The 56,678-nt window shown below is 71.4% G+C and carries 50 protein-coding genes and 1 tRNA gene (2 of these 51 cut by a window edge); 27 read left to right on the forward strand and 24 right to left on the reverse strand.

All coding sequences use genetic code 11. The annotated features are described in order from the left end of the window. The 4 genes from rpsF to V8J39_RS03625 form a co-directional block, all read left to right on the forward strand. Positions 1–206, forward strand: the 3' portion of a protein-coding gene (gene rpsF, locus V8J39_RS03610) for a 30S ribosomal protein S6 (protein ID WP_336459491.1). Its footprint begins 175 nt before the window's first position; only the last 206 of its 381 coding nucleotides appear in the window; its start codon lies off the left edge, out of view; it ends in the stop codon at positions 204–206. A gap of 29 nt (positions 207–235) precedes the next feature. After that, on the forward strand, positions 236–463 hold the full coding sequence (rpsR, locus tag V8J39_RS03615; protein WP_336459492.1) for a 30S ribosomal protein S18: 228 nt from the start codon (positions 236–238) through the stop codon (positions 461–463). A 13-nt stretch (positions 464–476) separates the two neighbouring features. Further along, entirely contained in the window at positions 477–1,049 is a 573-nt protein-coding gene (rplI, locus tag V8J39_RS03620) for a 50S ribosomal protein L9 (protein WP_336459493.1), read from the forward strand. A 215-nt stretch (positions 1,050–1,264) separates the two neighbouring features. Continuing rightward, entirely contained in the window at positions 1,265–3,061 is a 1,797-nt protein-coding gene (locus V8J39_RS03625) for a YihY/virulence factor BrkB family protein (protein WP_336459494.1), read from the forward strand. 134 nt (positions 3,062–3,195) lie between these two features. On the opposite strand, the gene tig is transcribed toward V8J39_RS03625, so the two are convergent. Both tig and V8J39_RS03635 read right to left on the reverse strand, forming a co-directional pair. Continuing rightward, positions 3,196–4,530, reverse strand: a complete 1,335-nt coding sequence (gene tig, locus V8J39_RS03630; RefSeq protein WP_336459495.1) for a trigger factor — start codon at positions 4,528–4,530, stop codon at positions 3,196–3,198. 20 nt (positions 4,531–4,550) lie between these two features. Next, positions 4,551–4,635: transfer RNA gene (locus tag V8J39_RS03635), tRNA-Leu, on the reverse strand. Between the two features lie 171 nt (positions 4,636–4,806). Here V8J39_RS03635 and V8J39_RS03640 point away from each other — a divergent pair. Next, complete coding sequence (locus V8J39_RS03640) at positions 4,807–5,277, forward strand: Hint domain-containing protein (protein WP_336459496.1); 471 nt, start codon at positions 4,807–4,809, stop codon at positions 5,275–5,277. A 399-nt stretch (positions 5,278–5,676) separates the two neighbouring features. On the opposite strand, the gene V8J39_RS03645 is transcribed toward V8J39_RS03640, so the two are convergent. Continuing rightward, positions 5,677–7,230 (reverse strand): NAD(P)H-hydrate dehydratase, encoded by a 1,554-nt coding sequence (locus V8J39_RS03645; RefSeq protein WP_336459497.1) that lies wholly within the window; start codon positions 7,228–7,230, stop codon positions 5,677–5,679. Positions 7,231–7,381: 151 nt separating this feature from the next. Here V8J39_RS03645 and V8J39_RS03650 point away from each other — a divergent pair, with 151 nt between their 5' ends. From V8J39_RS03650 to V8J39_RS03660, 3 genes are all read left to right on the forward strand, one after another. Then, positions 7,382–7,720, forward strand: coding sequence for a P-II family nitrogen regulator (locus V8J39_RS03650; RefSeq protein WP_336459498.1), 339 nt, complete (start codon positions 7,382–7,384; stop codon positions 7,718–7,720). A 90-nt stretch (positions 7,721–7,810) separates the two neighbouring features. Next, positions 7,811–9,217 (forward strand): type I glutamate--ammonia ligase, encoded by a 1,407-nt coding sequence (gene glnA / locus V8J39_RS03655; protein ID WP_336459499.1) that lies wholly within the window; start codon positions 7,811–7,813, stop codon positions 9,215–9,217. A 271-nt stretch (positions 9,218–9,488) separates the two neighbouring features. Continuing rightward, on the forward strand, positions 9,489–10,331 hold the full coding sequence (locus V8J39_RS03660; protein WP_336459500.1) for a hypothetical protein: 843 nt from the start codon (positions 9,489–9,491) through the stop codon (positions 10,329–10,331). A gap of 7 nt (positions 10,332–10,338) precedes the next feature. Here the strand turns inward: V8J39_RS03660 and V8J39_RS03665 are convergent, their stop codons facing one another. Continuing rightward, positions 10,339–11,142 carry a heme-dependent oxidative N-demethylase family protein gene (locus tag V8J39_RS03665; protein WP_336459501.1) on the reverse strand — a complete coding sequence of 268 codons (804 nt, stop codon included), beginning with the start codon at positions 11,140–11,142 and terminating at the stop codon, positions 10,339–10,341. A 124-nt stretch (positions 11,143–11,266) separates the two neighbouring features. Here V8J39_RS03665 and dddP point away from each other — a divergent pair, with 124 nt between their 5' ends. From dddP to V8J39_RS03690, 5 genes are all read left to right on the forward strand, one after another. After that, on the forward strand, positions 11,267–12,595 hold the full coding sequence (gene dddP / locus V8J39_RS03670) for a dimethylsulfonioproprionate lyase DddP (RefSeq protein ID WP_336459502.1): 1,329 nt from the start codon (positions 11,267–11,269) through the stop codon (positions 12,593–12,595). Positions 12,596–12,847: 252 nt separating this feature from the next. Next, positions 12,848–13,630 carry a 5'/3'-nucleotidase SurE gene (gene surE / locus V8J39_RS03675; RefSeq protein ID WP_336459503.1) on the forward strand — a complete coding sequence of 261 codons (783 nt, stop codon included), beginning with the start codon at positions 12,848–12,850 and terminating at the stop codon, positions 13,628–13,630. A gap of 6 nt (positions 13,631–13,636) precedes the next feature. After that, the gene (locus V8J39_RS03680) at positions 13,637–14,332 is read left to right on the forward strand and encodes a protein-L-isoaspartate(D-aspartate) O-methyltransferase (protein ID WP_336459504.1); all 696 of its coding nucleotides are present in this window, start codon (positions 13,637–13,639) and stop codon (positions 14,330–14,332) included. 142 nt (positions 14,333–14,474) lie between these two features. After that, on the forward strand, positions 14,475–15,668 hold the full coding sequence (locus V8J39_RS03685; protein ID WP_336460189.1) for a M23 family metallopeptidase: 1,194 nt from the start codon (positions 14,475–14,477) through the stop codon (positions 15,666–15,668). Positions 15,669–15,744: 76 nt separating this feature from the next. Further along, positions 15,745–16,545 (forward strand): helix-turn-helix domain-containing protein, encoded by an 801-nt coding sequence (locus tag V8J39_RS03690; protein ID WP_336459505.1) that lies wholly within the window; start codon positions 15,745–15,747, stop codon positions 16,543–16,545. Positions 16,546–16,743: 198 nt separating this feature from the next. On the opposite strand, the gene V8J39_RS03695 is transcribed toward V8J39_RS03690, so the two are convergent. After that, positions 16,744–17,703 (reverse strand): DUF808 domain-containing protein, encoded by a 960-nt coding sequence (locus V8J39_RS03695; RefSeq protein ID WP_336459506.1) that lies wholly within the window; start codon positions 17,701–17,703, stop codon positions 16,744–16,746. A 335-nt stretch (positions 17,704–18,038) separates the two neighbouring features. Here V8J39_RS03695 and gap (V8J39_RS03700) point away from each other — a divergent pair, with 335 nt between their 5' ends. The 4 genes from gap (V8J39_RS03700) (at position 18,039) to V8J39_RS03715 (ending at position 23,243) form a co-directional block, all read left to right on the forward strand. Then, on the forward strand, positions 18,039–19,046 hold the full coding sequence (gene gap, locus V8J39_RS03700) for a type I glyceraldehyde-3-phosphate dehydrogenase (RefSeq protein ID WP_336459507.1): 1,008 nt from the start codon (positions 18,039–18,041) through the stop codon (positions 19,044–19,046). A gap of 25 nt (positions 19,047–19,071) precedes the next feature. Continuing rightward, positions 19,072–19,215 carry a hypothetical protein gene (locus tag V8J39_RS03705; RefSeq protein ID WP_336459508.1) on the forward strand — a complete coding sequence of 48 codons (144 nt, stop codon included), beginning with the start codon at positions 19,072–19,074 and terminating at the stop codon, positions 19,213–19,215. 109 nt (positions 19,216–19,324) lie between these two features. Continuing rightward, positions 19,325–20,326 carry a type I glyceraldehyde-3-phosphate dehydrogenase gene (gene gap, locus V8J39_RS03710; protein ID WP_336459509.1) on the forward strand — a complete coding sequence of 334 codons (1,002 nt, stop codon included), beginning with the start codon at positions 19,325–19,327 and terminating at the stop codon, positions 20,324–20,326. 124 nt (positions 20,327–20,450) lie between these two features. Continuing rightward, positions 20,451–23,243 (forward strand): cation:proton antiporter, encoded by a 2,793-nt coding sequence (locus V8J39_RS03715; protein WP_336459510.1) that lies wholly within the window; start codon positions 20,451–20,453, stop codon positions 23,241–23,243. A 55-nt stretch (positions 23,244–23,298) separates the two neighbouring features. On the opposite strand, the gene coaD is transcribed toward V8J39_RS03715, so the two are convergent. The 3 genes from coaD to V8J39_RS03730 form a co-directional block, all read right to left on the reverse strand. Continuing rightward, positions 23,299–23,793, reverse strand: coding sequence for a pantetheine-phosphate adenylyltransferase (gene coaD / locus V8J39_RS03720; RefSeq protein WP_336459511.1), 495 nt, complete (start codon positions 23,791–23,793; stop codon positions 23,299–23,301). A 252-nt stretch (positions 23,794–24,045) separates the two neighbouring features. After that, on the reverse strand, positions 24,046–24,480 hold the full coding sequence (locus V8J39_RS03725; protein ID WP_336459512.1) for a CBS domain-containing protein: 435 nt from the start codon (positions 24,478–24,480) through the stop codon (positions 24,046–24,048). Between the two features lie 112 nt (positions 24,481–24,592). Then, on the reverse strand, positions 24,593–25,492 hold the full coding sequence (locus V8J39_RS03730) for a LysR family transcriptional regulator (protein WP_336459513.1): 900 nt from the start codon (positions 25,490–25,492) through the stop codon (positions 24,593–24,595). Between the two features lie 171 nt (positions 25,493–25,663). On the opposite strand from V8J39_RS03730, the gene V8J39_RS03735 reads away from it, so the two are divergent. The 5 genes from V8J39_RS03735 (at position 25,664) to V8J39_RS03755 (ending at position 31,059) form a co-directional block, all read left to right on the forward strand. Beyond that, positions 25,664–27,163 carry a CoA-acylating methylmalonate-semialdehyde dehydrogenase gene (locus V8J39_RS03735; protein WP_336459514.1) on the forward strand — a complete coding sequence of 500 codons (1,500 nt, stop codon included), beginning with the start codon at positions 25,664–25,666 and terminating at the stop codon, positions 27,161–27,163. Between the two features lie 235 nt (positions 27,164–27,398). Then, on the forward strand, positions 27,399–28,544 hold the full coding sequence (locus tag V8J39_RS03740; protein WP_336459515.1) for an acyl-CoA dehydrogenase family protein: 1,146 nt from the start codon (positions 27,399–27,401) through the stop codon (positions 28,542–28,544). After that, complete coding sequence (locus tag V8J39_RS03745; RefSeq protein WP_336459516.1) at positions 28,541–29,632, forward strand: 3-hydroxyisobutyryl-CoA hydrolase; 1,092 nt, start codon at positions 28,541–28,543, stop codon at positions 29,630–29,632. Before V8J39_RS03740 ends, V8J39_RS03745 begins: the two co-directional genes overlap by 4 nt. A gap of 35 nt (positions 29,633–29,667) precedes the next feature. Then, a complete protein-coding gene (gene mmsB, locus V8J39_RS03750; RefSeq protein ID WP_336459517.1) occupies positions 29,668–30,540 on the forward strand; it encodes a 3-hydroxyisobutyrate dehydrogenase in 873 nt (290 codons plus the stop codon). A 159-nt stretch (positions 30,541–30,699) separates the two neighbouring features. Further along, positions 30,700–31,059, forward strand: coding sequence for a hypothetical protein (locus V8J39_RS03755; protein ID WP_336459518.1), 360 nt, complete (start codon positions 30,700–30,702; stop codon positions 31,057–31,059). Positions 31,060–31,231: 172 nt separating this feature from the next. On the opposite strand, the gene V8J39_RS03760 is transcribed toward V8J39_RS03755, so the two are convergent. The 9 genes from V8J39_RS03760 to V8J39_RS03800 form a co-directional block, all read right to left on the reverse strand. Beyond that, positions 31,232–32,527 (reverse strand): HlyC/CorC family transporter, encoded by a 1,296-nt coding sequence (locus tag V8J39_RS03760; RefSeq protein ID WP_336459519.1) that lies wholly within the window; start codon positions 32,525–32,527, stop codon positions 31,232–31,234. 203 nt (positions 32,528–32,730) lie between these two features. After that, complete coding sequence (locus V8J39_RS03765) at positions 32,731–33,912, reverse strand: vWA domain-containing protein (RefSeq protein WP_336459520.1); 1,182 nt, start codon at positions 33,910–33,912, stop codon at positions 32,731–32,733. A gap of 14 nt (positions 33,913–33,926) precedes the next feature. Then, on the reverse strand, positions 33,927–34,091 hold the full coding sequence (locus tag V8J39_RS03770) for a hypothetical protein (protein WP_336459521.1): 165 nt from the start codon (positions 34,089–34,091) through the stop codon (positions 33,927–33,929). A 27-nt stretch (positions 34,092–34,118) separates the two neighbouring features. Next, positions 34,119–35,522 (reverse strand): DUF2927 domain-containing protein, encoded by a 1,404-nt coding sequence (locus tag V8J39_RS03775; RefSeq protein WP_336459522.1) that lies wholly within the window; start codon positions 35,520–35,522, stop codon positions 34,119–34,121. 304 nt (positions 35,523–35,826) lie between these two features. Further along, on the reverse strand, positions 35,827–36,258 hold the full coding sequence (locus V8J39_RS03780; protein ID WP_336459523.1) for a DUF1236 domain-containing protein: 432 nt from the start codon (positions 36,256–36,258) through the stop codon (positions 35,827–35,829). A gap of 180 nt (positions 36,259–36,438) precedes the next feature. After that, positions 36,439–37,602, reverse strand: a complete 1,164-nt coding sequence (gene ispG, locus V8J39_RS03785; RefSeq protein ID WP_336459524.1) for a flavodoxin-dependent (E)-4-hydroxy-3-methylbut-2-enyl-diphosphate synthase — start codon at positions 37,600–37,602, stop codon at positions 36,439–36,441. 172 nt (positions 37,603–37,774) lie between these two features. Beyond that, positions 37,775–39,115 (reverse strand): helix-turn-helix domain-containing protein, encoded by a 1,341-nt coding sequence (locus tag V8J39_RS03790; protein WP_336459525.1) that lies wholly within the window; start codon positions 39,113–39,115, stop codon positions 37,775–37,777. 111 nt (positions 39,116–39,226) lie between these two features. Next, the gene (gene hemA / locus V8J39_RS03795) at positions 39,227–40,456 is read right to left on the reverse strand and encodes a 5-aminolevulinate synthase (protein WP_336459526.1); all 1,230 of its coding nucleotides are present in this window, start codon (positions 40,454–40,456) and stop codon (positions 39,227–39,229) included. A gap of 384 nt (positions 40,457–40,840) precedes the next feature. Continuing rightward, positions 40,841–42,004 (reverse strand): M20 aminoacylase family protein, encoded by a 1,164-nt coding sequence (locus V8J39_RS03800; RefSeq protein ID WP_336459527.1) that lies wholly within the window; start codon positions 42,002–42,004, stop codon positions 40,841–40,843. A 65-nt stretch (positions 42,005–42,069) separates the two neighbouring features. Between V8J39_RS03800 and mazG the strand changes: the two genes are divergently transcribed. Together mazG and V8J39_RS03810 are read left to right on the forward strand one after the other, a co-directional pair. Then, a complete protein-coding gene (mazG, locus tag V8J39_RS03805; RefSeq protein WP_336459528.1) occupies positions 42,070–42,909 on the forward strand; it encodes a nucleoside triphosphate pyrophosphohydrolase in 840 nt (279 codons plus the stop codon). A gap of 343 nt (positions 42,910–43,252) precedes the next feature. Beyond that, entirely contained in the window at positions 43,253–44,272 is a 1,020-nt protein-coding gene (locus V8J39_RS03810; RefSeq protein WP_336459529.1) for a Fe(3+) ABC transporter substrate-binding protein, read from the forward strand. Positions 44,273–44,384: 112 nt separating this feature from the next. Here the strand turns inward: V8J39_RS03810 and V8J39_RS03815 are convergent, their stop codons facing one another. The 6 genes from V8J39_RS03815 to V8J39_RS03840 form a co-directional block, all read right to left on the reverse strand. Then, positions 44,385–44,873, reverse strand: a complete 489-nt coding sequence (locus V8J39_RS03815; RefSeq protein WP_336459530.1) for a hypothetical protein — start codon at positions 44,871–44,873, stop codon at positions 44,385–44,387. A gap of 195 nt (positions 44,874–45,068) precedes the next feature. Beyond that, positions 45,069–46,370: a replication-associated recombination protein A gene (locus V8J39_RS03820; protein ID WP_336459531.1), complete on the reverse strand. Its 1,302-nt coding sequence runs from the start codon at positions 46,368–46,370 to the stop codon at positions 45,069–45,071. A gap of 389 nt (positions 46,371–46,759) precedes the next feature. Beyond that, the gene (locus tag V8J39_RS03825) at positions 46,760–48,412 is read right to left on the reverse strand and encodes a sensor histidine kinase (protein WP_336459532.1); all 1,653 of its coding nucleotides are present in this window, start codon (positions 48,410–48,412) and stop codon (positions 46,760–46,762) included. A gap of 7 nt (positions 48,413–48,419) precedes the next feature. Continuing rightward, the gene (locus V8J39_RS03830; protein WP_336459533.1) at positions 48,420–48,896 is read right to left on the reverse strand and encodes a response regulator; all 477 of its coding nucleotides are present in this window, start codon (positions 48,894–48,896) and stop codon (positions 48,420–48,422) included. Further along, positions 48,893–51,739 carry a sensor histidine kinase gene (locus V8J39_RS03835; RefSeq protein ID WP_336459534.1) on the reverse strand — a complete coding sequence of 949 codons (2,847 nt, stop codon included), beginning with the start codon at positions 51,737–51,739 and terminating at the stop codon, positions 48,893–48,895. The genes V8J39_RS03830 and V8J39_RS03835 overlap by 4 nt, the downstream gene beginning before the upstream one ends. A gap of 3 nt (positions 51,740–51,742) precedes the next feature. Next, entirely contained in the window at positions 51,743–52,444 is a 702-nt protein-coding gene (locus tag V8J39_RS03840; protein ID WP_336459535.1) for a response regulator, read from the reverse strand. Positions 52,445–52,906: 462 nt separating this feature from the next. On the opposite strand from V8J39_RS03840, the gene V8J39_RS03845 reads away from it, so the two are divergent. Beyond that, a complete protein-coding gene (locus V8J39_RS03845) occupies positions 52,907–54,361 on the forward strand; it encodes a protein adenylyltransferase SelO (RefSeq protein ID WP_336459536.1) in 1,455 nt (484 codons plus the stop codon). Positions 54,362–54,619: 258 nt separating this feature from the next. Here the strand turns inward: V8J39_RS03845 and V8J39_RS03850 are convergent, their stop codons facing one another. Then, positions 54,620–55,312 carry a hypothetical protein gene (locus tag V8J39_RS03850; RefSeq protein ID WP_336459537.1) on the reverse strand — a complete coding sequence of 231 codons (693 nt, stop codon included), beginning with the start codon at positions 55,310–55,312 and terminating at the stop codon, positions 54,620–54,622. Positions 55,313–55,457: 145 nt separating this feature from the next. Here V8J39_RS03850 and V8J39_RS03855 point away from each other — a divergent pair, with 145 nt between their 5' ends. Further along, positions 55,458–56,249 carry an endonuclease/exonuclease/phosphatase family protein gene (locus V8J39_RS03855; protein WP_336459538.1) on the forward strand — a complete coding sequence of 264 codons (792 nt, stop codon included), beginning with the start codon at positions 55,458–55,460 and terminating at the stop codon, positions 56,247–56,249. Between the two features lie 69 nt (positions 56,250–56,318). Further along, on the forward strand, positions 56,319–56,678 hold the 5' portion of the coding sequence (locus tag V8J39_RS03860; protein WP_336459539.1) for a Fur family transcriptional regulator. 69 nt of this gene lie beyond the right edge of the window; the window shows 360 of its 429 coding nt (coding positions 1–360); its start codon is at positions 56,319–56,321; its stop codon lies off the right edge, out of view.

Genomic DNA, 56,678 nt, shown 5'->3' on the forward strand with positions numbered 1-56,678 from the left:
ACTACGCCTACCTGCGTTCGGATGCGCCCTCGGCCGCCGTGCAGGAGATGGAGCGTCTGGCCCGCCTGCATGACGACGTCATGCGCGTGCTGACCGTCAAGGTCGAAGCGCACGAGGAAGGCCCCTCGGTCCAGATGCAGCGCCGCGACGAGCGTGGCGACCGCGGTGACCGTGGTGATCGCGGCGACCGCCGCGAGCGTCGTTGATCCGGCTTCTGAGAAAAGGACCATAACACATGGCCAGCAAACCGTTTTTCCGTCGTCGTAAAGTCGATCCCTTCGGCGGCGACAACGCCCCCAAGATCGACTACAAGGACGTCCGCCTGCTGCAGCGCTACATCTCCGAGCGCGGCAAGATCGTCCCCGCCCGCATCACCGCCGTCTCGGCCAAGAACCAGCGCAAGCTCGCCCAGGCGATCAAGCGCGCCCGGTTCCTGGCCCTGCTGCCCTACGCCGTGAAGTGAGGAGCGCCAGACCATGCAAGTGATCCTTCTGGAACGCGTGGCCAAGCTTGGCCAGATGGGCGAAGTCGTCAACGTCAAGGACGGCTACGCGCGCAACTTCCTGCTGCCGCAAGGCAAGGCGCTGCGCGCCTCGGAAGCCAACATCAAGTCCTTCGAGGGCCGCAAGGCCCAGCTCGAGGCCACCAACCTCGAGACCAAGAAGGACGCCGAGGCGCTGGCCGAGAAGCTCGACGGCCAGTCGTTCATCGTCATCCGCTCGGCCTCGGACGCCGGCGCGCTCTATGGCTCGGTCACCCCGCGTGACGCCGCCGAAGTCGCGACCGCCGAGGGCTTCACCGTCGACCGCAAGCAGGTCGTCCTGAACGCGCCGATCAAGTACCTGGGCCTGCACACGGTCACCGTCGTGCTGCACCCCGAGGTGTCGGCCTCGATCAGCATCAACGTCGCACGGTCGGTCGAAGAGGCCGAGCTGCAGGCGTCGGGCAAGTCGATCCAGGAACTGGCCGCGGAAGAGGAAGCCGCCGCCGAGTTCGAGATCTCGGAACTCTTCGACGAGATGGGTTCCGCGGCGAACGACGACGAGTGATCGATCCTGCCGGGGCCTTCGGTCCCCGGCACCGGACAGACGGACGGGGCCGCGCCTTTCGGGGGGCGGCCCCGTTCCGTTTCGTGCGCCTCCGATCCGCCCCGCCTTTTTGCGCCCATCCTTTTTGCCGCCGCCGGGCTTGCCCGGCCGGGTCCGAAAGTGGAACATCGGGGCGGCGCGCGGCGTTGCCTCCACAAGCCATGGGGAGACGTCGCATGACATTGACCGAGACCGAGGCCCGCCGGGGCGCGGCGATCGCCGCCGACCTCGCGGTGCTGGAACGATTGGCGGGCGAAATGAAGGATGGCAAGCACGACGCCCCCGGCAGGGGCCCGGACAGCGCCCAGGTGCCGAGCGATCCGCCCGCCACCCCGCCCGAGGTGCCGCCGCCGGGCGACCCGGTGCCGCCGCCGCCGCCGATGCCCGACCCGCCGCCGCCCTCGGCGGCCGTCTCGGCGGTCTATGCCGACGAGCTGGCCGAGATCGACCGGCTGATCCGCAGCATCGACGCCGCGCGCAGTGGCGGGGACATCCCCCCCGTCACGCCGCCCGGCACGCCCCCCGGCGACCTGCCGCCCGGCCCGCTGCCCGATCCCGCGCCCGACCCGGGGCCGCTGCCGATGCCCGATCCGGGCCCCGGCCCCGGCCCCGACCAGACGCCGGGCCCGGCGATGGCGGCGCCCGCCCCCGAAATCACCACGCTTGCGGCCGACCTGGCCGCGATCTCGGCCGAGGTGGCGGCGCTGAAGCTGCGGCTGGCCGAGATCAGCCGCCCCGCCGCCCCCGAGGGCACGATCCTCGGGCGCGACCCGATCGCCGATGTCGGCGCGATCACCGCCTGGGTCGAGACGCTGGCGCTGCACTGGCCCGCGAATGTCGAGCCGCCGAAGGCGCTGAAGACGCTGGTCTTCGGCGCGGGCCTGCTGCGCGGCATGCTGCCGCCCGCCACAGCCACCGCACCGGAAACAGCGCCCGCCACCCCGGCGGCACCCGCCGCCGACACCGCCCATCCCGCGGCCCCGGCCGCCGCCGAGGGGGTCGGGCGCGGGCCGGTTCCCCCAGTCACCCCGACGGCCGCCGCCGAGGGTCGCGCCGCCGAGACGCCGGCCGCGATCCCCGCCGCCGGCTGGCGCCGGGTCTCGGCCCGGGTCTGGGCGCAGATCTGGGAGGACCGGGTGCTGGCGGTCGCCGCCGGCGTCGCCTTCTACGCGCTGCTGTCGCTGTTCCCGGCGATCACCGCGCTGGTGTCGATCTTCGGCCTGTTCGCCGACCGCACCATCGTGCTGCAGAACCTCGCGCAGCTTGACCATCTGCTGCCGCCCGCCGCGCTGCAGCTGATCCGGCTGCAGCTTGACGCGCTGTTGTCCACCGACCCCGCGACCCTGACCTTCGCCACCGCGCTCAGCCTCGCGCTCGGGCTCTGGACCGCGAACGGCGGGATGAAGGCGATGATCGAGGCGCTGAACGTCGCCTATGGCGAGCGCGAGCGGCGCAACTTCTTCGTGCTGAACCTGTGGTCGCTGACGATGACGCTGGGGGGCATCGTGATGGTGATCTTCCTGCTGGGCCTGTCGGCGGCGCTGCCGCCGGTGCTGGAGCGGCTGCCCACGACCTTCGCCGCCGACCGGATCATGCTGGCGCTGCGCTGGCCGGCGATGCTGGCGGTGCTGGTGATGGTGCTGGCGCTGCTCTACCGGTTCGGCCCGTCGCGCGAGGGCGCGAAATGGCGCTGGATCGGCCCCGGCACGGTGGTGGCGGCGCTGCTTCTGATCGTGGCCTCGGCCGGCTTCTCGTTCTATGCCGCCAACTTCGGGTCCTACGATGCGACCTATGGCTCGCTCGGCGCGGTGGTGGTGCTGATGATCTGGGCCTGGATCTCGGCCATCGTCGTGCTGCTGGGCGCCGAGATCAATTCCGAGGCGGAACGCCAGACCGCGCGCGACACCACCACCGGGCAGCCGCGCGCAATGGGCCGGCGCGGTGCGTTCTCCGCCGACACGCTGGGCCGCTGAGGGAGCCCGGAGGCCGGGTCCGACAGGCCGCCGCGGATGACCTTAAGAGGATGCCGGACATGAAACGGGCCGCTCCTTCCGGAGCGGCCCGCCTGTCGTTCGCGCCGGACCCGGGCGACCGGGTCAGCGGCGGATCACAGCTCGTCCAGCGCCTCGATGGCCTTCTGCAGCTCGTCCTTCGAGACTTCCTTCTCGGTGACGGTCGCGCCTTCGACGATGTGGTCGACGACCTTGTCCTCGAAGATCGGCGCGCGCAGCTGCTGCTGCATCTGGGGGTTCTTCTGCACGAATTCGAAGAACGCGCGCTCCTGGCCCGGGTACTGGCGCGCCTGGTTCAGCACGGCCTGGGTCATCTCGGCGTCGGTCACCTCGATCTCGGCCTTGCGGCCCATCTCGGCCAGCAGCAGGCCCAGGCGCACGCGGCGCTCGGCCAGCTTCTTGTGCTCGTCCGACACCTCGATCGCGCCGTGGTCATGGCCGTGGTGATCGGGGTTTTCCTCGTGCCACAGCTGGTGCGCGATCTGGTTGGCTTCCGCCTCGACCAGCGCCTCGGGCAGGTCGAACGACACGAGGCCGTCCAGCTGGTCGAGCAGCGCGCGCTTCATCACCGCGCGCGAGGCGCCGGCGTATTCGGCTTCGAGACGGCCCGAGATCTGGCCCTTCAGCGCGTCGAGATCGTCGGCGCCGAACTTCTTGGCCAGCTCGTCGTCGATCTCGGCGGGCTTGGGCTGCTTGACGTCCTTGACGGTGGTCTTGAACAGCGCTTCCTTGCCGGCCAGGTGGGCGGCGCCGTATTCGGCCGGGAAGGTCACCTTGACCTCGACCTCTTCACCGGCCTTGGCGCCGGTCAGCTGCTCTTCGAAGCCCGGGATGAACGAGCCCGAGCCGAGCACGAGCGGGTAATCCTCGCCCTTGCCGCCCTCGAAGGCCTCGCCGTCGACGAAGCCCTCGAAGTCGATCACGACCTGATCGCCGTCCTTCGACTTCGTGCCCTTCTTGCGCGGCTCGAAGTTCTGCGAGGATTTCGCGAGGTTTTCCAACGCCTCGGTGACCGCGCCCTCGTCGGCCTTGACGACCAGCTTCTCGAGCGTGACGGCCGAGGTGTCGACGGTCGGGATCTCGGGCAGCGCGTCATAGGTCATGTTGACCACGACGTCGTCGCCTTCCTTCCAGGTCTCGCCGTCCTGCATCTCGACCTTCGGCTGCAGCGCCGGGCGGTCGCCGGTCTTCTCGAAGTGGTCCTTCATCGCGCCGTCGATGGCGTCCTGCATCGCCTCGCCGAGGATGCGCTGGCCGAACTGCTTCTTCAGCAGCGCCATCGGCACCTTGCCCTTGCGGAAGCCCTTCATCTCGATCTCGAGCTGGGCCTCGGCGAGTTTCTCGTTGACCTTGGCTTCGAGTTCGGCAGCCGGCACCGTGATGGTGTAACCGCGCTTGAGGCCTTCGTTCAGGGTCTCGGTGACCTGCATGCTATCGTCCTTTTGTCCTCTGGTGCGGGTGAAGGGACTCGAACCCCCAAGCCTTTCGGCGGCAGGACCTAAACCTGCTGCGTGTACCAATTCCGCCACACCCGCGCATCTCGCGGGAAACCGGCGCACCCGGCCGACCCCCGAAAATCCGCGCCGTTCTAGCAACAGTCGCAGAACGATGCGAGAGGAAAAGTTGCCCACGATTTCTCTCGCCATTTACCAATTCTTGCCACATTGTAGGGGCAAAACGAGGCAACAGATCTCGAGGGCAGACCTATGACGCAGCAGCATCGCGCCCCGGCGCAGCCTGATGCACCCGAGACCATGTCGGGTGGCATCGCCTTGGGGACCACGGTCCTCACGCTGGAAGGTGAACTTCCGGTGGAATATCTTGCACCCGGCGACCGGATCGTGACGCGCACCGGCGTGCGCGTGCTGCGCGACGTCGTCGCGCGCCGGATCGAGACCGGCCTTTACCGCATCGCGCAGGACGTGCTGGGCGCCGACCGCCCCGCGTCCGAACTGCATGTCGCCGCAGGCACGTTGCTTGCGATCCGCGACTGGCGGGCGGCGGCGCTCTACGGCGCCAAGACCGCGATCGTGCCGGTGGAACGGCTGTCCGACGGCAGCTACATCGCCCCGATCGCCGGCGCGACGACGGTGTTCACGCTGGGCTTCGACGACACCGAGGTCGTCTATGCCGAGGGAATCGAGGTCGCCTGCGCGCCGCTGCGCGTCACGGCCTGACCCCGGCGGCATCCAAGGCATCCGGATCGAGGAACGGGCCGCCGCGCGGAATGCGCGCGGCCCTTTCGCATGGCCCGATGACTGATGTCCCGGTTCCTGATGGCCCCGGAAACGATCGGAAATCTCCGCCCACACGCCCGACCCCGCGCATGCCGATGCAGGGTTTCCTCTGCGCGGGATGCCGGGGTCAGGGTGTCCGCCCGAAACTCATTGACCAGCACAGGCCCGAGAGTCCCTCTCCCAACACGGGCGAACGTGTGGGCCGTGGGCAGAATCATGCCGCAACCGCAGCATGAAAAAAAGCCCCCTTGCGCAACACATCTTTTTTCTCGGGGCGACTTCCCGCCGGTGTCGGCCGCACAACCGAGCCTTCGGGCCCAGCCTTCAGGGGTCCAGCCTTCAAGGGTCCAGCCTTCGGGGCTCCAGCGCGGCAAGGACGCCCGGCAGGCGGTCGGGCAGGTCCTCGGCGATCAGGCCGGGGCCGAAGGCGCGCGCCGCCGCGGCATGCAGAAGCGCCGCGGTCTCGGCCGCGGCGAAGGGCGCGATGCCGCGCGCGACCAGCCCGGCGATGATGCCCGCCAGCACGTCGCCGGCCCCGGCCGTCGCCAGCCACGGCACCGCGGCGTCATAGACCGCCGCCGCCACCGCAAGCCGGCCGTCGGGCGCGGCGATCACCGTGTCCGGCCCTTTCAGCAGCACCACCGCCCCAAGCCGCGCCGCCGCCTCGGCCGCCGCCGCGGCGCGCCCGATCCGGCCCTCGGACAGCGCCTGGCCGAGATCGGGGCAGAGCCGCGCGAACTCGCCCCCGTGCGGGGTCAGCACCATTCCCGGGCCAAGGCCGCGGCGCAGCCCCGCGGCGCCCTCCGCCGCGAGCGCGGTCAGCGCATCGGCATCGATGACCAGCCCGCGGCCCGAGGCGAGCGCCGGGCCCAGCAGCGCCGCCGCCCGCTCCACCCCCAGCCCCGGCCCGAGGCACAGCGCCGAGATCCGCGGATCGCCCAGCAGCGCGGCCAGCCCCGCGCCCTCGTCGGGCCCGAGCCCGCGCAGCATCACCGCGTCAAGCCGGGCCGCGTTCTCGGCCAGGGCCGGGTCGGGGCAGGCCAGCGTCACCAGGCCCGCGCCGACGCGCAGCGCCGCGCGCGCCGCCATCCGCGCGGCGCCCCCGTGCCCGGCCGGCCCCGCCAGCACCAGCGCGTGGCCATGGCTGAACTTGTGCCCGCCGCGCTTGGGCAGGTCGGGCGACAGCCGGGCGAAGCGCGGCCCGGTTCCGTCGTCGAACGGCGCAAGGCCGATGTCGGCGATGGCCAGCGCGCCGCAGGCCGCGGGGCCCGCGGCCAGCACGTGCCCGAGCTTGGCGGCATGGAAGCTGACCGTCAGATGCGCGGCAAGGCGCGGCCCCTCGGCGCGGCCGGGCACGGTGCCGGTGTCGGCCGACAGCCCGCTTGGCACGTCGACCGCGACGATCCGCGGCCCGGCCTCGGCCGCGCCCCAGTCGGCCAGCTGCGCCTGCAGCCGCGGCAGCGCCTCGAACGGCCGCGCGAGCCCGGTGCCGAACAGCGCGTCGACGACAAGGTCCGCCCCGGGCAGCGGCACGTCGTCGGCGAGCGGCGCGACCGCGCCGGTCCAGCGCGCGGCCATGGCGGCGGCATCGCCGCGCAGCCGCGCCCGCGCGCCCAGCAGCCGCAGGTCGACCTGCCAGCCGCGCGCCGCCAGCAGCCGCGCGACCACGAAGCCGTCGCCGCCGTTGTTGCCCGGCCCCGCCAGCAACAGCGCCCGCGCGCCGGGACGGTCGAGCGCGGGCCAGCGGTCCAGCACCGCCGCCACCACGCCCTGCCCCGCGCGCTCCATCAGCGCGGCGCCGGTGACCTGCCCCGAGGCCATCGCCCGCGCCTCGAGCGCCCGCATCCGGGGCCCGTCGAACAGCGGACCGGACAGATTCCGAAAAGTTTTCATGCTGCACGCTTTTTGATCAAACCGCCCCAGAATGGTCATTGGCGGCGAATTTCCGACGGCGCCATCTGGCCTTGTCACCCTAGCCAATTGTGGCACTGTGGCGAAAGTGGTCAGGGATGGCCGAAGCAAGAACGGGGGAGTCGGGGCCGAAATGAAAAAGATCGAAGCGATCATCAAGCCCTTCAAGCTCGACGAGGTGAAGGAAGCCCTGCAGGAAGCCGGGATCCAGGGCCTGTCGGTGATCGAGGTCAAGGGCTTCGGGCGCCAGAAGGGCCATACCGAGCTGTATCGCGGCGCCGAATATGTCGTTGATTTCCTGCCGAAAGTGAAAATCGAGGTGGTGCTGGCCGACGACATGGTGGAAACCGCCGTCGACGCCATCATCTCGGCCGCGCGCACCGACAAGATCGGTGACGGCAAGATCTTCATCTCGCCGGTCGAACAGGCGATCCGCATCCGCACCGGCGAGACCGGCGACGACGCGGTCTGATCCCGCGAGAGACACGAATTTCCGGGCCGGCGGCAGCGCCAGAAGGCAAAAGCCACGGTCCCCACTGCTCAACCGAAAGGGTGGAACAGCATGAGCATCCAAGACGCCATCAAGCTGATGAAGGACGAGGAGGTCGAGTATGTCGACATCCGCTTCACGGACCCGCGTGGCAAACTGCAGCACGTGACGCTGGTCGCCGACCTCGTCGACGAGGACTTCTTCGAGGAAGGCTTCATGTTCGACGGCTCGTCGATCGCCGGCTGGAAGTCTATCGACCAGTCCGACATGAAGCTGATCCCGGATGCGGCCTCGGTCTACATCGACCCGTTCTACGCCGAGAAGACCATGTGCGTGCACTGCGTCGTGGTCGAGCCGGACACCGGCGAGGCCTATGACCGCTGCCCGCGCCAGGTGGCGCTGAAGGCGGAAGCCTACCTGAAGTCCTCGGGCATCGGCGACGCCGCCTACTTCGGCCCCGAGGCCGAGTTCTTCATCTTCGACGACGTGCGCTACTCGGTCACGCCGGCGAAGGTGTCCTACCAGATCGACGCCGATGCGGCGGCCTGGAACACCGACAAGGAATACGAGATGGGCAACATGGCCCATCGCGCCGGCCACAAGGGCGGCTACTTCCCAGTGAACCCGGTCGACGAGGCCCAGGACATCCGTGGCGAGATGCTCTCGACCATGAAGCGCATGGGCATCAAGGTCGACAAGCACCACCACGAGGTCGCGACCTGCCAGCACGAGCTGGGCATGATCTTCGGCGGTCTGGTCGAGCAGGCCGACAACATCCAGAAGTACAAGTACGTCATCCACAACGTGGCCCATGCCTACGGCAAGACCGTCACGTTCATGCCGAAGCCCATGAAGGGCGACAACGGCTCGGGCATGCACGTCAACATGTCGATCTGGAAGGACGGCAAGCCGCTCTTCGCCGGTGACAAGTATGCCGACCTGTCGCAGGAAGCCCTGTACTTCATCGGTGGCATCCTCAAGCACGCCAAGGCGCTCAACGCCCTGACGAACCCCTCGACCAACTCGTACAAGCGTCTGATCCCGGGCTTCGAAGCCCCGGTTCTGCGTGCGTATTCCGCCCGCAACCGCTCGGGCTGCGTCCGTATTCCGTGGACCGAATCGCCCAAGGCCAAGCGCGTCGAAGCCCGCTTCCCCGATCCGTCGGCGAACCCCTACCTGTGCTTCGCGGCGCTGATGATGGCCGGCCTCGACGGCATCAAGAACAAGATCGACCCGGGTCCTGCCTCGGACAAGGACCTCTACGATCTGCCGCCGGAAGAACTGGCCGAAATCCCGACCGTCTGCGGCTCGCTGCGCGAAGCCCTGGAAGCTCTGGAAGCGGACATGGACTTCCTGGTCGCCGGCGACGTGTTCACCAAGGACATGCTGGAAGGCTACATCGCCCTCAAGTGGGACGAGGTCTACGCCTACGAGCACACGCCGCACCCGGTCGAGTACCAGATGTACTACTCGGTCTGATCCCCGGATCGGCAAAGCATCGGAAAGGGCGCCCCTCGCGGGCGCCCTTTCTCATTGGGCCGGCGGCTGCGGACCGCCGTTCCGGATCGCCGGCGGCCCCCCATGTGCGGCGAACATCCGCCGATGGCGGGCGCCCGTGCCGGATTCCCGTACAGATTGTGTCAGCCGAGCCCGGTTTCGCCACATTCCCGGCAAGCTGGTGCCGGATTTCGTGCCTAGACATCAACCTTAACGAGATCCCTGACGAAACCCCCAGATCCGGAGGCGCGCCATGCCCCAGGCAGCCCGCACCACCGTCGCCAGCTTCCAGTTCGCCGGCGCCCAGTACCCCGCGTTCCAGTCCCTCGCACAGAGCTTCCACACCGCGCTTGGCGATCAGGCCGAGACGGAGTTCGCGGCCGCCTGGTCGAACGACCGCTTCATCGCCTTCACCGTCGACGCGGCGCAGGTGATCCTAGCCTATCACACCCGGCCGGGGATCGAGGAGGCGGGGATGATCGCCGTCGCCGTCTCGGTGCGCGACCAGACCGTCACCTTCGGCGAGGAGGCGCTGGCCTCGGGGCCGCGGCGCGGGATCTGCGGGCTTCTGGCCGAACGCATCGCCGAGGCGCTGCCCGGCGCCGCGCTGACCACCGAGATCTGGACCGAGACCGGGCGCGTCACCCCCGGCACGATCGGGGCACTGCTTGACGGGCTGGCCGGCCCGGCGGCTGAGGACGCCGCCGAGGCCACCGGCCGGCCGCTGACCGACATCGCCCGCGCGGCCCGCGCCCGGATGGCCGCCCCGACCGGCCGCCGCCCGCGCGAGCCCGGCGCCTTCGAGGCCGCGAACGACCTGCCCGAGCTGCCCGAGGCCCGCACCGAGGTCGCCGCCCGGATCCGCGACGCGCTTTATGCCGAGATCGACCTGCCGACGCCCACCCGCGAGCGGGTCGCGCTGTACGCGATGAGCCTGACGCTGTGCACGGTCAACGCGCCGGTGGGCTTCGCGCTGCTGACCTACAACGCGCTTGGCCGCGAGAACCTGCGCGTCACCGCCCGGGTCATGAGCATCGCCGGCGGCATCATGATGATGGCCAACAGCCTGGTGATGACCGGGGCGCTGTCGCTGTAACCCGCGCTCAGGCGGCGTGGCGCAGCGGGCTGTCGTGCAGCGCCGCGACCTGCTCGGCGCTCAGCGCGCCGGGCTCGACGATGTAGGTGTGGATCGAGAACAGCACCGCCCGCGTCACCGGCAGCCGCACCAGGCACTGCCGCTCGACCCGGATGAAGGGCAGCGCCGCCTCGATGCTGCGGCCCATCGCCTCGGTCCGGGGATTGTGCAGCCGCGAATTGGTGCGATGCGCCGTGCCCCGGCACAGCGGCCGCCCCGGCTGCACCCCGTCCATCAGCCGCTGCACCCGCCGCCCGACATCCTCGTCGTATTTCTCGACCGGGCGGTGGATGCGCATCATCGGGCGGTCGAATTTCTCGGAAAGGCTCCAGCCGGCGGGGAAGCACAGCACCGCGCCGGTCAGCACGCTTTCCGCACCATCCTCGCCCGGCTGCATCAGGCACAGGTCCTCCTGCACCAGCCGCCCCAGCGTCGCGAGCGGCCGCGCCCGGTCGAGCGGCACGCTGACGCCGTCGGGCCGCGTCACCGCCCCCGCGCCGACCGCGTAGCCGCGCGCGGGCAGCAGCGCCATCACCATCTCCCACAGCTCCTCGGCCGCGGGGCGCGCGCGTTCGGCCAGCGCCAGCACCGCCTCGGGCCGCACGGCGATCAGCCGGTCGCGCAGCGCCATCTGCGCGGCGAAGGCGTCGTCGGCCTGGATCCAGTCGTCGGGCCCGACCGGGATGGTGCCGGGCAGCCGCCGGGTGCGGGGATCGACCCAGGGGGCGAAGGGCAGCGCCTGCTGCAGGATGATCGGGCAATCGAAGCTCATGGCGCCACCCTAGGCGGTGCGGCGATGCGGCGAAAGCCGGCCCGCGACGCGCGATGTCGGGAACGGGCGGGCCATGGCCGCGCCGCGCGCCGAGCGTGGGGGCATCCCACCAGGAGGCTGCGCCATGGACGACCTGCCCTACCGCGAGATCCGCAAGATCGACCCCAGCCGCGGCGACCGGCTGGGCGACGGCAGTCCCAACGACAACGACCGGGTCGAGACCGGGCCCACGCAGCTTGCCTTCGCCGAATGGGCGGCGGCGGGGCTGGCGCTGCCCGATCTTGGCGCGATGCGCGCCTTCCGCCACGCGCGGCTGGTGGCGGGGCTGGCGGCGCGCGACTGCGGGGCGCTGCTGCTGTTCGACCCGCTCAACATCCGCTACGCCACCGACGCGCCGAACATGCAGCTGTGGAACACCCACAACCCGTTCCGGGCGCTGCTGCTGTGCGCCGACGGCTACATGGCGATCTGGGACTATCGCGCGACCGGGTTCCTGACCGCGCACAACCCGCTGGTGCGCGAGGTGCGCCACGGCGCCGACTTCTTCTATTTCGACTCGGGCGACGGCGCCGCGCGCACCGCCGCGCGCTTCGCGGCCGAGCTTGACCTTGTCGTGCGCGCCCATGCCGGCGCCAACCGCCGGCTGGCGGTCGACAAGATCCTGCTGCACGGGCTGCGTGCGCTCGAGGCGCTGGGGTTCGAGATCCTCGAGGGCGAGGAGCTGACCGAGAAGGCCCGCGCGATCAAGGGCCCCGACGAGATCGCGGCGATGCGCTGCGCCCACCACGCCTGCGAGACCGCCGTGGCGGCGATGGAGGCCGCCTGCGCCCCGGGCCTGAGCGAGAGCGACGTCTGGGCGGTGCTGCATGCCGAGAACATCCGCCGCGGCGGCGAGTGGATCGAGACGCGGCTGCTGGCCTCGGGGCCGCGCACCAATCCGTGGTTCCAGGAATGCGGGCCGCGGATCCTGCAGCCCGACGAGGTCGTGGCCTTCGACACCGATCTCATCGGCAGCTACGGCATGTGCATCGACATCTCGCGCACCTGGTGGATCGGGCCGGGGCGGCCGTCGAACGCGATGGTCGCCGCCATGGCCCACGCGGTCGAGCATATCGAGACCAACACGCAACTCCTGCGCCCCGGCACCCCGTTCCGCGAGCTGACCTTCGGCGGCCACCAGCTGGCGCCCGAGTACCAGCGCCAGAAATACGGCTGCCGGATGCATGGCGTGGGCCTGTGCGACGAGTGGCCCCTGATCGTCTATCCCGACGCCTGGGAGCCGGGGCAGTTCGACTATGCGCTGGAGCCGGGGATGGTCCTGTGCGTCGAGGCGCTGGTCAGCCCCGAGGGCGGCGACTTCTCGATCAAGCTGGAAAACCAGGTGCTGGTGACCGAGACCGGGCCAGAGGTGCTGACGACCTACCCCTGGGATGCGCGGCTGCTTGGCGGCTGATCCCGCCCGCCGCCAGTCAACCGGTCTTCGCGGGGCGCCCGCGGCGTCACTGCGATGTCTCTGCGGGGCCCGTCCCGAGGGGCCGCGCCGCGGCTACCCTGGGGCGACCGGTGCCTGCTGCCTGCGCGGTCCGCGCGAAACGGCCGGCCGACGCCGCCGCTTCGGGACGGCGCGGGTTGATGCCGCGCCGCCAAGCGTCTAGGCAGGGATCGGCGGCATCCCGCCAGACGCGGAAACGGACGGCGGGGCTTCATGCGCATTCTCATCACCAATGACGACGGCATCAACGCGCCGGGCCTCGCGGTTCTGGAAACGATCGCCACCGAGCTTGCCGGACCTTCCGGCGAAGTGTGGACAGTCGCCCCCGCCTTCGAGCAGTCGGGCGTCGGCCACTGCATCAGCTACACCCACCCGACAATGATCGCCGAGATGGGCCCCCGCCGCTGGGCGGCCGAGGGCAGCCCCGCCGACTGCGTCATGGCGGGGCTGCACGACATCCTTCCCGAAAAGCCCGACCTCGTGCTGTCGGGCGTGAACCGCGGCAACAACTCGGGCGAGAACGCGGTCTATTCCGGCACGCTGGGCGGGGCGATGGAGGCGGCGCTGCAGGGCGTGCCCGCGATCGCGCTGTCGCAGTTCATGGGGCCGGGCAACACCCGGCTTGCCGATCCGTTCGAGGCTTCGGCCGCGCATGGCGCCGCCATCGTCCGGCTTCTGCTCGAGCGGGGGATCTGGGGCGGCGAGGGCTATCAGATGTTCTACAACGTCAACATCCCCGCCCTGCCCGCCGCCGAGGTCAAGGGCCACCGCGTCGGCCGCCAGGGCCTGCGCCCGGCCTTCGGCTTCACCGTCGAGGGCCAGGTCTCGCCCTCGGGGCGGCGGTTCCTGTGGGTGCGCGGCTCGGAGCAGGCGGTCGACACCGGCCCCGGCACCGACGTGACCGCGAACCTCGCGGGCTACATCTCGATCACGCCGATGCGCGCCGACCTGACCGCGCATGACGCGCTCGACGCGCTGGCCGAACGGCTCGGCTGAGGCGCCATGGCGGGGACCCCGGGGCACGAGGACGAAGACGAAGACGGCGGCGGGACCGAGGCCGAGATCGTGGCCGAGCGCAAGATGCGCTTTCTCTACGGGCTGCGCTCGCGCGGGGTGACCGATGCGCGGGTGCTGGGCGCGATGGAGAAGGTCGACCGCGGCGCCTTCGTCACCGGCCTCTTCGCCGCGCGCGCCTACGAGGACATGCCCCTGCCGATCGCCTGCGGCCAGACGATCAGCCAGCCCTCGATCGTCGGGCTGATGACGCTCGCGCTCGATGTGCGGCCGCGCCACACCGTGCTCGAGGTCGGGACCGGGTCGGGCTACCAGGCGGCGGTGCTCGCGCATCTCGCGCGCCGGGTCTACACCGTCGACCGCCACCGCCGGCTGGTGCGCGAGGCCGAGGCGCTGTTCCGGGCGATGGACCTGACCAACATCACCGCGATGACCGGCGACGGCAGCTTCGGCCTGCCCGATCAGGCCCCGTTCGACCGCATCATCGTGACCGCCGCCGCCGAGGATCCGCCGGGCCCGCTCTTGGCCCAGATGCGGCTGGGCGGTATCATGGTGCTGCCCGTGGGCCAGTCCGACACCGTGCAGAGCCTGATCAAGGTCACCCGGGACGAGGACGGCTATCACTACGAGGAACTCCGCCCGGTGCGCTTCGTGCCGCTGGTCGAGGGCCTGGGCCAGGAATGACACAAGAACGACGCGAGGGACCGACCCCGCGCGCGACGCAAACGAGGATGAGCAGATGTCCGAGATGAGCCTGTTTTCCGCCCGCCGGCCCCTCTGCGCCGCGGGGGCGCCCCGCCGCCGCGCCGGTCTCGTCGCGGTGCTGATGGGCGGCGCGGTGCTGCTGGCGGGCTGCCAGCAGGGCTTCGACTACGACCTGCGTCCGGGCTCGGGCCTCTCGACCGCCGAGGCCGCGCGCAGCGCCGTCGCCAACCGCCCGCTGCCCGACAGCCGCGGCGTGATCTCCTATCCCAACTACCAGGTCGCGGTCGCCCAGCGCGGCGACACCGTGCGCACCGTCGCCGCCCGGCTGGGGATGAGCGCCGACCAGCTGGCCCAGTACAACGCCACCAGCCCCGACCAGCCGCTCGACCTCGGGGCCGTGGTGGCGCTGCCCGCGCGCGTGTCCGCCGCCCCGATCGCGGGCGCGCAGGGCGCGGGCGCCCCGATCTCGGGCGGGACGATCGACGTGACCTCGCTGGCCTCGAACGCGATCAACCGCGCCCAGTCGACGGGCGCGGCCGCGGGCGGCATCGCCACCACCGCGATCCCGGCCCCCGTCGCCACCGCCGCCCCGGCCGCGGCCGCGGCCCCCGCCACCGCCCCGGGCGCCGCCGGCCCCGAGCCGGTGCGCCACCGCGTCGCGCGCGGCGAAAGCGCCTATACGATCGCGCGCGCCTACAACGTGCCGGTGCGCTCGCTCGCGGAGTGGAACGGGCTGTCGGGCGACATGACCGTGCGCGAGGGGCAGTACCTGCTGATCCCGGTCGCGCTGGCCACCGCGCCCTCGGGCACGACCTCGATCAACGCGCCGGGCACCGGCTCGGCGACGCCGCTGCCGCCCTCGGCCTCGGCGCCGCTGCCCGCCGACACGCCGCCCGCCGCCAGCAGCCCCAGCCGCGCCCCGGCCGCCGCGGGCATGGGCACCCAGCAGACCGCCGCCTCGTCGGGCGGGCGTTTCACCATGCCGGTGCAGGGCAGCATCATCCGCAGCTATTCCAAGGGCAAGAACGACGGCATCGACATCTCGGCCGCGGCCGGGACGGCGGTGCGCGCCGCCGATGGCGGCACCGTGGCCGCGATCACCCGCGACACCGACCAGGTGCCGATCATGGTGATCCGCCATCCCAACAACCTGCTGACCGTCTATGCCAACATCGACGGCATCACCGTCGCCAAGGGCGCCACCGTCACCAAGGGCCAGACCATCGCCAAGGTCCGCGCCGGCAGCCAGCCCTTCGTGCATTTCGAGGTCCGCGACGGCTACAACAGCGTCGACCCGATGCGCTACCTGCAGTGAGCCGCGCAACGGTTTGCTGACCTTTTCGGTGCAAGGATCGGGCATCGCCTGCCCATCCCGCACCGGAGCCTGAGCCGTGGCCCTGCCGAAGAACCGAACCGACGCGCCGCGCCGGCGCGCCGAGCTTGCCGCCTTCCTGCGCGCCAAGCGCAAGTCCCTGAGCGTCGAGGACTTCGGGCTCACCGGGGGCGAGACGCGGCTGGTGCGCGGCCTGCGGCGCGAAGAGATCGCGATGCTGTCGGGGGTGCCGCTGACCTTCTACACCTGGCTCGAACAGGGGCGGATGATCCCGTTCAACCCCGCCGCACTGCCGGGCATCGCGCGCGCGCTGTGCCTGAGCGGGCCCGAGCAGGCGCTGGTGGCCTGGCTTGCCGGCCTGCCCGACGACCCGCAGCTGAGCGGGCCGCCGCCGCTGCCGCCGGGGCTGCGCCAGGCGCTGGACGGGTTCCGCTGGCCCGCCGTCGCCGTCGATCCCGCGTTCGAGATGCTGGGCACGAACGCGGCGATGGGCCGGCTTCTGGGCGAGCGGCCGGGCGCGCGCCCGTTCCACCGCAACCTGCTGTGGCAGCTGATCGCCGGGCCGCTCCTGCCCCGCGCGTTCGAGGATCCGGCCGCGGTGATCGCGCATTGCGCGCGGCTGATGTACCGCGGCCTGCCGGCCGAGGGGCCCGACCGCTGGCTGCAGCGCCGGATCGAGACCTTCATCGAGGAAAGCCCCCCGTTCACCGATGCCTGGGGCGAGGGGCCGGCCTCCGGCCCGGCGCCGGTGTTCCAGCTGGCCCATGCCGGCGACCATGACGTCGCGGTGCGGCTGTGCGAACTGGCGCTGCCCGAGGGGGCGGGGCTGCTGCTGGTGCTGCTGCCCGCGATCGACTGACCGCGCCCGGCGCGGTCGCGCGCACCGGGAGGTTCGGGCCGGAAGAGGTCGGGCTTGGAGAGGTCGGGCCGGAAAAGGTCGGACCCGCCGATGCGCCGGGGCAGGCTTGCCGGGTCCGGCGGGGCGCGGCGGCCGCGTCCCGGGCCACACTCGCCGATGGCCGCCCCAGTGCGCCGGCCCCCCCAGTGCGCCGGCCCCTCAGTGCGCCGCCGGGACGCCGCCGCCGCGCAGCCGGGCCACGGCCTTGGCCAGCGGGATCAGCACGAAGCCCAGGATGATCCCGAGGATCCCGTCGAAGAAGGCGGTGACGGTCCAGTGCACCGCCGCCGCGAAGCCGCCCGCACCCTCGGACGCGACCTCGGCCATGTGCTCGATCCAGTGGCCCGGCGCGGTCAGCCCGAAGCTCTCCAGCCCGTGCACGATGATCGAGCCGCCGACCCAGATCATCGCCGCCGTGCCGACGACGGTCAGCACGCGCATGAAGGCGGGCATGCCGCGCACGATGCCGCGGCCGATCCCGCGCACCAGCCCCGAGCGGCCGCTGCGCGCCAGGTGCAGGCCGATGTCGTCGGCCTTCACGATCAGCGCCACGCCGCCATAGACCACCGCGGTGATGCCGATGCCGACCAGCCCCAGCACCACCGCCTCGCGCCAGACCGAATGCTCGTCGGGGATCGCCGAGAGCGCGATGGTCATGATCTCGGCCGACAGGATGAAGTCGGTCTTGATCGCGCCCGCGACCTTCGAGGCCTCGAGATGCTCGGCGCTCTGCGGCTCGGCCGTGGCCGGGCCGTGGTCGCCCGAGGGAAACAGCGCGTGGTGCACCTTCTCGGCGCCCTCGAAGCACAAGTAGGCCCCGCCCAGCATCAGCAGCGGCATGATCGCCCAGGGCGCGAACGACGACAGCAGCAGCGCGATCGGCAGCAGGATCAGGATCTTGTTGCGCAACGAGCCCAGCGCGATCTTGCCCACGATCGGCAGTTCCCGCGCCGCCGGCAGGCCGTCGACGTATTTCGGCGTCACCGCCGCATCGTCGATCACCGCCCCCGCCGCCTTCGCCCCCGACTTCATCGCCTGACCCGCGATGTCGTCGACCGAGGTCGCCGCGATCTTGGCGATTCCCGCCACGTCGTCGAGAAGTGCCAGAAGTCCGCTCATCCGTGATCCGTTCCCTTGTGTCCGCGCCGGCCACACCGGCCCGCACCCGTCCTGCCCCGACCCGGGGCCGGCGCGCCGCGCCCGCGATGCAGCCTAATTCGCAGGCGCGCGCCGGCAAGGCCAGCGCAAAGGCGTCGCAGCGCCGGCCCTGCCCCGCCGATGTTGGCGCAAACATCGCATGTTTCCGCTAACATACTGATTTTGCCTGTTTATTCCGCGACCGCGGCTAAGTATACCAAGATCGACCGTATTGCGGTCGCCGCGCGGCCCTTCTGCAAGGCTGCTCTCCCCCGGTCGATCGGGGCACGCGCGCGACCAAGCTTCAGGAGCGATCCATGACCATCACCCTCGGCATCAACGGATTTGGCCGCATCGGCCGCTGCACGCTCGCCCACATCGCCGAAGCCGCGCGCAACGACGTGCAGGTCGTCAAGATCAACGCCACCGGCCCGATCGAGACCAACGCCCACCTGCTGAAATACGACAGCGTCCACGGCCGCTTCCCGGGCCAGATCCGCGTCTCGGGCAACACGATGGACCTGGGCCAGGGCCCGATCGAGGTCATGTCGACCTACGAGCCGAAGGAGCTGGACTGGGACGGCGTCGACATCGTCCTGGAATGCACCGGCAAGTTCAACGACGGGCTGAAATCGGCCGTGCACCTTGAGCGCGGCGCCAAGCGCGTGCTGATCTCGGCCCCGGCCAAGAACGTCGACGCGACCATCGTCTACGGCGTCAACCACCGCGACCTGACGCTGGACCACAAGATCGTCTCGAACGGGTCGTGCACCACCAACTGCCTCGCGCCGCTGGCCAAGGTGCTCAACGACACCATCGGGATCGAGCGCGGGATCATGACCACGATCCACAGCTACACCGGCGACCAGCCGACGCTCGACCGTCGCCACAGCGACCTCTACCGCGCCCGCGCCGCCGCCATGGCGATGATCCCGACCTCGACCGGCGCCGCCAAGGCCATCGGCGAGGTCCTGCCCGAGCTGAAGGGCCGTCTCGACGGCTCGGCGATCCGGGTGCCGACGCCGAACGTCTCGGCCGTGGACCTGACCTTCGAGGCCAAGCGCGACGTCACCGTCGCCGACGTGAACGAGGTCATCCGCGAGGCCGTCGCCGGCCCGATGGGTCAGGTGCTGGCCTATGACCCCGAGCCCAAGGTCTCGATCGACTTCAACCACACCCCGTTCTCGTCTATCTTCGCCCCCGACCAGACCAAGGTGATCGGCGGGCGCACCGTGCGCGTGCTCGCCTGGTACGACAACGAATGGGGCTTCTCGTGCCGGATGGCCGACGTCTCGGCCGCGATGGGCCGGCTGCTGCTGAACTGACCCGCCCGACCCCGGAGACGCGGCCATGACGGACCGCGTCGCCATCTGGGTCGGCGCGATCATCGTCGCGATCTTCGTCCTGGATGCCCTCGCCTTCGGCGGGGGTCTTCCGCTTCTGCTGCTGCGATATCTCTTCAAACTCATCGACTGGCTCGAATTCTGGCGCTGACGGGGCTAGGTTGCCGTTGACCTTCCGGGCGCTTTCGCGATGTTAGCGCCAACAGCCCGAGTGGGAGCCCCCTGCGGGGGGACTCGGGCGCGAGCCAGAGGAGAGAGGCATGACGGTCAAGGTAGCGATCAACGGATTCGGGCGGATCGGGCGCAACGTGCTGCGCGCGATCGTGGAATCGGGGCGGACCGACATCGAGGTGGTGGCGATCAACGACCTCGGCCCGGTCGAGACCAACGCCCACCTGATCCGGTTCGACTCGGTCCACGGCCGCTTCCCGGGCGAGGTGACGACCGGCGACGACTGGATCGACGTCGGCCGCGGCCCGATCCGGGTCACCGCGATCCGCAACCCCGCCGAGCTGCCCTGGGGCGATGTCGACATCGCGCTGGAATGCACCGGCATCTTCACCGACAAGGACAAGGCGCAGATCCACCTGCAGAACGGCTCGAAGCGGGTGCTGGTCTCGGCCCCCTCGGGCGGCGCCGACAAGACCATCGTCTACGGGGTGAACCACGGCACGCTGACCAGGGACGACCTTGTCGTGTCGAACGCCAGCTGCACCACCAACTGCCTGTCGCCGGTCGCCAAGGTCCTGAACGACGAGATCGGGATCGTGAAGGGCTTCATGACCACGATCCACAGCTATACCGGCGACCAGCCGACGCTGGACACGATGCACAAGGATCTCTACCGCGCCCGCGCCGCGGCGATGTCGATGATCCCGACCTCGACCGGCGCCGCCAAGGCCGTGGGCCTGGTGCTGCCGGAACTGAAGGGCAAGCTCGACGGCGTGGCGATCCGGGTGCCCACCCCCAACGTCTCGGTCGTCGACCTGACCTTCGAGGCCGCGCGCCCGACCACGGTCGAAGAGATCAACGCCGCGATCGTCAAGGCCGCCGACGGCCCGCTGAAGGGGATCCTGGGCTATACCGCGCGGCCCAACGTCTCGATCGACTTCAACCACGACCCGCATTCCTCGACCTTCGCGCTGGACCAGACCAAGGTCATGGAGGGCACCTTCGTGCGCATCCTGACCTGGTATGACAACGAGTGGGGCTTCTCGAACCGGATGGGCGACACCGCCGTCGCGATGGGCAAGCTGCTGTAAGCGGCGCCACTGGCGAAACCGCGCCGGCCCGGCCCCGCCGGACCGGCGCTATGTTACCGACCGGTAACGCGAAATTACCACGCGCTTTGTTCCCTTGGCCCGCGCCCCGGTTTAGGTGTGAGCCATGGATATCGCCATCGTCGTCGCCCTCATCGCGCTGCTGTTCCTCGTCATCGGGCTGTCCGAGCCGTTGGCGGACCGTCTCGGCCTGCCCTACACCGTGATCCTCGCCACGATGGGGATCCTGATCGGCGGCGGCGCCACCTTCCTGTGGCGGACCGACATCACCGACGCGTTCAACCCGATCGCGCTGGCGATCCTGAACCTGCCGATCCGGTCGTCGATCTTCATGTACATCTTCCTGCCGATGCTGGTGTTCCAGGTGTCGCTGGGGCTGAACATCCGCCGGATGCTGGACGACTGGGTGCCGATCCTGGTGCTGGCGGTGCTGGCCGTGGTGGTGGCGATGCTGGCCATCGGCTTTGCCCTCTTCCCCTTCGCCGGCCTGCCGCTTGCCGCCTGCCTGCTGATCGGCGCGATCGTGTCGACCACCGATCCCTCGGCCGTGGTCTCGATCTTCCGCTCGACACCGGCGCCGATCCGGCTCGCCCGGATCGTCGAGGGCGAAAGCCTGCTGAACGACGCCGCCGCCATCGCGCTGTTCACGCTGCTGCTGGGCTTCGTCACCATCGGCAACAAGGACCCCGACATCGTCGCGGGCCTCGCGCGCTTTCCCTGGATCGTCGGCGCGGGCGCCGTCGTCGGCGCCCTGATCGGCCGCGCCACGGTCGAGATCGTCGCCCGGATGCCAGCCCATCCGCTGGGCCAGATCTCGATCTCGGTCGCGCTGCCCTACCTGACCTACATCGGCGCCGAGGAACTGTCGGCCTCGGGCGTGGTCGCGGTAGTGGTGGCGGGGCTGTCGCTGAACCTGCACGGGCCCGGGCGGCTCGGCCCCGAGCTGAACGGCCAGCTGCGCGAAACCTGGGACCTGCTCGCGCATTGGGCGGGGTCGCTGATCTTCGTGCTGGCCGCGCTGCTGATCCCGCGGCTTCTGGCCAACACCACCTTCTACGACCTGCTGCTGGTCATCGTCGTCGTGGTCGCGGCGATCGCGGCGCGGGCGCTGATCCTGTTCGGGGTGCTGCCGCTCCTGACCGCGCTCAAGCTCTCGCCCCGGGTCGAGACGCCCTATCGCACCGCGATCCTCTGGGGCGGCCTGCGCGGCGCGGTGACGCTGGCGCTGGCGCTGGCGGTCACGGAAAACCGCTTCGTTCCGCCCGACATCAAGCAGACCGTGGGCGTGCTCGCCACCGGCTTCACCCTTTTCACGCTGATCGTGCAGGGCGGCACGCTGCGCCGGGTGATCGGCTATCTGGGGCTCGACCGGCTCTCGCCGCTCGATGCCGCGCTCGGCAACCAGGTTCTCGCCGTCGCGCTGCAATCGGTGCGCGAGGAGGTGGCCGAGACCGCCCGCGACTTCGGCCTCGCCCGCGAGGTGGTGCGCGACGAGGCCAAGCGCTTCGGCGAGCGGCTCGACACCGCGGTGTCGAAGGCCGACGAGGCCGAGGCGATCCTCGACCGCGACCGCATCACCCTGGGGCTCGTGGCGCTCGCCGGGCGCGAGCGGGACCTGATCCTCGAGGAGTTCCGCGCCCAGGTCATCGCCCCCGACCTGGCCGAGCGGCTGCTGGCCGATGCCGACCGCATCATCGAGGCGACGCGGGCCGGCGGGCGCACCGCCTACCGGGCGGCGGCGCGGCGCAACCTCTCGGCGGGGCGGCGCTGGCGGGTGGCGAACTGGATGCACCTGTCGCTGGGCTATGACCGCCCGCTCGCCCGCATCACCGAGGAACGGTTCGAGATGCTGGTGACGATCGCGATGATCCTGCCGCAGCTGCACGGCTTCATCGACGACCGCATCCGGCGCATCCACGGCCGCCGCGTCGGCGAGCTGCTGCACGAGCTGCTCGAGCGCCGGGCCGAAGAGGTGCAGAAAGAGCTCGAGGGCCTGCGCCTGCAGTTCCCCGGCTACGCCGAGGAGATGGAGCGCCGGCTGATCCGCCGCACGACGCTGCAGCTCGAGGAACGGGAATACGACGCGCTGACCGACGACGGCCTGATCGGGCCCGAGCTGCGCAAGACCCTGGGCGAAGAGATCGCCGACCGCCGCGCCGCCAACGCGCTGCGGCCCTCGCTCGACCTCAAGCTGCGCCGGTCCGACATCGTCAAGGAATTCCCGCTTTTCACCGATCTCGACGAGGGCAAGCGCAAGATGCTGGCGCGGCGCCTGCGCACGATCTACGCCCGCCCGGGCCAGGTGGTGCTGCCGCGCGACAGCCAGCCGAAGCAGGTCTGGTTCATCGCCTCGGGCGCGGTCGAGGTGCAGACGGCGGTGCACCGCATCCGGCTTGGCCGCGGCGAGATGTTCGGCCAGCTCGCGCTGTTGGCGCGGGCGCGGCGGCGCACGCAGGTGGTGGCGATCACCCATTGCACGCTCCTCGCGCTCGACGAGCTGCGGTTCCGCAAGCTGCTGAATTCCTCGGCCCCGATCCGGCAGGCGGTGATCGACGGCGCGGCGCGGCGGGGGGTGAAGCTCGACCCCGAGCTGTTCGGCAGCGATGCCCAGGCCGCGGTCGAGGCCGCGCGCCGCGCGATGCAGTCCGAGCCGAAGGTGGCGGCCGACCTCGCCGAGCGCCTGCGCGCCGGCCAGAAGCCCGCCGCCGCGCCCCAGCCGGAGCCTGGCACCCAGCCTGACATGGTATCCGCGCCGCCGGAGCCGGTGGCCGAGGCGCCCCCGGAGACCACGGTGTCGCAGCCCGCGACCGGCGCCATGGCGGTGGATGAGGACATCCCGGCCGATGCCGGGGCGGCGCGTCCCCGCGAACCGGCCGAGGGCGCGCAGGGCCGGGGCTGACCGCCCGGCCCGCTCCCCTGCGGCGACTGGCCTGCGATCAGCGGATCGGGGCGGATCAGCCGCGCAGCCGGGCCGCCAGCGCCTCGGCCACGGCCGGCGGCACGAAGCGCGAGACATCGCCATTCAGCCGGCAGATCTCCTTGACCAGCTTCGAGGCGATCGCCTGGCGCCGGGCATCGGCCATCAGGAACACCGTCTCGATCGAGCTGTCGAGCGCGCGGTTCATGCCGACCATCTGGAATTCGTATTCGAAATCCGCCACCGCGCGCAGGCCGCGGATGATCATGCCGGCGCCGACGTCGCGGGCGCAGTCGATCAGCAGGTTCTCGAACGGATGCACGACGATCTCGGCGCCGCTCGCGGCGATGATCGGCGCGATCTCGGCCTCGATCAGCGCCACCCGCTCCTCGAGCGTGAACAGCGGCCCCTTGTCGCGGTTGATGGCGACGCCGATCACCAGCCGGTCGACCAGCCGCGCCGCGCGCTCGATGATGTCGATATGGCCGAGCGTGACCGGGTCGAAGGTGCCGGGATAAAGTCCGATGCGCATGCCGTCCTCCTCGGGGGGCCGCACCGGACCTCCCGCCCGGGTCCCCGGCCCCGGGGCTGACTGCACGCAACATTATTGCGCCGGGGAATGCAAGCCCCCGACGCCACGACACTTCCCATGGCAAGCCGCCACGACAGGTCTCGGGGCGCAGGACAGACCCTGCTTCGGCCGCCTCCTCGACTTTGCCCAAATATCCCGGGGGTGAGGACCGCAGGTCCGAGGGGGCGGCGCCCCCTCTCGCCCGCAGGCCGCTCAATTGCCCATGATCATGCCTTCCAGCGCCTCGCGCTCCATCGCCAGCTCGGCCAGGCGCGCCTTGACGACGTCGCCGATCGAGATCAGGCCGATCATCTCCTCGCCCTCCATCACCGGCATGTGGCGGAACCGCCCCTCGGTCATCCGTTCCAGCACGTCCACCGCGTCGTCCGAGCAGCCGCAGGTCACCAGCTTGCTGGTCATCACCTTCTCGACCGGGTCGTTGAGGCAGATCGCCCCGCGCCGCCCCAGCTCGCGCACGATGTCGCGCTCGGACACGATGCCCATCGGCACCCGCCCGTCGCGGCTGACGATCACCGCGCCGATCTTGCGCGCCGACAGCACCTCGGCCACCGCGTTCAGGTTCCAGCCCGGCGCCACGGTGACGACGCCATCGTCGGTCTTGCCCTTCAGAATCTGCTGCACCAGCATCGCGTCCTCCTCACGCTCTGCATTCCTCCGGGGTCGAGGGTCCGCCCGCACCCCCCGGCCTGTCAAGCGTCCTGCGACCAAAGCATGTCCCGGGCTAACAACCGCCTAACCGCTACTGCGCCGCCGCCAGCGCCTCGAGCCGCGCCACCTCGCGCCGCACCCCGCCGACCAGCGCCTCGGCAAAGCGCGTCATCCGGTCCGACCGGCGGTCGTCGGCATGGCGGATCAGCCAGAAGGCGCGCGACAGCGACACCTCGGCCGTCAGCACCCGGCGCAGGCCCGGCGCGAAGGGCATGGCGAAGTCGTGCACCACCCCCACGCCCGCCCCCGCGCGCAGCCACATCAGCTGCACCGCGACCGAGTTCGACGCCAGCGGCACCCCGCCGCCGCCGATCTCGGCCAGATAGTCCAGCTCCTTGTCGAAGATCATGTCGGGGATGTAGCCCACCACCCGGTGGCCGTTCACGTCCTCGGGCGTGCGGATCGGCGGGTGGCGCGCGAGATAGCCCTCGTCGGCCACCAGGCTCAGCCGGTAGTCGGCCAGCTTCTGCACCAGCTGCCGCCCGCCGGTCGGCTGGCTGACCGCGATCGCCATGTCCGCCTCGCGCCGCGACAGGTTGAACACCCGCGGCAGCGCCACGATCTGCACCTCGAGCCCCGGGTTCGCGTCGCAGATCGCCGCCGTCACCTGCGGCAGCAGATAGTTCGCGCAGCCGTCCGGCGCCCCCAGCCGGATCTGCCCCGTCAGCCCCGAGGCCTGCCCCGCCAGATCCTCGGCCCCCGCCGCCATCGCCCGCTCGGCCGCCTCGGCATGCGGCATCAGCCGCGCCCCCGCCTCGGTCAGCCGGTAGCCCTGCGGCGACTTCAGGAACAGCACCTGCCCGCAGCCTTCCTCCAGCCGCGCGACGCGCCGCGCCACCGTCGCCGCGTCCAGCCGCAGCCCGCGGCCCGCGCCCGACAGGCTCTCGGCCCGGCCCACCGCCAGGAACACCCGGATGTCGTCCCAGTTCATGCCACCCCCTTAGCTTTGCATTTATGCAAGATGGTTTTGGGAAGTTGACGCTGGCGCGCGCAAAAACGCAAGGCTAGGGTCCCGGCATCCCGCTGCCCCCGATGACGGCGGCAGACCGCAGGACGACCACAGCAAGACCACAGCAAGACCACAGGAAGACCGGAGGAGCCGATGCAAGAACTCACCCACTGGATCGACGGCAAGCACGTCAAGGGCACGTCGGGCCGTTTCGCCGACGTCTTCAACCCGGCGACGGGCGAAGTGCAGGCGCGCGTGCCGCTGGCCTCGGCCGCGGAACTCGCGGCGGCCGTGGCCAGCGCCGCCGCCGCGCAGCCGAAATGGGGCGCCACCAACCCGCAGCGCCGGGCCCGGGTGATGATGAAGGTCGTCGACCTGCTGAACCGCGACATGGAGAAGCTGGCCGAGGCGCTGTCGCGCGAACACGGCAAGACCATCCCCGACGCCAAGGGCGACATCCAGCGCGGGCTCGAGGTGATCGAGTTCTGCATCGGCACCCCGCACCTGCTGAAGGGCGAGTTCACCGACTCGGCCGGCCCGGGGATCGACATGTACTCGATGCGCCAGCCGGTCGGCGTGGCCGCGGGCATCACGCCCTTCAACTTCCCGGCGATGATCCCGCTGTGGAAGATGGGCCCGGCGCTGGCCTGCGGCAACGCCTTCATCCTCAAGCCGTCCGAGCGCGCGCCGAGCGTGCCGCTGATGCTGGCCGAGATCTTCAAGGAAGCGGGCCTGCCCGACGGCGTGCTGCAGGTCGTCAACGGCGACAAGGAAGCCGTGGACGCGATCCTCGACAACGAGCAGATCGGCGCCGTGGGCTTCGTCGGCTCGACCCCGATCGCAGCCTACATCTACGAACGCGGCTGCGCCAACGGCAAGCGCGTGCAGTGCTTCGGCGGCGCGAAGAACCACATGATCATCATGCCCGACGCCGACATGGACCAGGCGGCGGACGCGCTGGTCGGCGCGGGCTACGGCGCGGCGGGCGAGCGGTGCATGGCGATCTCGGTCGCGGTGCCGGTCGGTGACGCCACCGCCGACAAGCTGATCGAGAAGCTGATCCCGCGGATCGAGAAGCTGAAGGTCGGCCCCTACACCGCCGGCAACGACATCGACTACGGCCCCGTGGTCACCGGCGCGGCCAAGGCCAACATCCTCAAGCTGGTGGAATCGGGCGTCGAGCAGGGCGCGACCCTGGTCGTCGACGGCCGCGACTTCAGCCTGCAGGGCTACGAGGAGGGCTTCTTCGTCGGCCCCCACCTCTTCGACAACGTCACCCCCGACATGGACATCTACCGCAAGGAGATCTTCGGGCCGGTGCTGTCGACCGTGCGCGCCAAAAGCTACGAAGAGGCGCTGGGCCTGGCGATGGACCACGAATACGGCAACGGCACCGCGATCTTCACCCGCGACGGCGACACCGCGCGCGACTTCGCGGCGCGCGTGAACGTGGGCATGATCGGAATCAACGTGCCGATCCCGGTGCCGCTGGCCTACCACACCTTCGGCGGCTGGAAGAAGTCGGCCTTCGGCGACCTGAACCAGCACGGGCCCGACGCCTTCCGCTTCTACACCCGCACCAAGACCATCACCTCGCGCTGGCCCTCGGGCATCAAGGAAGGCGCGGCGCTGAACTTCCAGGCGATGGACTGACACGACCGGGGCGCGGCCTGGCGGGGCGACCCCCGCCGGGCCGCCCCCACCCCCCGGACGACTGCGCCCTGGATGTCTGCGGCAGACGACTGCCCCCGCGGCGCGCAGGCCGGCGCGGCCCTTCGGGACGCCACGGCACCGCGCCACGACGCCACGACGCGCGCCGCGCCCCGTTGCGCGGCGCCGCCCAGCCAATAGGCTCGCTCCATCTGGCAGCGGGAGGGAGGCCCGGCTCATGGATTTCGCACTCGGGGACGAGCAGCAGGCGATCTTCGACATGGCGCGCGGCTTCGGACAGGACCGGATCGCCCCCCATGCCCGCGCCTGGGAAGCCGCCGGAACCATCCCGCGCGAGCTGTGGCCCGATCTGGCGGAGCTTGGCCTCGGCGGGCTCTACGTCGCCGAGGAGGCCGGCGGCTCGGGCCTCGGGCGGCTGGACGGGACGCTGGTGTTCGAGGCGCTGTCGATGGCCTGCCCGGCCACCGCGGCCTTCCTGTCGATCCACAACATGTGCGCGGGCATGATCGACCGCCACGGCAGCCCGGCGCAGCGCGCCGACCTGCTGCCGCGCCTCTGCGCGATGGAGACCGTCGCCTCGTACTGCCTGACCGAACCCGGCTCGGGCTCGGACGCGGCGGCGCTGCGCACCCGGGCCGACCGCCGCGACGACGGCTATTCGCTGACCGGCACCAAGGCCTTCATCTCGGGCGGCGGCTATTCCGACCTTTACGTCGCGATGGTGCGCACCGGCGGCGCCGGCGCGGGCGGGATCTCGGCGCTGCTGGTGCCCGCGGGGGCCCCCGGCCTGTCCTTCGGCGGGCTCGAGGACAAGATGGGCTGGCGCGCCCAGCCCACCCGCTCGGTGATCTTCGACGACTGCCGCCTCGGCGCCGACGCGCTGCTGGGCGACGAGGGCCGCGGCTTCGTCTACGCGATGGAGGGGCTGGACGGCGGGCGGCTGAACATCTCGGCCTGCGCGCTCGGCGCGGCGCAGGGCGCGCTTGACGCGACGCTGCGCTACATGCGCGACCGCCAGGCCTTCGGCCGCAGCCTGACCGAATTCCAGGCCCTGCAGTTCCGCCTGGCCGAGATGGAGACCCGCCTGCAGGCCGCGCGGATCTTCCTGCGCCAGGCGGCTTGGAAGCTCGACACCCGCGCGCCCGACGCGACCAAGGCCTGCGCCATGGCCAAGCTTTTCGTCACCGACGCCGCCTTCGACATCGCCAACCAGTGCCTGCAGCTGCACGGCGGCTACGGCTATCTCGCCGATTTCGGGATCGAGAAGCTTGTCCGCGACCTTCGCGTGCACCAGATCCTCGAGGGCACGAACGAGATCATGCGGCTGATCGTCAGCCGCGAGCTTCTGAAGGAGGCGGCGTGAGCAGCGACGCGATCGAGGCCCGGGTCATCGGCCGCGCGGGCCGCATCCACCTGAACCGGCCCAAGGCGCTGAACGCGCTCGACCATGCGATGGCGCTGGCGCTCGAGGCCGCGCTCGACGCCTTCGCCGCCGACCCGGCCGTCGGGCTGGTGGTGATCACCGCCGAGGGCGAGCGCGCCTTCTGCGCCGGCGGCGATGTCGCGGCGCTCTGGCACGCGGGGCGGGCGGGCGATGTCGCGACCTCGCAAGCGTTCTGGCGCGACGAATACCGGATGAACGCGAAGATCGCCGAATTTCCCAAGCCCATCGTCGCCTTCATGCAGGGCTTCGTGATGGGCGGCGGCGTCGGCATCGGCGGCCATGCCGGGCTGCGCATCGTCGGCACCACGACGCAGGTGGCGATGCCCGAGACCGGCATCGGCCTCGTGCCCGATGTCGGCGGATCGTGGCTGCTGTCGCGCGCCCCGGGGCGGCTTGGCGAATACTATGGCCTGACCGGCGCGCGGATGAGCGGGGCCGAGGCGATCCTCGCGGGCTTCGCCGACCGGCTGATCCCCGAGGCCGACTGGCCCGCGCTCATCGCCCGGCTCGAGGCCACGGGCGAGATCGCCGGCCTGCCGGACCCCGAAGCCGGCCCCGCCCCAGACGCTGGCCCCGAACCCGTCGATGCCCCGGCCATCGCCGCGCATCGCGCGGTGATCGACCGCATCTTCGCCCTGCCCGATCTGCCCGCGATCCTCGCGGCCCTCGCCGCCGAGCCGGGCGATTTCGCCGCCGCGACGCTGGCCACGCTGTCGCGCCAGTCGCCGCTGTCGATGGCCACGACGCTGGCGCTGGTGCGGCAGGTGCGCGGCACCGACATCCGCACCGCGCTCGACGCCGAATTCCGGGTGACCTCGCGCGCGGTGGCCGACAGCGACTTTCTCGAAGGCGTGCGCGCGCAGCTGATCGACAAGGACCGCAAGCCGCGCTGGCGCCATCCCGGGGCCAGCGCCGTCGGCACGGCCGAGGTCGCGGCCCTGCTCGCGCCACTCACGGTCGCGCCCATCGATTTCGGCGCCCCGGCCCCGGCGGCGGGAGGCCGCTGAGCCATCCGGGCGCCCCCTGCCGAAGGAGGACGGCGATGCAGATTGGGTTCATCGGACTGGGCAACATGGGCGCGCCGATGGCGGCGAACCTTGCCGCGGCCGGCCATGCGGTGACCGGCTTCGACCCGGTCGCGCCGCCGCCCGAAGGCGTGGCCATGGCCGCCGACGCGGCCGCCGCCGTCACCGGGGCCGAGGTGGTGATCACCATGCTGCCCGACGGCGCGATCCTGCGCGCCGCGGCGGCGGCGCTGATCCCGGCGATGAGCCCCGGCGCGGTGCTGCTCGACTGCTCGACCGTCGATGTCGACAGCGCCCGCGCCGTGGCGGCAAAGGCCGAGGCGGCGGGGCTGTCGGCGCTCGACGCGCCGGTCTCGGGCGGGATCACCGGCGCGGCGGCGGGCACGCTCACCTTCATGGTCGGCGGCCCCGACCCGGCCTTCGCCCGCGTGGCGCCGCTGCTCGCGGTGATGGGCAGCAAGGCGGTGCATTGCGGCGGCGCCGGCGCCGGGCAGTCGGCGAAGATCTGCAACAACATGATCCTCGGCGTCACCATGATCGCCACCTGCGAGGCCTTCGCGCTGGCCGACAAGCTGGGGCTCGACCGCCAGAAGATGTTCGACGTGGTCTCGACCTCGTCGGGCTACAGCTGGTCGATGAACGCCTATTGCCCGGCACCGGGCATCGGGCCGCAAAGCCCCGCCGACAACGGCTATCGCCCCGGCTTCGCGGCCGAGCTGATGCTGAAGGACCTGCGCCTGTCGCAGCAGGCGGCCGAGGGCGCGGATGCCGACACGCCGATGGGTGCGCTCGCCGCCCGGCTCTACGAGACCTTCGTCGAGACCGAGGACGGCCGCGGCCGCGACTTCTCGGCGATGCTGCCGCGGTTCGAGCGTCGCGGCCGCGGCTGACGGCGCCGCACCAGGCCGTGTAACAGGCCGTCGGCGGTGTTGTGTCGCGATAAGCGAAGCCCTGCCGGCGGGCCCGATCCCCGGCACGCGGCGGGTTTGGTGCCGGGAACGGTTCGCATATGTCTGCGTTGTCCCCGCAAGATGCGAAGGAGAAACGACATGAACCGCAAGATTTTCGCTGTTCCGATGCTGTCGATCGCTCTCGCCGCCGCCACCCTGACCGGCGGCGCTGCGATCGTCGCCCCGACTGCCGCCCAGGCCGACGGCTGCCCGCCCGGCCTGGCCAAGAAGCACAACGGCTGCCGCCCGCCGGGCCATGCCTGGAAGGACGAGGTGCGCCGCGAGTACCGCCGCGACCGGGATCACCACTACGACCGTCGCGACGACTACCGCGACACCTATCGCAGCGGCTACCGCGAAGGCTACCGCGAGGCGCAGCGCGACAGCGACTACGACCGCCGCGACCAGCGCAGCGACCTCGACGGCGCGGTCCGGATCCTCAACGGGATCCTGAATTGACCGCCTGAACTGACTGTGGGCTGAGCCCCGGGCGACCAAGACAGACCGGGCGGCGACGCCGCCGCCCGACAGATCGGGATGTCGGAGGGTTTCGGCCCCACCGACGGCCCATTCGGCACCCCGCGGCGCGTCGGCCCCTGGCCGGCGCGCCACTTTTCATGCGCCCCCCGGCTCAGAGCGGCCGGATCTTCAGCTTCGCCAGCCGGTTCTCGGCGCGCTTGACCACTTGGAACCGGAAGCCGTGGAAGCTGAACACCTGGCCCTCGGCAGGGATCGTCTGCGCCTCGTGGATCACCAGGCCCGCCACGGTGTTGGCCTCCTCGTCGGGCAGGTTCCAGTCCATCGCCCGGTTCAGGTCGCGGATCGTCATCGCGCCGTCGACAAGGAAGTCGCCCTCGGGCATCGGCTTGATCGGATGCTCGACCGTGGGGTCGAACTCGTCCGAGATCTCGCCCACGATCTCCTCGATGATGTCCTCGAGCGTGATCAGCCCCTTGAGATCGCCGTATTCGTCGACGACCAGCGCGAAATGGCTGCGCCGCTTGAGGAAGGCGCGCATCTGCTCGTCGAGCGGCGTGGTCTCGGGCACGAAATAGGCCGGCATCGCCACCGAGGCGAGGTCGAGCTCCTTGAGCTGGGCAAGCCCCGTCTGCGGATCGCGCACCTTCTCGACCGCGCGCAGCAGGTCCTTGGAATGCAGGATGCCGATGATGTTCTCGCGCTCGCCCCGGTACAGCGGCAGCCGGGTGTGGGGCGAGTTGATCACGGCCGACAGGATCGCCGCCGGGCTCGCCTCGGCGTCGATCATCTTGATCTGGCTGCGGTGCAGCATGATCTCCTCGACCGTGCGCTCGGCCAGGTCGAGCGCCCCCAGCAGCCGGTCGCGGTCCTCCTTCTCGACCGTGCCCTCGCTCTGCCCCAGCGCCAGCGCCCCCGCGATCTCGTCGCGGATCGACAGCATGTGGCCCGGATCGGTGCGCACCCCGAACAGGTAGAGGATGCCGCGCACGATCACCCGCACCACCGACACGATCGGCGACAGCAGCACGACGAACAGCTTCACCGGCCGCGCGACCCGGCTCGCCAGCGTCTCGGGCTGGGTGATCGCATAGGTCTTGGGCAGCACCTCCGAGAAGATCAGCACCATCAGCGTCATCACCAGCGTCGCGACCGCGACCCCGGATTGCCCGAAGACCCGCGTCAGCAGCGCCGTGGCAAGCGAGGTCGACAGGATGTTGACGACGTTGTTGCCCAGAAGGATCGAGCCGATCAGCCGCTCGCTGTCCTCGGTGACCTCCAGCGCGGCCGCCGCCCCCGCCTCGCCCTTGTCCGCCCGTGTCCGCAGCTTGCCGCGCGAGGCCGCGGTGAGCGCCGTCTCCGATCCCGAGAAGAAGGCCGAGGCTGCGAGCAGCACGAGGATCACGGCGGCGGTGGACCAGAAGGCGAAGTCGAGAACGGTGTCGGTCATGGTGTCCGGCTGGGGGTTTGATCGGCCCCTTTATCCGGCATCGCCCCCGCGCTCCGCAAGCCCCGGCGCGGTAAAGAAAGCGGGGGCTCCGCCCCCCGCGCGTGCCGCGCTCCCCCCGGGATATTTGGACAAAGTCGAGATCACCATCGACTTTGTCCAAATATCCCGGGGGAGGCTTCGCCAGAAGCCGGGGGCGGAGCCCCCTAACCCAGCGCCTTCGTCGCGGCGGTCAGGCCCTCGAGCGTCAGGGGATACATCCGCCCCTCGAAGATCTGGCGGATCATCGCCGTGGTCTGGGCATGGCGCCAGTGCTCCTGTCGCACCGGGTTCAACCAGGCATGCGCGGGCCAGGCGGCGCGCAGGCGCTCCAGCCAGACCTGCCCGGCCTCGGGGTTCCAGTGCTCGTTGGCGCCGCCCGGCTGCACCAGCTCGTAGGGGCTCATCGCCGCATCGCCCACCAGGATCAGCCGCCAGTCGGCACCGTAGGTGCGCAGCAGCTCGGCCGTGGGCACCACCGCGTCGCGCCGGCGCCGGTTGTCGCGCCAGAGACCCTCGTAGACGCAGTTGTGGAAGTAGAAATGCTCGAGGTGCCGGAACTCGGCGCGCGCGGCGGAGAAGAGCTCCTCGACCAGGCGGACGTGGTCGTCCATCGAGCCGCCGACGTCGAGCAGCAGCAGGATCTTCACCGCGTTGCGCCGCTCGGGCCGGGTCTGCACGTCGAGAAAGCCGTGCTCGGCGGTGGCGCGGATCGTGCCGGGCAGGTCCAGCTCCTCGCGGGCGCCGTCGCGCGCCCATCGCCGCAGCCGCTTCAGCGCCACCTTGATGTTGCGCGTGCCCAGCTCGACCCGGTCGTCGAAGTCGCGGAACTCGCGCCGGTCCCAGACCTTGACCGCGCGGCGGTGGCGGCTGTCGTCCTGGCCGATCCGGACGCCCTCGGGGTTGTAGCCATGGGCGCCGAAGGGCGAGGTGCCGGCCGTGCCCACCCATTTCGAGCCGCCCTGGTGGCGCGCCTTCTGCTCGGCCAGCCGCCGCTTCAGCGTCTCCATCAGCTGCTCGAAGCTGCCGGTCGCCGCGATCGCGGCCTTCTCCTCGTCGGTCAGCGTCTTCTCGGCCAGCTTGCGCAGCCAGTCCTCGGGCAGGTCCAGCGCCGCGACCAGCGCCTCGGGCGTGATCGCGTCGAGCCCGCCGAAGCTTTCGGCGAAGGCGCGGTCGAACCGGTCGATCGCGCGCTCGTCCTTCACCAGCGTCGCGCGGGCGAGGTAATAGAACCCCTCGGCGTCATAGGTGACGAGATGCGCCGCCATCGCCTCGAGGAACGAGAGGTATTCGCGCAGCGACACCGCGATCCCGTTCCGGCGCAGGCTGGCAAGGAACGGCAGGAACATCGCGGAGGGCCCCCTCAGCCGGCGCGCAGGATGACGATCGACACGAACAGCCCGAGGATCGCGAGCCCGAGCCCGTGCACCGCGGCATATTGCGCGATGTCGAAGCCCGAGCCGCCACGGGCCCGCGCCCGCAGCCCGCCCCAGATCGCCCCGATCACCAGCCCCGCGATGCTCAGCATGTCCCCTCCACCCCTGCCCTTGGGGCGTCAGCGGCTGGCCACCACCGCCCGGTTCATCTGCGCCGCCGGCGACAGGGCGTGGATCTCGGCCGCGCGCCGGCGCACCTCGTCATCCGAGCCGAAGCCATAGCGCGCCCAGCCAAGCCCGTCCAGCCGCGCGGCCCGGGCGGCGGCGGTCTTGCCCTGCAGCTCCAGCGCCTCGGCCCGCGTCAAAAGCAGCGTCGCCAGCAGCGCCGCGTTCTGCGCGTTGCGCGCCGCCGGGATCGAGCGGTCGACGAAGATCAGCGTGTCCTCGGCCTGGCCCGCCGACAGCGCGAAGGCCGCCAGCTGCATGTCGACATGCGCCGCCTGGATCTCCATCCCCGGCTGCGAGCGGAAGATCAGCGCCGCGCGCAGGAAGGCGGTGAAGGCGGTTTCAAGGTCGCCGTTCAGGCTCAGGCGCCCGAGGATGAACCACGAGAAGCCCGCGCGCCCGTCGCGCCAGTGCTCCCGCTCCGAGATCTCGACCGCGCGCCGGGCCGCGCCGAGCCGCCCGTGTGCCGAGACGCCGGGGCCGAGCGCGCGCTCGACCGCGTCGATCCAGGCGCGGGGCGTGTCCTTCGCCGGCGCGCTCTGAGCGACGCGGCCGCCGCGCGGGTTCACGCGCTCGAGCAGGCCCGGCAGCAGCGCCGCCGCCTGGTCGCGGGTGGTGCCGTTGCGCATCTCGGGCGCGTTGTAGACCCGCAGCATCACCATGTCGAAGCCGGTCAGCGCCGAGACGAAATTGTCGTCGTTCATCACCGAATCCGGCAGCCGGTACAGATCGTTGAGCGGCCCCATCGCCTGGGCGACCTCTTCGTGCAGGCAGTCGCGGATCTCTTGCGGCGAGGTGTCGGCGGGGATGAACACCGCGGCATGGCTGCGCGCGTCGAGCGTGGCCCAGTCCATCGCCTTGGTCCGGCGCGCCTTGCGGTATTCGGCCCAGCTCGAGATCCGCGGCACCACGAAGCAGGCGGCCTCGGGCACCAGTTTGTGCATCTCGGCGCGGGTCAGGAACTCGACATTCACCAGCCCCTCGCCGGGGCGCGGCGGCGCCGCGCCGTCGGCCAGCCGCACCGGCAGCTTCGCCTCCTGCGCGAGACGCGCGACCAGCGCGCGCGCATCCTGCACCGCGGTCGGCGGCACCGCGCCGGTCAGCGTCAGCGCCACCGGCCCGTCGAAGCGGCTCAGCTTCGGCAGCGCGCGGCCGCTCTCCATCTGGAACGACAGGTCGAGGAAGTCGCGCGCAAGTTCGGCGTTGCGCCGCGTCGCGGGCTCGTTCGCCGGCCCGGTGAAGCGCTTCATCGGCGGCAGCGGCGTCTCGTCGCCGGTCGCGGCCGCCGGCGCGGCGCGGGTGGCCGAAGGCGCACCGGCACATCCGCCCAGCGCAAGCGCAAGCGCGGCCCCCGTCATCAGAAGGCCCAGTCGGCGAAGCGGAGTCAGGCGAGTCGAGACGGTCAATTGCGGTCCGATCAGCGGTGTCCCCTCCGGCTTATCCGCCTTGGCGACGGCGGTCACGGGGCATTTCCGTCGCGCCGCGGGAAGATGCCGGCACCGTGATGCGATTGCCCCTAATCCTTCACACGATGAAACACGAATTTCAGCTAACAATCATATGCATATAAATAATCACTCATCCAAGAACTCAAGAAAAAGGGGCCCCGCGAGGGAGCCCCTTTTCCAGTCACATCGAACCGATCGGTCGATGTGCCGCGGATCAGTTGACCACGCGCACGACGGTGCGGTTCGAGCTGTCGACCAGCACCGGCTGACCGTCGACGTAGATGTAGGAATACTGCGTGGCTTCCGGCACCGGGGTCAGGGTGACGGTGTCGGGCACGACGACGCCGGTGCGCACGCCGCCATCGATCATCACCGGCGGCACCGGGTTCTTCTGCACATAGGTCGTCACTTCGGTCGAGGGCGTGGCGAGCGAGCCGCCGACGGCGCCAACCACCGCACCGATGCCGGCGCCGACCGGGCCACCCACCGCGGCACCCGTCGCGGCACCGCCGACGAAGCCGGCCGCGGCGCCGGTTTCCTTGGCCGAGTTGTCGGTCGTGGTCGTCACGGTCGTCGACTGCGCGAAGGCGGCGGTCGAGGCGATCAGGGCGGCACCGGTCAGGGCGATGAATTTCGAGTTCAGCATCGTGTTGTCCTCATCTGGCTAACGGAACGGCGGTGCGTTCCAGCGATGGACAGACAACACCGGACCCTGCCATTCGGATCCCGACGGGCTCGAAGGCGGCGGCGATACGTGGCGACAGATTGCCGAAATCGCTCACAAACCGAAGCGGCCCCGCCGGGGCGGGGCCGCGCAAGTCATTGATCAGACAGAGGCTTTCGCCTGCTCACCAGATGTTACAGCGCTGTCGGATTCCGTGCGAGCCTCGGCCTCGATCGCCTCGGCCTTGGCTTCGACCAGCTCGACGATGTGGTCGATCATCTGCTCGTTCGACATCTTGTGCGCCTGCTTGCCGGCCAGATAGACCATGCCCGCGCCGGCGCCGCCGCCGGTGAAGCCGATGTCGGTCATCAGCGCCTCGCCCGGGCCGTTGACCACGCAGCCGATGATCGAGAGCGACATCGAGGTGGTCACATGGGCCAGCCGCTCCTCGAGCTTGCCGACGGTCTCGATCACGTTGAACCCCTGCCGCGCGCAGCTGGGGCACGAGATGATGGTGACGCCGCGATGGCGCAGCCCCAGCGACTTCAGGATCTCGTAGCCGACCTTCACCTCTTCCTCGGGATCGGTCGACAGCGACACCCGCAGCGTGTCGCCGATCCCCATCCACAGCAGGTTGCCAAGACCGATCGCGGATTTCACCGTGCCCGACACCCGCCCCCCGGCCTCGGTGATCCCGAGGTGGATCGGCGCGTCCGTCGCCTCGGCCAGCGCCTGGTAGGCGGCGGCGGCCAAGAACACGTCCGAGGCCTTCACCGAGATCTTGAATTCGTGGAAGTCGTTGTCCTGCAAAAGCTTGATGTGGTCCATGCCGCTCTCGACCATCGCGTCGGGGCACGGCTCGCCGTATTTCTCCAGCAGGTGACGCTCGAGCGAGCCGGCGTTGACGCCGATCCGGATCGAGCAGCCGTGGTCCTTCGCGGCCCGCACCACCTCGGCCACGCGCTTGGCGTCGCCGATGTTGCCGGGGTTGATCCGCAGGCAGGCGGCGCCGGCCTCGGCGGCCTCGATCGCGCGCTTGTAGTGGAAATGGATGTCGGCGACGATCGGCACCGGGCTTTCGCGGCAGATCTCCTTCAGCGCGGCGGTCGCCGCCTCGTCCGGGGTCGAGATCCGCACGATGTCGGCGCCGACGTCGGCGCAGCGGATCACCTGCGCAAGCGTCGCCTTGACGTCGGCGCTGTCGGTGTTGGTCATGGTCTGCACCGAGATCGGCGCGTCGCCGCCCACGGCCACGTTGCCGACCATGATCTGGCGCGACTTGCGGCGGTAGATGTTCTTCCAGGGGCGGACGTGGTTGAGCGACATCGGGGGCTCCTCTGATCGCATCCGGGGATTACCGCCTAGATACGCCCCCGATGTGACAGCCGCAACCGCACCGCTTTCGCATTGGTCCAAATATCCCGGGGGGGAGGCCCGGACCGGGCCCGGGGGGCAGCGCCCCCCGCGCGCGCCGTCCCGGCGCCGCCTCGGCCCGGTCTCAGCGCGATCCCGGCGCCGGCTGCGGCGCGATCTGCGCCTCGGCGACATTGGTCATCCGCGCCAGGTCGGGATCCTGCGACAGGTCGGCCAGCGCGTATTTTTGGCTCAGCGCGTCCGGCGTCAGGGCGACGTTCTTGACCACCTGCGCGCCCGGCGCCGCCGGGCCGTAGGTGGTGCCGTTCACGGCGAAGTAGACCGAGCCGGAGTTGCCGGCGCGCAGCGTCGGCGCCTCTTCCATCTGCGGCACGGCATAGCGTTCGCCGGCCTCGAGGATCTTTTCCAGCAGCACGGTGCCATCGGCGGCCGAGACCCGGACCCAGGACGGGCGCACGGCCACGATCTGCACCGGGGCCGCGGGCCCGGCGAGCGTGCGCACGGTGCCCGGCTGCGCGCCGGCCTGACCCGCTGCCTGCGCGCCCGGTTGCGGGGCGTTCATGGCGAACTGCTGGTCGTCGCCCTGCGCCGCCTCGGCCGGCCGCGCGCCAAGCGCCTCGGCCAAGGCCGCGTCGATGCCGCCGCTCTGGCCCGGCATCTGCTGCGGGGTCGCGGCAAGACCCGCCAGCGCGCCGACGGTGCGCGGATCGATCGAGGCGATCGGCCCGTCGCGCGGCACCATCACCGGCACGTCGAGGCTTTCGGGCCGCCAGACGCGGTCCTGCACCTCGGGGCGCGGCATGGTCATGCCGGCGGTCTGCACCGGGTCGGTCTCGGCGCCGCCGCCCATCGAGCGGGCCCCGTCAAGCGGGTCGAGCTCGGCCACCACGGGCGCGGTCTCGACCGGGCCCAGCGTGACCTTCTGCATCTGCTGCAGCACCATCCAGCCGCCATAGCCCAGCCCGCCCGCCAGCGCGGCCAGCACCAGGATCGAGCCGACGGCCCCGGGCCGGACATGGGCAAAGGCCGAGCGGCCGCGCGGCACGAACAGCGCGTTCGGATTGGCCAGCGGATCGCCATCGGCCGGGCGGCGCGATTTCTGCACCTTGGGCGGCGTGGCGGGCTTGGGACCCGAGGCGGCGGCGGCCAGGCCGTGGGCGGGTTCATAGCCCGCCTCGTCGCAGAACCGCGCGAAGGCCCATTCCGGGTCCATGTTCAGGTAGCGCGCATAGGAACGCACGTAGCCCGCGACGAAGCCGGGGGTCTCGAACGCGCCCATGTCGGCATTCTCGATGGCGGCGATGTAGCTGGCCTTGATCTTCAGCTCGCGCTGGACGTCGAGGAGCGATTTGGAGAGCGTCGCCCGCTCTCCGCGCATCACGTCCCCGAGCCGCAGCTCGAACCCGTCGAAGCCCTTCGGCTTGTCGGATTCCTGCGTCGAAGGAGCGGTCCTCCGTCCGATCATGCGCCTGCCCCTACTGTCCCCAACGATCGACGATTCGACTTTTGCCAGTCTCGCTCGACCTATTGAGAATCCCTTAGCACAGGGCAAGGGCCTCTGCATCCCGAGATCAGATCAGGCCGACAGCTCGGCACGATTCAGCGCACAACTTGCCCACAGTTTGTCCATCGCGGCGACGAGGTACGATATCTTGTTGCTGTCATGCACTGGCGAGGGGGTAAAGCGCAGCCGTTCGGTTCCGCGCGGAACTGTCGGGAAGTTGATCGGCTGCACGTAGATCCCGTAATCGGCGAGCAGCATGTCCGAGATCATCTTGCAGTGGACCGGGTTGCCGACATGGACCGGCACGATGTGCGATCCGTGGTCGTCGATCGGCAGGCCGAGCGCCTTCAGCCGCATCTTCAGCACCCGGGCATTGGCCTGCTGCGCGTCGCGCAGCGCCTGCCCGCCCTCGGTCTTCAGGAAGGCGATCGAGGCCGCGGCGCCGGCCGCCACGGCGGGCGGCAGCGAGGTGGTGAAGATGAAGCCGGGCGCATAGGAGCGGATCGCGTCGATCATCTTCGCCGAGGCCGCGACATAGCCGCCGAAGACCCCGAACGCCTTGCCGAGCGTGCCGTTGATCAGGTCGATGCGGTGGGCGAGCCCGTCGCGTTCGGCCACGCCGCCGCCGCGCGGGCCGTACATGCCGACGGCATGGACCTCGTCGATGTAGGTCAGCGCGCCGAATTCGTCGGCCAGATCGAGGATCGCCTCGATCTTCCCGAAATCGCCATCCATCGAATAGATCGATTCGAAGGCGATCAGCTTGGGCAGGGCCGGGTCGTCGGCCGCCAGCAGCGCGCGCAGGTGCTCGAGGTCGTTGTGCCGGAAGATCCGCTTGGGCGCGCCCGAGCGGCGGATCCCCTCGATCATGCTCGCGTGGTTCAGCGCGTCGGAATAGATCACCAGCCCCGGGAACAGCTTGGGCAGCGTCGAGAGCGTCGCGTCATTGGCGATGTAGGCCGAGGAGAACACCAGCGCGCCCTCCTTGCCATGCAGGTCCGCGATCTCGGCCTCGAGCCGGCGGTGGTAGACCGTGGTGCCCGAGATGTTGCGCGTGCCGCCCGATCCGGCGCCGGTCGCGTCCAGCGCCTCGTGCATCGCGCCCAGCACCGCGGGATGCTGGCCCATGCCCAGATAGTCGTTGCCGCACCAGATCGTCACCTCGCCCTCGGACCCGTCCGGGCGGGTCCAGACCGCGGTCGGATAGGCGCCCTTGCGGCGTTCCAGGTCGATGAAGGTGCGATAGCGCCCCTCGTCGTGCAGGGTCTGGATCGCGGTGTCGAGCGCCTTGTCGTAGTCCATCGTCTTCTCCTGGCCGTCACTGGCTGGGGATCGCCGCCGGGGTGCCCCCGCGGCCGGTGATCCGCTGCTGGTCCGTCTGCCGACCCGACTCCGATGGGCCGTCCGAAGGGCCTTCCGGGGCGCAGATGCGTCATCTGGCGCCCGGAGACCTTGATACCGATCAAATCATGGGTTTTCGACCACGCAAATTGCCGCAAAAGTAGTATTTTCGCGAAGTTGGGCCGCGGCGGCCCGCGTCACAGCGTCGCGCCGGGGCCAAAACGGGGTCGCGGCCGCCCCGCCGCCCCCGCGAACCGCCCCCGGCAGAGCGCCCCGGCCGCCGGGCCCGAGTCGCCCCGGCCCCGGGGTCCGCGCAGGGGCCCGAATGGGGGCCCCGCGTGCGGCTCAGAGCGGCAGCGCGCGCTCGACCAGCCGGGCGAAGAAGCTCGCGCCGACGGGCGCGGCCTCGTCGTTGAAGTCGAACATCGGGTGGTGCAGCCCGGCGCCCGGGCCGGTGCCCATGAACAGGTAGGCGCCGGGGCGCGCCTCGAGCATGTACGAGAAATCCTCGGCCCCCATCTCCTTGGGCGCGTCGTCCACCACCGCGGCCTCGCCCGAGACCTCGCGCGCGACGCCGGCGGCGAAGGCGGCCTGTGCGGGGTGGTTCACCGTCGGCGGATAGCCCCAGTCGTAGTCGATCGCGGCGGTCACGCCATAGGCCGCGGCATGGCCCTCGACGATCTCGTGGATGCGCCGTTTGGCCAGCTCGCGCACCTCAGGCGTGAAGCTGCGCACGGTGGCGCAGAACCAGGCCTCTTCGGGGATGATGTTCGAGGCGGTGCCGGCATGGACCTGCGTGACCGAGACCACCAGTTCCTCGATCGGGTTGAGGTTGCGGCTGACCACGGTCTGCAGCGCGCCGATCATGCCGATCGCGGCCGGGATCGGGTCGATCGTGTCATGCGGCGTCGCGCCGTGCCCGCCCCGCCCCGTCAGCCGCACCCAGACCGTGTCGACCGCCGCCATCAGCGCGCCGGGCGAGGTGTGGAAATGGCCGAAGGGCGTGTTGGGGCTGTTGTGGATGCCGTAGACCTCGCCGATGGCGAACCGCTCCATCATGCCGTCCTGCACCATGGCGAGGCCGCCACCGCCATCCTCTTCCGCCGGCTGGAAGATCAGCGCGACCCGGCCCGAGAAGCGGCGCGTCTCGGCCAGGTATTTCGCCGCCCCCATCAGCATGGTGACATGGCCGTCATGGCCGCAGGCATGCATCCGGCCCGGCACGGTCGAGGCATAGTCGCGCCCCGTCGTCTCGGTGATCGGCAGCGCGTCCATGTCGGCGCGCAGCCCGATCGTGGCGCCCGGGCCGCCCTGCCCCTCGATGATCGCGACGACGCCGGTGCGGCCGATGCCTTCGTGGATCTCGTCCACCCCCATCTCGCGCAGCCGCGCGACGATGAAGGCCGCGGTCTCGCCGCAGTCGAATCCCAGCTCGGGATGGGCATGCAGGTGCCGGCGCCAGGCGGTCATCTCGGGGCCGAACTCGGCGATGCGGTTGAGGACGGGCATGGTGGTCTCCGCACGGAATTGCTGCTAGTCCCGCGGCAAGGCGAAGATCATCGGCGAGGCACCCCATGACCCTTACCCGCGCGCGGTCGGATGCGCTGATCCAGGACGGCGAGGCCGGGATCGAGCGGCTGGTCGAGATCATGGCACGGCTGCGCGATCCCGTCACCGGCTGCCCCTGGGACATCGCGCAGGATTTCGCGACCATCGCCCCCTACACGATCGAGGAGGCCTACGAGGTCGCCGACGCGATCGAGCGGCGGGCCTGGGACGAGCTGAAGGGCGAGCTGGGCGACCTGCTGTTCCAGTCGGTCTTCCACGCCCGCATGGCCGAGGAGGCCGGACATTTCGGTTTCGGCGATGTCGTTCGCGCGATTTCCGACAAGATGGTCACGCGCCATCCCCATGTCTTCGGCGACGAGAGCAACGCCAAATCCGCCGACGACCAGGTCCGCGACTGGGAGACGGTGAAGGCGGCCGAGCGCGCGGGCCGCGACGAGACCGGGGTGCTGGACGGGGTGGCGGTCGGGCTGCCGGCGCTGCTGCGGGCGGTCAAGCTGCAGAACCGCGCGGCGCGGGTCGGCTTCGACTGGCCCTCGGCCACCGAGGTGCTGGACAAGATCGCCGAGGAATCGCGCGAGGTGGTCGAGGCGCGCGACACCCTGACCCAGGACGAGGTCGAGGAGGAGATGGGCGACCTGCTGTTCGTGATGGCCAACCTCGCGCGGCACCTGAAGGTCGATCCCGAGGCGGCGCTGCGCCGGGCCAATGCGAAGTTCACCCGCCGCTTCGGCGCGATCGAGGCCGCGCTGGCCGAAACCGGGCGGCGCCCCGAAGACAGCGACCTGGCCGAGATGGACGCGCTGTGGAACGCCGCCAAGGCGCGCGAGAAGGCGGCGAAGGCCTGATACGAGGGCCTGAAGCGGAGCCCGAAACGGGGATCTGAGCCCGCAGGGGCGCCGCCGTCCGCCGCTCCCGGCCCGTGCCGCCAGGGTCGCGCATCGCCCGGTGCGGTCGGTCCGGGCGGGCATCCTCGCGGCATCGGGGGCAGCGAGAGCGGTGGCTGCCGCAAAAAATTGACGCGATCGGATCTGAGGTGTTTTTGCAGCCTTCGACCCAATGGCGCTGAAATCGTTAGATAATCTAACTTACCTCGATCAGCCGCCCGCTCGGTGGCCACGAAACGCCTGTTGACCCGAGTGAAAAGCTCGGATTTATGGCGGCCAGATTTCCGACAGGAGGAGTCAGAAAATGATCCGCACCCCGCTTCTCGCCGCCGGCCTGATGGCCTCGACCGCGCTCGCCTTCCCCGCGCTGGCCGAGCAGGTGAACATCTATTCGCACCGCCAGCCCGAGCTGCTGCAGCCGCTGGTCGATGCCTTCGCGGCCGAGACCGGGATCGAGGTGAACGTCGCCTTCGTCGACAAGGGCATGGTCGAGCGGCTGGTGGCCGAGGGCGACCGCAGCCCGGCCGACCTGGTGATGACCGTCGACATCGCCCGCCTGGGCGAGGTGGTCGCGGCCGGCGTGACCCAGCCGGTCACCTCGGAGGTGCTGGACGCCAACATCCCCGCGGGCTTCCGCGACCCCGAGGGCCAGTGGTTCGGCCTGACCACCCGCGCCCGCATCGTCTATGCCTCGCGCGAGCGCGTCGCCGACGGCGAGGTCACCAGCTACGAGGATCTCGCCGATCCGAAGTGGAAGGGCCGGATCTGCACCCGCAGCTTCACCTCGGACTACAACGTCGCGCTGACCGCGGCCTACATGGCCCACCACGGCCCCGAGGCGACGAAGACCTGGCTCGAGGGGGTGAAGGCCAACCTCGCGGTCAAGCCCTCGGGCAACGACCGCAGCCAGGTGAAGTCGATCTGGGCCGGCGAATGCGACATCTCGCTGGGCAACACCTATTACATGGGCCAGATGCTGAGCGACCCCGAGCAGAAGGACTGGGCCGACAGCGTCCGCATCGTCTTCCCCGAATTCGAGGGCGGCGGCACCCACATGAACATCTCGGGCGTGGCGATGACCAAGGCCGCACCGCACCGCGAGGCGGCGCTGAAGCTGATGGAATGGCTGGCCTCGGACGAGGCGCAGGCGATCTATGCCGAGACCAACAACGAATTCCCGGTCGAGCCGGGCGTGAAACGCTCGGCCCTGGTCGAGAGCTGGGGCGAGTTCACCCCCGACACGCTGTCGCTGACCGAGATCTCGGGCCTGCGCCCCGACGCGCTGCGCCTGATCGAGGAAGTCGACTTCGACGCCGGCGCCTGACCGCGCCAGGTCGCCGCGCCAGGTCACGGCGCGAGACAATGGCGCGCCAGACGACGGCAGGCCAGCGCGCGGCGGCCGGACCCGGAGCAGGACCCGGGACCGGCCGCCGCGCTCATTCCTTGGGATTGGTCACCAGGAACCAGCAGGTCGTGACCCAGAGCGCGGCGACCCCGGCCACCAGCAGCGGCGGCACCTGCGGGTCGAGATGCGCCGCCAGCGCCGCCTGCGCCAGCCCCAGCCCCAGCAGCACCCCCTTGGTCGAGATCATCCAGCGCGACCCCAGCAGGCTGTCGGGGCGGTTCGCGGGCAGCCACCGCTCCCATCCCTGCGGGCGGGTGTCGCACAGCAGCAGGTACTGCTTGATCTGACGGATGCGGATGCCGTGGTGGCACCATTGCAGGCCAAGCGCCAGCATCACCACCGCGAAGCCGAAGGCGCAGATCCAGGCCGCGCCGGGCCGCAGCGCCGTGGTGATGGCGAAGGGGACGAACAGCGCCACCGCCCCCTGCAGCAGCGCGTTCTGCAGCCGGATCCGCATCCGCAGCTCCTCGCGCAGCGCAGAGATCTCGTCGGGGATGGCGATCGCCGCGTGGTTCACCAAGTCCTCTCCTCCGGGTCGTTGCGCGACAGGCGACGTCCGGAACCCCGAGGTCGATTGCGCCTCGTCGAGGTCGTCATCGCAGGAACGTGATCACGGAAATCGACTGCCACGGGGCCGCGAATCGCAAGCGATAACCGGCGGGCGGGGACCGGCGACCGGGATGCGGGCCCAAGGCCCGAGAGTCGGGCCCGGCGCTCAGAACCGGCGGACGGGCGGGCGGCCGGTGACCTCGTGCCAGAAGGCATCCGCCCGCCGTTCGAACGTGGCGCCGTCGCGGGCATCGCTCTGGTAGAGCGCCCCGCGCGCAAGGCCGGGGGCATAGTCCTGCTCGACCCAGCCGCGCGGATCGTCATGCGGGAAGCGGTAGCCGACATGGCCAAGCTTGGCCGCCCCCGCGTAATGGGCATCGCGCAGGTGCAGCGGCACCTGCACCGCCGCCTGCCCCCGCACCATCGCCAGCGCCGCGCCGATCCCGCGCGCCACCGCCCCCGATTTCGGCGCCCGCGCCACGTGCAGCGCGGCATGGGCCAGGATGATCTGCGCCTCGGGATAGCCGATGCGCTCCACGGCCTCGGCCGCCGCCACCGCCGTCTGCAGCGCGGTGTTGTCGGCCAGGCCCACGTCCTCGGAAGCATGGATCATGATCCGGCGGGCGATGAATCGCGGGTCCTCGCCGGCGTGGATCAGCACCGCCAGCCAGTAGAGCGTCGCATCCGGGTCCGAGCCGCGCATCGACTTCACGAAGGCCGAGGTCACGTCGTAATGGCGGTCGCCCGAGCGGTCGAAGCTGATCGCGGCGGCGGCGAAGACCTCGTCGATCGCGGCCCCGGTCAGCCGCACCGGCCCCGGCGGATGGCCGACGGCAAGGCTTTCCAGCGCCGTCAGCGCGCGCCGCGCATCGCCCCCCGACAGGGCGGCGATGCGCGCGCGCGCCTCGGGGTCGGCCACGACCTCGATCCCCTCGGCGGCCAGCCGCGCGATGCCGCGCGCCAGCACCTCGGCCATGTCCTCGGCCGACAGCGGTTCGAGCTTGAGCACCTGCGAGCGCGAGATCAGCGCCTTGGGGATCGCGTGGAACGGGTTCTCGGTGGTGGCGCCGATGAAATCCGCCGTGCCCTCCTCGCAGATGGTCAGAAGGTCGTCGGCCTGGGTCGCCGACAGGCGGTGCACCTCGTCGACGAACATCAGCACCGGGCGCATCCGCGCCTCGTCGGCGATGCGCCGGATGTCCTGCACCTTGATCCCGGCCGCGTGCAGCACCCGGAATTCCTTGCCCAGCATCGTGCCCACCGCCCGCGCGATCGAGGTCTTGCCGATGCCCGGCGGCCCGTAGAGCAGCAGGCTGCCCAGCGCGTTCGCCGCGATCCTGCGCCGCAGAAGCGAGCCGGGCGCGACCAGCGCGCGCTGGCCGATGACATCGTCGAGCGTCTCGGGGCGCAGCAGGTCGGCGAGCGGTCGGCGGCGGGGCGCGGGGGCGGCATCGAAGAGATCGGTCACGGCGGCGCGGGGCTCCTTCGGGGCGCGGGACGGCCCCCCTGCATAGCCCGGCGCGGCGGGGCGCCGCCAGCCCCGCAGGCCCGCCCCGCCCGGCCGTGCGGATGACTGTGCGCCCGGCTGATCGCGCGGCTGGTCATACGGCACGGCACGCTGTTGCGCGGGCCGCCTCCGGTTGGCGCTGTGTTGCCACCCTGGAAACCGCCGCCACCCGCCCGGGCCCGGCCACACGCGGGCTGCCCCGCTGCCGGCGCCCTGCCGCGCCCGCAGCCGGCCCGCGTCCGGGCCGGGATCGACGCCCGCCGGGATCGCGCCGAGCCGCGCGACCGGGCGCGCGATCGGACGCCGGCCACGGCCGGTCATCGCCGATCACGGTCACGCGCCGGGGGGCGTCACTCGGCCGCCGTCTCCTGCCCGACGACCGGCGCCGCCGGCAGGCGGATGTAGAAGATGGTTCCGCCGCCCTCGCGCGGCGCGCACCAGATCATGCCGCCATGGCGCTGCACCACGCGACGGCAGGTCGCAAGCCCCAGCCCGGTGCCGGGGCGCGCCTTGGTGGTGCCAAGCCGCACGAAGGGTTCGAAGATCCGCTCGGCCTGCGCCGCCGGCACGCCGAGCCCCTCGTCCTCGACCCCGACGAGCACCGTCGCGCCCTCGGTCCGCGCCCAGATCCGCACCGCGGGTGGCGCGTCGGCGGCGTATTTGATCGCGTTGGCGATCAGGTTCTGCAGCACCTGCGCCAGCGCCGGCGGATCGCAGGGCAGCGCGATGCCCGCGGTCTCGATCGCGATGGCGGCGCCGGATTCGGCAATCTCGCGCTGCAGCGCGGTCAGCGCGGCCTCGACGACGCCGGCCAGCGGCGCGCGGCGCATCTCGGCATCGTCGCGGTCAAGCCGGATGTGGGTGGCGAGGCTCTGCACGAGATCCGACATCTGCCGCGCCGATTTCACCAGAAGCGCCGCGGACTTCGCGATCGTCGCGCGGTCGGCGGTGCCGATATCCTCGATCAGCGTCTCGGCAAGGAAGCCCACCGCGCGGATCGGGGCGCGGAAGTCGTGCACCAGGACCTCGCAGAACCGCTCGAGCTCGCGCCGCTGCTGCTCGATCCGCCAGCGCAGGCGCGCCGTCTCGACCCCGCGGCGGGCGATGCGGATCAGCGCCTCTTCGGTCAGCGCGCGCTTGGCGACGTAATCGACGGCGCCGCGCTGGATCGCCGCGGTCGCCAGCTCCTCCGAGCCCTGGCCGGTCATCAGCACGATCGCCGCGCGCGGCCAGCGCCCGGTCAGCATCGCGATCCGGTCGAGCCCGTGGCGCCCCGGCAGCATATGGTCGAGCAGGATCAGGTCGAACCCGTCGTCGGTGTCGCAGATGCCGGGCCCCGCGATCGGTGTGCCCGGTGACGGTGCCGGTAACGGTTCCGGTAACGGTTCCGGCAGGGCATCCGTCGAGGGGTCCGCCGCCGCGCCGGGGATCGGACCCGCCGGCTGTCCCGCCCCGGGCGACGACCCCGCCTGCGCGGCGGCCGATGCCCCGGAGGCGGGCGGCGGCGCGGCCGTGCCGGTCCCGACGGCGCCGGCCGGCGGGCGGTCCGGCAGCACCGGCGGAGCGGTCGGCGCGGTCGGCCGTGACGGAGGCGCGTGGGGCTGCGCGACCCAACCCATGACTGCCCCCAGCCCCGAGCGCGCCCCCGACCCCGTGGCGGACCCCGGCCCAGCCGCCAGCGCGACCGTCCGGGGCCAGGGCGCCGCGCCATCCTCCGGCGGCGCCGATCCAACCGCCGCCGCGGCCGCCGATCCCGCCAGTGGCCGCACAGAGGACGGCGCAAAGGGCGGCGGGGCTGGCAGACTCGCGGTCGGCAGGCTCGCGGGCGGCAGGCCAGCGGGCGGCACGGGTGCGAAGGGCGGCGCGCTGTCCTGCGGCACCAGGCTCTCGGTATCGCCGAGTTCCGTCAGCACCGCCTCCGGCAGCGCGCGCGTGATCAGGCGGCGCAAGAGCTTGCGGTCGCCCAGGTCGTCCTCGACCACGAGGATGCGCAGCGCCTCCATCGCGCGCTCACCCGTCCCGCGCGGCCGGCCCGCGGGACAGCGACATGTCCGGCAGTTCGACGATGCGCCAGTAATGGTCGAGCGTCCCGATCAGGTCGAGAAAGTCGGTGCCGGCGGTCTGCTTCAGGATGTAGCCCGCGACGTGGTGGTCATAGGCCGCGGCGAGGTCACGTTCGTCGCGCGAGGTGGTGAGGATGAAGACCACGGCGCGGGCAAGCGCCGGATCGCCGCGCAGCGCGTCCAGAAGCTCGATCCCCGTCATCCGCGGCATCTTGATGTCGACCAGCAGCACATAGCTGTCGGGCGGGGTCCCGGTCTCGCCGCGCAGATAGGCCAGCGCCTCGACCCCGTCATGCACCCGCACGATCGGGTTGGCGATCCGCGCCCGGCTGAAGGCCCGGTGGATCGCCTTGGCGTCGCCATCGTCATCCTCGACCAGGATCAGGTTCAGCGGTGCCGGTCCATGGCTGACCTCGAGGCTCATGCAACCCTCCGTCGTCCCGGCGCGCCGGGCGGATCCGCCGGGGCCGTGCCGACCCCCGCGCCGTCCCCAGTGCCGCCTTCAGTGCCGCCTTCAGTGCCACCCGCCGCGCCATCCGCAGGCCCGGCATCTCCCGCCGTCTCCGCGGCGACCGGCGGCGCGGCCGTGCCGGCACCGACCGCCGTGCCCGGCGTCGCGCCGTCGCCGGCCGCCGCCGCATCGCCCCCGGGGGAGCCGGCGGCGGCCTGCGCGGCTTCCTCGCCGCGGATGCCGGCCCAGATCCGCGCCGCACTGCTGCGCGCCGCCCGCGGCCAGGTCACGGTGAAGCAGGTGCCGCGCCCGCCATCCGAGGCGAGCGCGATCTGCCCGCCCGCGGTCACGACATACTTGCGCACCATCGCCAGGCCCATGCCGCTGCCCTCGACCTGGTCGCGGGGGCGCAGGGTCTGGAACATCTCGAAGACCTTGTCGTGATAGGCCGGGGGAATGCCCGGGCCGTCGTCGGCCACGGTGAAGACGAAGCTCTCGGGCAGCTCGCGCACGGCCAGTCGCACCTGGCCCGTGGGCCGGTCGTGGTGCTTGACCGCGTTGCCGATCAGGTTGATCAGCACCGTGGCGATCGGCAGCCGCGGCAGCCGGATCGCGCCGAAGCCCGGCGCCACCTCGAGCGTGAAGCCCGGCGGCAGCGCGACCATCGCCCGCACGTCCTCGAGCAGTTCATCGCCCGAGACCTCGGCCACCCCGGACTGCACCCGGCCGATCCGCGAATGCTCGAGCAGCGCGTCGAGCAGCCGTTCCATCCGCGTGACCCGGCCGGTCATCAGGTCGAGCGTCTCGCGCGTGTCCTCGGTCAGATGCGCCTCGAGATCCTCCTCGAGCCAGCGCGCGGCATTGCCGATCACCCGCAGCGGCGCCTTCAGGTCATGCGAGGCGATGTAGGCGAACTGGTCGAGTTCCTCGTTCGAGCGCGCCAGCGCCGCGATCAGCCCGTCGCGCTGCGCCTCGAGCGCGCGGCGCTGGGTCACGTCCTCGATGATGCCGAGGTAGTGGCGCGACCCGTCGTAATCGGCGCGGCTGACCACGACCTCGACCGGGAAGCGACTGCCGTCGCGGCGCATCCCCTCGAGCCCGGCCTCGGGCGCGATGCGCAGCGCATCGGCCCCGACCCGCGCCGCGGCAAGGTGGTGGTCGTGGCGCGCGGCGGCCTCGTGCGGCATGAGCGCGGTGAGCGGCCTGCCCTTGAGCGCAGCGCAGTCGTAGCCGAACATCGCGGCACCGGCGAGGTTGACGGTTTCGATCACGCCGGCGCCGTCGACCATGACGATCCCGACCGGGGCGCAGTCGAAGATCGCTCGCAGCCGCGCCGCGTCGCGTTTGGACCCGAGGGTGAGCGCGGCGAAGCCGCGGGCGATGGTGCCGATCTCGTCGGCACCGGCGACGAGCCGGGCCATCGTCGCGGGCGCCGAGTCGCGGGTGCTGCGCCCCTCGACGAAGGCGCGCATCGCCACCAGCGGGCGCGTCAGCCACAGGGCCGCCGCCCAGGCCATCCCCACCGCCGCGAGGATCAATGCGGCGGCGACGCCGTCCTGGCGCCAGCGCGCGGTCGAGAACATCGCCGCCATCACGTCGCCCGGCACCGTGGCCACCAGCTTCACCCCCGGGGCGCCGGCCCCGAGCGGCGCCTGCACCATCAGCGGCAGCGGCTTCGGCGGCGTGCCGGGCGGCGGCGTCAGGTCGGCCACCTCGCCGGCCGTGTCGAGCAGGCGATAGCGGGTGCCGCCGCCAAGCCCGCGGATCCCGGCCCCGGCGGAGAGCGCCGCGACCGGGAGCATGGCGACGACCGCCCCCAGAAGCGTGCCGTCGGTGCCATGGACCGCGGACAGCAGCTGCAGCACCGGCGTGCCGTCCGGCCCGGCCCGGCCCACGATCGCCGCCTGCCGGGTCAGGCCGAGTTCGAAGCCGCGCAGCCGCACCACGAGCGGCGTCGCCGGCGGCGCGCTGCCCCGCGCGCCGGCCCGAGGCGCGCCATCGGCGAGCGCACCGGTGGGCAGCGCGTCCAGTGCGACCGCGCCGGGCGGCAGCGGCGCGGCCTCTGCTGCGCGAGCGACCCGGTGCCAGCCGCCCTGAACCGAATAGAGCGTCACCCCCTCGGGCAGGTCCGGTGCCGGCCCTGCGGGTGCGGCGGCATTCGATCCGGTGGCATCCGCCATGGCGGTGTCCGCGGTGTCCTTTTCGGCAGCATCCGGCCCGGCAACAAACGGCCCGGAATCGGACAGCCCGGAAGCGGACAGCCCGGAAGCGGACGGGCCCGAGAGGAGCGGACCGGCAAGCGATGGGCCGGTTGGCGCGGCATCGGCGGGGGATGCATTGGCGAGTCTTGGCGCCGCCGGGGCGCCGGGGCCCGGCGCGGGCGGCAGCGCCGCGGTGGAGGCCGCCGCGGCCGGTCCGGCCGAGGTCTCCGCCGGCGACGCCGTCACGGGTTCGGTCACGGGCGCGGGCGCGGTCACGGGCGCACCCGCCGGGGCCGCCGCGGGAGACACCACGGGCGACGGCGCGCCGGCTGTCGTTGCGGGCGCAGGTGTGACCAGGCCGGGCGTGAGGGCGGCCCGCGTTTCCGGCGCCTGCGCCAGCGCCTCGATCCTCGCGCGCGGCGCGGTGAGCTGGGCGTCGAGGCGCTGGGCATCCTGCCGGACCGAGTCATGGATCTGGCGGCTGACCGAGGCGGCCACCCGGTGCCCGCCATCGCCGAGATAGAGCAGGATCGCCAGCACGGCGCTCAGGCTCGACAGCGCGACCAGCGCCACCAAGAGCCGCAGCCGCAACGAGGCGAGGCGGGCCCGGACCATCGTTCAGCCCCGCGCCGCCGGCCGCCCGGGCTCGACCGCGTCCAGCGCCAGCGTGGTCACGTCGTCGATCAGCACGGTGATGTCGCGCGCCCCGGCCTCGAGCTGGGTCAGCGTCACCCGCAGCCCGGGATCGAGGTCCTCGTGCCGCTTGGCATGGGCGATCTCGCGCCGCAGGCCGCTGAGGACCGCCCGCACCTCGGGGCCGCAGGACTGCGCGAACCGCTTCACCCGCCGCTCGAGCGTGGTGCGCAGCATCTCGGTCCGGCTGGCGGCGGTCAGCAGGATCCGCCGCTCGATCGCCTGGGCCACGGCACGCTGAAGCGTGGGAATGCTCAGCTCCTCCTTGACCAGATAGTCGGCGCAGCCGAGCCGCATCGCCTCGACCGCGGTCTGGTGGCCGGTGACGCTGGTCACCATGATCGCCAGCGCCTCGGACTGGTCGGCGTGGCTGTTGAGCAGCGCCAGCGCCTCGATCCCGGTGGCGCCGCCGAGATTGAAGTCGATGAACACGACATCGTAGACCTGCGTGTCGAGGCGCGCGCGGAATTCCTGCAGGGTGGCGGCCTCGTCGATGTCGAACTGGTATCCGGCCTTGGTGCAGAGCCGGCGCAGCCGGAGGATGTCGACCTCGTTGTCGTCGAGGATCAGGACGTTGAGCGGCGGGATCTCGGCCTCGTGGCCGGGTCGATGCAGTCTGGTATCCATCGGCTCCTCACCAGATCGGGGTCCCGGGGCCGTGCGGGGCCGGGGACGAACACGCGCCCGCGAAACGGGCAAACGAACACTCGCGCAGTCACAGTCGCAGGCAGCAATTCGGCAGGGCGGATTTCGGACGCCCAGATTTCGGGGGCCCGGATTTCAGGGGCCCGGAGTTCGGAGGCCCGGATTTCGGAGGGCCACGCTTCGGAGCGCCAGGTTTCAGACGATCACAGGTCGGATGGCCGCATTTTGGCAGGCCACGGTTCGGCGGGGCACATTCCGGCAGTTTCGTTCCGAGCGGTTCGGCGCCGCGGCGGATTGGGGGCAGGATCGGGGCGAATTGCGAAAATTTCGTCAACCTATGATGGATTTTTCGCTGGCGTCGCGCCCGGTTTTGCGCCTGCGACCACCGCGGGACCGGCGCCGCGCCGCCTTTACGCCCGCCACCGGCGCGACCATATTGGGCGCATGACCCTGCACATCCCCTTCGACAATTCCTACGCCCGCCTGCCGGGCCGGTTCTTCGCCCGCCAGGCCCCCGTCTCGGTCGCGGCCCCGGGCCCGATCGCGGTGAACGCGCCGCTTGCGCGCGCGCTCGGCCTCGACCCCGCGGCGCTGGCCGGGGCCGAGGGCGTCGCGATGGTGGCGGGCAACCTCGTGCCCGAGGGCGCCGAGCCGCTGGCGCAGGCCTATGCCGGGCACCAGTTCGGCGGCTGGAACCCGCAGCTGGGCGACGGGCGGGCGATGCTTCTGGGCGAGATCGTCGCGCCCGCGGGCAGCCCCCTGGCCGGGCGGCGGGTCGACCTGCAGCTGAAGGGGTCGGGGCCGACGCCGTTCTCGCGCCGTGGCGACGGGCGCGCCTGGGTCGGGCCGGTGCTGCGCGAATACCTGGTGTCCGAGGCGATGGCCGCGCTGGGCGTGCCGACGACGCGCGCGCTGGCGGCCGCGACGACGGGCGAGGCGGTGATCCGCGACGGCCGCGCCCTGCCCGGCGCCGTGCTGCTGCGCGTGGCCGCGAGCCACATCCGCGTCGGCACCTTCCAGTTCTTCCATTCCCGCCGCGATCTCGAGGCGCTGGAGCTGCTGGCGGGCCATGTCCGCGCGCGCCACTATCCGGGCGCCGAGGGGCCGCGGGGGCTTCTGGACGCGGTGATCGCGGCGCAGGCCGCGCTTGTCGCGCAATGGATGGCGCTGGGCTTCATCCACGGGGTGATGAACACCGACAACATGGCCGTCTCGGGCGAGACCATCGATTACGGCCCCTGCGCCTTCATGGACGGCTATCATCCCCAGACGGTGTTCTCGTCGATCGACAGCCACGGGCGCTATGCCTATGCCAACCAGCCGCAGATCGCGGTCTGGAACCTTGCGCAGCTGGCGACCTGCCTGCTGCCGCTCTGGGGCACCGAGGAGGCGGTCGCGGTCGAGGAGGCGACGGCCTCGGTCCATGCCTTCGCCGATCTCTACCAGGCCCAGTGGCTGGCGCGGTTCCGCGCCAAGCTGGGGCTGGTGCGCGGCGAGGACGACGACCTGGAGCTGATCGAGGCGCTGCTGTCGCTGATGGCGGCGGACCGGGCCGATTTCACCCGGGTGTTCCGCGGGCTGGCCGAGGGCACGGCGCGCGACGAGTTCCTCGACCGCGCGGGTTTCGATGCCTGGGCCGCGCGCTGGCAGGCGCGGCTGGCGCGCGAGGCCGAGGGCGGTGCTAGGGCCGCGGCGGTGATGCGGGCGGCCAACCCCGCGATCATCCCGCGCAACCACCGGGTCGAAGAGGCGATCGCGGCGGCGGTCGAGGGCGACCTCGGGCCGTTCCGGGCGCTGGGCGCGGCGCTGGCCGATCCCTTCGGCGCGGTGCCCGCCAGCCCCTACCGCGGCGCGCCGCTCGAGGATCAGCGGGTGCTGCGGACCTTCTGCGGCACCTGAGGCGGGCGGCGGCGGCCGTGCTGCCGGGGCGCGGGGACGGCGAGTGCACGGGCCCGGGCGGGGAACGGGGGGCGCGGCCCCCTCAAGAGATGAAGAACGGGGGGTGCTGCCCCCCCAAAGATTAAGAACGGGGGGCGCTGCCCCGCCAAAGATTAAGAACGGGGGGCGCTGCCCCGCCAAAGATTAAGAACGGGGGGCGCTGCCCCCCGGGAGCTGCGCTCCTCCCCCCGGGATATTTGGGCAAAGTCGAGGAGAGGCTCAGCCCTCGGGGCCGCGGTTGCGGCGGCGGCTGCCGCGCAGGCGGCGGAAGCGGGCGCGGTTCATCATCACGAAATCGCCCAGCACCTCGGTGAAGCCGCCAAGCTCTTGCCCGCGCAGGAACAGGTAGCCGCAGAGCGCCCCGAAGGCGCCGCCGATCACGTCGACGATCAGGTCGCCCATCGTGTCGGGAAGTCCCGATTTCTGCATGTTCAGCCCGAAGAGCTGGTCCATGCCGAATTCGAAGATCTCCCAGACCGCGCCGATCGTGACCGCGACGCAGAAGGCGATCAGCGCCATCGCCCAGGCCGGCGCGGCATAGCGGTCGCCCTCGAACAGCAGGAAGACGAAGAGAAAGCCCATCAGCCCGAAGCCGATCGCCGAGCCGCCGTGCATCACCACGTCCCACCAGGGGTAGCGGTGATAGAAGTCGAAGGCCTCGCCCAGGAAGATCGTCGCGTAGACGAAGCCGACGATGCCGACGATGAAGGGCATCGGCAGCCGCATCCCCAGCCGCGCGACCAGCACCAGCGGCACCAGCGAGGCGCCGAAGGTCGCCAGCGCGACGAAGGCGAGCGACCACTGCCCCTCCCAGACCGCGAAACCCACCGCGAGCCACAGGCTGATCCAGATCGCCTGCACCGCATAGGGCTGCGCCCGGAACGCCCGCCCCGCCCATGTCAATCGTCGCATCCGTCCTCCTGCGCCTGTGCCGCCGCCCGCCGCGGCTGGGGCCCGCCGCGGTCCCGCCGCGGCCTGGACGGCCGGCGGCGGATTTCGGCGACATCCCCGTGCCAACGGCGCTTTTCCGCGATCGTTCCACGCCTATATTCGCCCCATGCAGATCCGTCTCGCCAGCTACAATATCCGCAAGTGCCTCGGGATGGACCGCCGCCGGCTGCCCGCGCGCACGCTCGACGTGGTCAACGCGCTGTCGGCCGACATCGTCGCGCTGCAGGAGGTCGACCGCCGCCGCGCGCCGCGCCCCTTCGCGCTGCCGCCCGAGCTGATCGCCGCCGAGACCCACCTGCGCCCGGTCGAGATCGCGCCCAATCCCGAGAGCCTCGGCTGGCACGGCCAGTCGATCCTGCTGCGCCGCGGCCTGCGGGCGGTGGCGGTCGACCGCATCGACCTGCCCTCGCTCGAGCCGCGCGGCGCGATCGCGGTCGAGGTCGAGGGCGAGGACGGCGCGACCTTCCGCGTCGTCACCGTGCACCTGGCGCTGATGCGGCACTGGCGGCGGCGGCAGCTGGCGGCGCTGAGCCTGCGCCTGGCCGGGGCGCCGCCGATGCCGACCGCGATCCTGGGCGATTTCAACGAATGGTCGACGCGCGGCGGGCTCGAGCCGCTGCAGGCCGGGTTCCGCATCCACGCCCCCGGCCGCAGCTTTCCCGCGCGCCAGCCGATGGGGCGGCTCGACCGGGTGGCGCTGTCGGACGGCGTGCAGCTGATCCACGCGGGCGTGCTGGACACGCCGGTGTCGCGCCTGGCCTCGGACCACCTGCCGATCTGGGCCGACGTGAAGCTGGATGTGAGGCCGGGCGTCACGCCGGATGCGACGGGGGGCGTGACGGGGCGCGTCACGGGGCGCGTGATGGGGGCGATGGCGCCGGGCGGCGCGTCCGGCTGACCCTTTCGCGGCGGACGCGAAGCGGCTAAACCCAAGCTGTGGCCGCGACGGAACGGGAATGAGCGCAACATGTCAGAGGATGCCGCCGGGCTGTCGATCATCGCGCGCTGCGAGGCCGCGGGCCTGCGGCTGACCGAACAGCGCCGCATCGTCGCCCGCGTGATCGAGCAGTCCGACGACCACCCCGATGCCGAGGTGCTTTATGCCCGCGCCTGCGCGCTCGACCCGCGGATCTCGCTGGCCACGGTCTATCGCACGGTGAAGCTGTTCCAGGAACGCGGCATCCTCGACCGGCTCGACTTCGGCGACGGCCGCGCCCGGTTCGAGGATTCGACGCGCGAGCATCACGACCACCTGATCGACATCAACACCGGCAAGGTCATCGAATTCGTCGACCCCGAGATCGAGGCCCTGCAGGAGAAGATCGCC

The sequence above is a fragment of the Frigidibacter sp. MR17.24 genome (genome assembly GCF_037095655.1).
Lineage (GTDB): Bacteria > Pseudomonadota > Alphaproteobacteria > Rhodobacterales > Rhodobacteraceae > Frigidibacter.

Bases quoted from the DNA above. Each gene is read 5' to 3' on its own strand.
- rpsR (WP_336459492.1), top strand. From the start codon at position 236: ATGGCCAGCAAACCGTTTTTCCGTCGTCGTAAAGTCGATCCCTTCGGC.
- V8J39_RS03685 (WP_336460189.1), top strand. From the start codon at position 14,475: ATGGGCGGCGCGGTGCTGCTGGCGGGCTGCCAGCAGGGCTTCGACTAC.
- tig (WP_336459495.1), bottom strand. From the start codon at position 4,530: ATGCAGGTCACCGAGACCCTGAACGAAGGCCTCAAGCGCGGTTACACC.
- V8J39_RS03825 (WP_336459532.1), bottom strand. From the start codon at position 48,412: ATGGAGGCGCTGCGCATCCTCGTGGTCGAGGACGACCTGGGCGACCGC.
- V8J39_RS03705 (WP_336459508.1), top strand. From the start codon at position 19,072: ATGACGGACCGCGTCGCCATCTGGGTCGGCGCGATCATCGTCGCGATC.
- V8J39_RS03765 (WP_336459520.1), bottom strand. From the start codon at position 33,912: ATGTTCCTGCCGTTCCTTGCCAGCCTGCGCCGGAACGGGATCGCGGTG.
- V8J39_RS03790 (WP_336459525.1), bottom strand. From the start codon at position 39,115: ATGATCGGACGGAGGACCGCTCCTTCGACGCAGGAATCCGACAAGCCG.
- V8J39_RS03840 (WP_336459535.1), bottom strand. From the start codon at position 52,444: ATGGATACCAGACTGCATCGACCCGGCCACGAGGCCGAGATCCCGCCG.
- V8J39_RS03735 (WP_336459514.1), top strand. From the start codon at position 25,664: ATGCAAGAACTCACCCACTGGATCGACGGCAAGCACGTCAAGGGCACG.
- gap (WP_336459509.1), top strand. From the start codon at position 19,325: ATGACGGTCAAGGTAGCGATCAACGGATTCGGGCGGATCGGGCGCAAC.
- V8J39_RS03695 (WP_336459506.1), bottom strand. From the start codon at position 17,703: ATGAGCGGACTTCTGGCACTTCTCGACGACGTGGCGGGAATCGCCAAG.
- V8J39_RS03755 (WP_336459518.1), top strand. From the start codon at position 30,700: ATGAACCGCAAGATTTTCGCTGTTCCGATGCTGTCGATCGCTCTCGCC.
- V8J39_RS03650 (WP_336459498.1), top strand. From the start codon at position 7,382: ATGAAAAAGATCGAAGCGATCATCAAGCCCTTCAAGCTCGACGAGGTG.
- V8J39_RS03625 (WP_336459494.1), top strand. From the start codon at position 1,265: ATGACATTGACCGAGACCGAGGCCCGCCGGGGCGCGGCGATCGCCGCC.
- glnA (WP_336459499.1), top strand. From the start codon at position 7,811: ATGAGCATCCAAGACGCCATCAAGCTGATGAAGGACGAGGAGGTCGAG.
- V8J39_RS03730 (WP_336459513.1), bottom strand. From the start codon at position 25,492: ATGAACTGGGACGACATCCGGGTGTTCCTGGCGGTGGGCCGGGCCGAG.
- V8J39_RS03640 (WP_336459496.1), top strand. From the start codon at position 4,807: ATGACGCAGCAGCATCGCGCCCCGGCGCAGCCTGATGCACCCGAGACC.
- mmsB (WP_336459517.1), top strand. From the start codon at position 29,668: ATGCAGATTGGGTTCATCGGACTGGGCAACATGGGCGCGCCGATGGCG.
- V8J39_RS03770 (WP_336459521.1), bottom strand. From the start codon at position 34,091: ATGCTGAGCATCGCGGGGCTGGTGATCGGGGCGATCTGGGGCGGGCTG.
- surE (WP_336459503.1), top strand. From the start codon at position 12,848: ATGCGCATTCTCATCACCAATGACGACGGCATCAACGCGCCGGGCCTC.
- V8J39_RS03645 (WP_336459497.1), bottom strand. From the start codon at position 7,230: ATGAAAACTTTTCGGAATCTGTCCGGTCCGCTGTTCGACGGGCCCCGG.
- V8J39_RS03850 (WP_336459537.1), bottom strand. From the start codon at position 55,312: ATGCGACGATTGACATGGGCGGGGCGGGCGTTCCGGGCGCAGCCCTAT.
- V8J39_RS03775 (WP_336459522.1), bottom strand. From the start codon at position 35,522: ATGACGGGGGCCGCGCTTGCGCTTGCGCTGGGCGGATGTGCCGGTGCG.
- V8J39_RS03665 (WP_336459501.1), bottom strand. From the start codon at position 11,142: ATGAGCTTCGATTGCCCGATCATCCTGCAGCAGGCGCTGCCCTTCGCC.
- V8J39_RS03660 (WP_336459500.1), top strand. From the start codon at position 9,489: ATGCCCCAGGCAGCCCGCACCACCGTCGCCAGCTTCCAGTTCGCCGGC.
- gap (WP_336459507.1), top strand. From the start codon at position 18,039: ATGACCATCACCCTCGGCATCAACGGATTTGGCCGCATCGGCCGCTGC.
- V8J39_RS03780 (WP_336459523.1), bottom strand. From the start codon at position 36,258: ATGCTGAACTCGAAATTCATCGCCCTGACCGGTGCCGCCCTGATCGCC.
- V8J39_RS03800 (WP_336459527.1), bottom strand. From the start codon at position 42,004: ATGCCCGTCCTCAACCGCATCGCCGAGTTCGGCCCCGAGATGACCGCC.
- V8J39_RS03810 (WP_336459529.1), top strand. From the start codon at position 43,253: ATGATCCGCACCCCGCTTCTCGCCGCCGGCCTGATGGCCTCGACCGCG.
- V8J39_RS03680 (WP_336459504.1), top strand. From the start codon at position 13,637: ATGGCGGGGACCCCGGGGCACGAGGACGAAGACGAAGACGGCGGCGGG.
- hemA (WP_336459526.1), bottom strand. From the start codon at position 40,456: ATGGACTACGACAAGGCGCTCGACACCGCGATCCAGACCCTGCACGAC.
- V8J39_RS03740 (WP_336459515.1), top strand. From the start codon at position 27,399: ATGGATTTCGCACTCGGGGACGAGCAGCAGGCGATCTTCGACATGGCG.
- V8J39_RS03845 (WP_336459536.1), top strand. From the start codon at position 52,907: ATGACCCTGCACATCCCCTTCGACAATTCCTACGCCCGCCTGCCGGGC.
- V8J39_RS03715 (WP_336459510.1), top strand. From the start codon at position 20,451: ATGGATATCGCCATCGTCGTCGCCCTCATCGCGCTGCTGTTCCTCGTC.
- ispG (WP_336459524.1), bottom strand. From the start codon at position 37,602: ATGTCGCTCAACCACGTCCGCCCCTGGAAGAACATCTACCGCCGCAAG.
- rplI (WP_336459493.1), top strand. From the start codon at position 477: ATGCAAGTGATCCTTCTGGAACGCGTGGCCAAGCTTGGCCAGATGGGC.
- coaD (WP_336459511.1), bottom strand. From the start codon at position 23,793: ATGCGCATCGGACTTTATCCCGGCACCTTCGACCCGGTCACGCTCGGC.
- V8J39_RS03835 (WP_336459534.1), bottom strand. From the start codon at position 51,739: ATGGTCCGGGCCCGCCTCGCCTCGTTGCGGCTGCGGCTCTTGGTGGCG.
- V8J39_RS03725 (WP_336459512.1), bottom strand. From the start codon at position 24,480: ATGCTGGTGCAGCAGATTCTGAAGGGCAAGACCGACGATGGCGTCGTC.
- dddP (WP_336459502.1), top strand. From the start codon at position 11,267: ATGGACGACCTGCCCTACCGCGAGATCCGCAAGATCGACCCCAGCCGC.
- V8J39_RS03830 (WP_336459533.1), bottom strand. From the start codon at position 48,896: ATGAGCCTCGAGGTCAGCCATGGACCGGCACCGCTGAACCTGATCCTG.
- V8J39_RS03760 (WP_336459519.1), bottom strand. From the start codon at position 32,527: ATGACCGACACCGTTCTCGACTTCGCCTTCTGGTCCACCGCCGCCGTG.
- V8J39_RS03855 (WP_336459538.1), top strand. From the start codon at position 55,458: ATGCAGATCCGTCTCGCCAGCTACAATATCCGCAAGTGCCTCGGGATG.
- mazG (WP_336459528.1), top strand. From the start codon at position 42,070: ATGACCCTTACCCGCGCGCGGTCGGATGCGCTGATCCAGGACGGCGAG.